Origin of the sequence: Rhodovarius crocodyli (genome assembly GCF_004005855.1) — a bacterium.
Classification (GTDB): Bacteria; Pseudomonadota; Alphaproteobacteria; order Acetobacterales; family Acetobacteraceae; genus Rhodovarius; species Rhodovarius crocodyli.
Genome location: NZ_SACL01000017.1, coordinates 1 through 54,590, shown reverse-complemented (window position 1 = coordinate 54,590; position 54,590 = coordinate 1). Strand labels below are relative to the sequence as shown.

The window sequence follows — 54,590 nt, the reverse complement described above, 5'->3', positions numbered from 1 at the left end:
CTGGTTGCCCTGGGCGAAGGCGGGTGCGGCCAGCAGGGCGGGTGCTGAGGCGAGATGGCGGCGTGTGAGCATGGCGGGCGGGCCTCTTTCGGTCGTTGTTGCGCGGACCGTTAGCAGCCTGCCCCGAAACAGGGCAAGTATCAGGAACGCATCGTCATCAGCGCCACCCCGCCCATCACGGCCGCCATGCCGATCAGCGCCGAGACCTGCAGCGAATCGCCCAGGAACACCACGCCGATCGCAGCGCCCACCGGCACCCGCAGATAGGCCTGGGACGTGGTGGCGACCACGCCCAGCGTGCGCAGCAGCCGGAACCAGATGATGGAGGCGAAGGCCGTGCAGAAGACGGAAAAGGCCAGCAGCGCCACCAGCGCCCTGGTCGGCACGGGCCACTGCGGCAGCCCCTCCAGCAGCAGCCCCGCCGGCAGCAGCACGCACATGCCCAGCACCTGCGCGCCGAAGGCCGGGATCAGCGGATTCATCCCCGCGAAGCCCAGCCCCGTGAAGCCCGACATGGCGAACAGCGCGCCCGACAGCACCAGCGCCAGCATGTGCGGCACCGACCCGCCCTCCAGCCCCTGCAGGCCCACGATCAGCGCCACGCCCAACAGGCCCAGCACCACACCCATTCCCTTCTTCCAGGTGGCGGGGTCGCCCTTGCGCAAGGCCATGCCGATGAAGAAGGCGAAGATGGGCGAGGTGCAGGAGAGAATGACGGCCAATGCCGCGTCCACCCGCTGGGTGCCCCAGGCGATCAGCACGAAGGGCGTCACGGTGGCGAGCGCGGCCTGGATGGCGAAGGCGCGCCAGCTGGCGCGGTCGCGCGGCACCCGCAGCCCCTGCCAGCGCATCAGCCCATACAGGACCAGCGCCGCCAGCACGCAGCGCAGCCCGACCAGCGTAAAGGGGGCGAAGCCGGTCGTCGCGACCTTGATCAGCGCGTAGGAGGAACCCCAGAACAGGGCCAGCAGCCCCAGCAGGGCGAGCTCGAACCCCCGGTCCTGTCCCTTGGCCTGCGCGTCCGGTGGCGCCCGCATGCTGCTTCCCCCTCAAGTTTCATCAGCATAGCGCGCCCCCCGGTTGCGGCCAGGGCCCTCACGGCCCATACCTACGTCCCGACTACCCTTCGACAAGCAGGAGCGCCGGACATGTCCCCCGTGCCCGAAATCTCGCCCGCCGAAACCTGGGCGGCCATCCAATCCGACAGCGACGCCGTGCTGGTGGATGTGCGCACCGATGCCGAGTGGAATTTCGTGGGCGTCCCCGACCTGTCGCCCGCCGGCAAGCGCGTGGTCCTCATCCCCTGGCAGGTCTATCCCTCCATGGGCGTGAACGGCCAGTTCGCCGAGATGCTGCACAAGGCGGGCGCCGAGGCGACCAGCAAGGTCTATTTCATCTGCCGTTCCGGCGCGCGCAGCCATGCGGCCGCCCAGGCGGCCCAGGCCGCGGGCTATGCCCATGTCTTCAACGTGACCGACGGCTTCGAGGGGCCGGTGGACGGCGAAGGCCATCGCGGCACCGTCGCCGGCTGGAAGGCCAGCGGCCTGCCCTGGATGCAGCGCTGAGCATGGACGGCGCGCAGGCAAACCGCGAGGACGCGCTTTCGGCCATCGTCGTGCTGCTGCGCGACGACATGGAGGCGGTGAACCGCCTGATCGTGCGCCACATGGACAGCCCCGTGGCGCTGATCCCGCAGCTGGCCGCCCATATCGTGGCCGCCGGCGGCAAGCGCCTGCGCCCGCTGCTGACGCTGGCCGCCGCGCGCCTGTGCGGTTACCCGGCCGGCGGGGAGCGCCATGTGGCGCTCGCCACCTGCGTGGAGTTCATCCACACCGCCACCCTGCTGCATGACGATGTGGTGGACGAAAGCGCCCTGCGCCGCGGCCGCGCCAGCGCCAACGCGCTGTTCGGCAACAAGCCCAGCGTGCTGGTGGGTGACTTCCTGTTCGCCCGCGCCTTCGAGCTGATGGTGGGCGACGGCTCGCTGGAGGTGCTGCGCATCCTCTCCGCCGCCTCCGCCACCATCGCCGAGGGCGAGGTGCTGCAGCTGATGACGCAGAACGACACCTCGACCACCGAGGCGCAGTATCTGGAGGTCATCCACGGCAAGACCGCGGCCCTGTTCGCCGCCGCCACCCGCGTGGGCGCGGTGCTGCAGGAACGCCCGGCCGCCGAGGAGGAGGCGCTCGACACCTATGGCCGCACCCTGGGCGTGGCCTTCCAGCTGGTGGACGACGCGCTTGACTACGCCGCCGACGAAGCGGTGCTGGGCAAGACGGTCGGCGACGACTTCCGCGAGGGCAAGATCACCCTGCCGGTGCTGCTGGCCTTCGAGCGCGGCGACGAGGCCGAGCGCGGCTTCTGGCGCCGCACCCTGGAGGAACGCGACCAGACCGACGAGGATCTGGCCGAGGCGCAGCGCCTGATCGCGCGCCACGGCACGCTGGCCGAGACCTTCGCCCGGGCGCGGGACTATGGGCGCCAGGCGAAGGAGGCGCTGGGCGGCTTCCCGGACAGCGCGGAGAAGCGGGCCATGATCGGGCTGGTGGATTACTGCATCGAACGGGCGCGCTGAGGGGCGTTGCCCCGGCGGCCCAGCAGGGGGCCCTGCCCCCTGGACCCTTTGGGCATCCCCGCCAGGACCGTAGCGCTCCCTGACCTCGGGCACCGGTGCTCACCGTGGCCCGAACAGCACCACCAGCGCACCGGCCACGCACAGCGCCGCCCCCATCACATCCCACCGGTCCGGCCTGAAGCCTTCGACCACCCACAGCCAGCCCAGGCTGGCCGCGACATACACCCCGCCATAGGCGGCATAGGCGCGCCCCGCCGCCTCGGTGGGTGCCAGCGCCAGCAGCGCCGCGAACCCCGCCAGCGCAGCCAGGCCCGGCAGCAGCCAGGCCGGGTTGGCGCCTTGCCGCCACACCGCCCAGACGGAGAAGCAGCCCGCGATTTCGAGCAGGGCCGCCAGCGGAAAGATCACGAAGGCCACATCAACCCTCCATCGGCTGGATCACGGCGCGGATGGTGAAGCTCGACTGGATGCGCGACACGCCGGGCAGCGCGGACAGCACGTCCCGGTGCACGCGCTCGTATTCCGTCATGTCGGCCACCACCAGGCGCAGCTGGTAATCGGCCACCCCGGTCATCAGGTAGCATTCCCGGATTTCCGGGCAGCGGCGCGCGGCCTTCTCGAAGCGGCCGAGGAAGTCGTCGGTCTGCCGCTCCAGCGAGATCTGCACGAAGACCACGATGCCCTGCCGGCCGCTGCGCGAATCGATGATGGCGGTATAGCCGCGGATGACGCCCCGGCTTTCCAGCGCCCGCACCCGCCGCAGGCAGGCCGAGGGCGAAAGCCCCACGGCGGCGGCCAGATCCGCATTGCTCATCCGGCCGTCGGCGCGCAGATGGCCGATGATTCGCTCGTCGATGCCGTCGACGTCCATGTTGGCAGAAACCACCTGTTTCGCGGCAGTAAATTGCATGCATGCCCGTCATTCGCAAGAATGTGCGAAACTTCGCCACCACATTGTGCGTCGCAGCCGGTAACCTTTCTGACATCCGAACACCCTGAGGCCGCCCATGCCCGACAGCACCGCGCCCTATCCGCACCCCAGCCTGCCCGACGCGGCGGCGATGCGCGCGGGGGCCGTGCTGTCCATCGACCTCGGTGCGATCCAGGCCAATTGGCGCAGCCTGCAGGCGCGGCTCGGCGCCGCGACATGCGCCGCGGTGATGAAGGCCGATGCCTACGGGCTCGGCGCCGCGCAGGTGGGCCCTGCCCTGGCGGCCGCCGGCTGCACCCATTTCTTCGTCGCGCATCTGGCCGAAGGCATCGCCCTGCGCCCGCATCTGCCCGAAGGCGCGCTGATCCATGTGCTGCACGGCTGCTTCGCGGGGACCGAGGCCGAATGCGCGGCCCATGGGCTGATCCCGGTGCTGAACAGCCCGTCGCAGCTGGCTGCCTGGGCGGCGCTCGGGATCGCGCGCGGCAAGCGCCTGCCGGCGCTGATCCAGCTCGATACCGGCATGGCCCGCTTCGGCTTTTCCGAGGCCGAGCTGAGGCAGGTGGTGGCCGACGGCCGGGCCCTGGCGGCCATCGAGCTGCGCGCGGTCATGTCACACCTGGCCTGCGCCGATGAGGCAGCCCACCCGGCCAACGCGGCCCAGCGCGCGCGCTTCGACGCGCTGCGCGCCCTGCTGCCGGCGGCACCCGCCAGCCTGGCGGCTTCTTCCGGCATCTTCCTCGGCCCTGATTTTCACTATCAGCTCGCCCGGCCCGGCGTGGCGCTCTATGGCGTGAACCCGACGCCCGGCCAGCTGAACCCGATGCAGCCGGTGGTGCGGCTGGATGCGCGGGTGATCCAGCTGCGGGACGTGCCGGCGGGCACGCCCGTGGGCTATGGCCACACCGCCCGCACGGCCGGCCCGGCGCGGCTCGCGACCATCGCCGTGGGCTATGCCGACGGCTATCTGCGTGCCGGCAGTAACAAGGGCGCCGCCTGGTTCGCGGGCATTCCCCTGCCCCTGCTCGGCCGCGTGTCGATGGACAGCATCATCCTCGATGCCTCCGCCCTGCCGGAGGGCGCGCTGCATGAAGGCGCGCTCGTCAGCCTGATCGGGCCCGAGCGCGACGTGGATGCGGTCGGCGCCGATGCCGGCACCATCGGCTACGAAATCCTGACCAGCCTCGGCGCGCGGTACCACCGCCGCTACCTCCCCCCGGAAGCCTGATACCCATGAAGATCCTGATCCTCGGCAGCGGCGTGGTGGGCACCACCACCGCCTGGTACCTCTCCCGCGCCGGCCATGAGGTGGAGGTGGTCGACCGCCAGCCCGCCGCCGGCATGGAGACGAGCTTCGCCAATGCGGGCCAGGTCTCGCCCGGCTATTCCGCGCCCTGGGCCGGGCCGGGCGTGCCGTTCAAGGCGCTGAAGTGGCTGATGATGCGCCACCGCCCCTTCGTGATCTGGCCGAACCCCGAGGGGCGCCTGGCCTGGTGGCTGGCGCGGATGCTGGCCAACTGCACTGAGTCCGCCTATCGCACCAACAAGTCCCGCATGGTGCGCATCGCCGAGTATTCGCGCGACATGCTGAAGGAGCTGCGGGCCGAGACCGGCATCTCCTATGAACACCGCGAAGGCGGCACGCTGCAGCTGTTCCGTACCCAGCAGCAGCTGGACCATGTGGGCGACGACACCACCGTGCTGGATGCCTATGGCGTGCCCTATGAGGTGCTGGACAATGCCGGCTGCATCGCGCGCGAGCCCGCCCTGTCCCGCGTGAAGGAGAAGTTCGTGGGCGGGCTGCGCCTGCCGGGCGACGAGACCGGCGACGCGCATTACTTCACCCAGCGCCTGGCCGCGCTCTGCGCCGAGCGCGGCGTGACGTTCCGCTATGGCGTGAACATCCAGGCACTGGAAACCGAGGGCGGCGTCATGACCGGCGTGCGCACCGACCAGGGCGTGCTGAAGGCCGACCGCTATGTGGTGGCTCTGGGCAGCTTCTCGCCCGCGCTGGTGCGGCCGCTGGGCATCGAGCTGCCGGTCTATCCGGTGAAGGGCTACTCCATCACCGTGCCGATCACGAACCCCGATGCGGCGCCCGTCTCCACCGTGATGGACGAGACCTACAAGGTCGCCATCACCCGCTTCGACGACCGTATCCGGGTGGGCGGCACGGCCGAACTGGCCGGCTTCAGCAACAAGCTGCGCCGCCCGCGCCGCGAGACGCTGGAACACTCCGTGCGCGACCTGTTCCCCGAGGGCGGCGACATCGCCGCCGCCAGTTTCTGGACCGGGCTGCGGCCGATGACGCCGGACGGCACGCCCATCGTGGGCGCGACCAAGGTGGGGAACCTGTTCACCAACACCGGCCACGGCACGCTGGGCTGGACCATGGCCTGCGGGTCGGGCCGCTTGCTGGCGGATATCATCGGCGGGCAGGCGCCGGGGATCGACAGCGCGGATCTGTCGGTGGAACGGTACGTGGCGGCGGCCTGAGGCTCAGGGGCTTCGCCCCCGAGACCCCCACCAAGGGCGCTGCCCTTGGAACCCGCCAGGACCGTAGCGGCCCTGGACCCCGGGGAGTTGGTGCCATACCCTGATAGCGTTGATTATTATAATCAAATTGGCGTCCAGCCTGTGAAGGCCGGGCGCCAAACTCTTATCAGGTCCAGGAGATATTATCTCCTGGAGGGGAGCTTGAGGGGCAGAGCCCCTCAATGGGGGCCAAAGCGGCCCTGACTCTACTCCGCCGTCAGGTTCAGCGCCCGCACCAGCGGCACCCAGCGTTCCCGATCCCGGTCCATGTACATATCCACCTCCGCCCCCGTGCGCGGCTGCAGGATGATCAGGCCCGTGGGCTCGAAGCGCGCCCGCAGTTCATTGGCGGCCATCACCCGGTTGGTGGCTTCCCGCAGGCGCTCCACGATGGGCGCCGGCGTCGCGCGCGGCACGGCCAGCCCGTACCAGCCCAGCGCCTGGAAGCCGGGATAGCCGCTCTCGGCCACGGTCGGCACATCGGGCAGGATGGACAGGCGCTGTTCCGACGTGACGGCGATGGGCACCACGCGGTTGCCCTGGATCGCGGGCACGGCGCCGGACACCACCTCGGACATCATCTGCACATCGCCGCCCGTTACCGCCAGCATAGCCGGCGCGCTGCCCTGATAGGGCACATGGGTCAGGCCGATATTCGCCGCGCGGGCGAACATCTCACCCGCCAGGTGCAGCGACGTCGCGGGGCCGGAGGAGGAGAAGTTCACCCGCCCCGGATTGGCCTGGGCATAGGCCACCAGCTCCCGCAGGTTGCGCGCGGGCACACGGGGGTTGGTGATGAAGATGATCGGCACCTCGGCCACGATCGAGACCATCTGGAAGTCGCGGATCGGGTCATAGGGCAGGTTGCGCGTCACGGCGGGGTTCAGCGTGAAGGTCGTGCCGGTGCCGAGCAGGATGGTGTAGCCGTCGGCACGCGCATTGGCCGTGGCCTGTGCGCCGATGGCGGTGCCGGCGCCGCCCCGGTTCTCCACCACCACGGGCTGGCCCAGCTCACGCGTCATCTGCTCGGCAAAGGCCCGGCCGAGGATGTCGTTGGTGGCGCCCGGCGGGTAGGGCACGATCAGCCGCACCGGACGGTCAGGAAATTGGGCCGCGGCCGGCAGCGCCGTGACGAGGGCTGCCAGCGCGACCAGCAGGTTGCGAATACGCATGTTCGTTTCTTCCCGGATATTTTTTCTTGTCGTTGGGGAGAGCGGGTTCAGGCGGCGACCGCGGTCTCCCGGTCGATGGCCAGCGCGCCTTCCTTCAGCGCGGGGATCAGCTCGCGGCCGAACTCCGTGGTGTCGCCCACCGGGTCGAAGCCGCGGATCAGGAAGGACTGCACGCCCATGCGGTAGTATTTCAGCATCGCGTCCGCCACCTGCTGCGGCGTGCCCACCAGGCAGCTGGTATTGCCCTTGGCCCCCACGGCCTTGGCGATGGGCAGGTACAGGCGCTCATCATGCACGTCGCCGCGGGCCGCGATGGCCAACATGCGCTCGGCCGACTTGTCCTGCGCGTGGCGCGGCAGATTGGCGTTTTCCATATCGGCCAGGATGCGGCGCGCCTTGTCCCAGGCCTCGCCCTCGGTGGGCGCGATGATGGGCCGGAAGGAGATGTTGAAGCCCGGCGTGCGGCCGAATTTCGCCGCGCGCGCGCGGAAATCGGCCATCCGGTCGGCCGTCTCCTTCAACGGCTCGCCATACAGGGCATAGCTGTCGCAATGCTCGGCGCCCATCTCGAGAGCGCCCTCGGAGGCGCCGCCGAAGAACAGCTTGGGATAAGGCTTCTGCAGCGGCTTCACCGCCGTCCAGGCCGCGTTGAAGCGGTAGAACTCGCCGTGATGGTCGAAGGGCGCATCGGCGGTCCAGAGCCGGCGCATGACACCCAGATACTCGGCGGCGCGGCGATAGCGGTCGTCCTTCTTCAGGAAATCGCCTTCGCTCTCCTGCTCCTTGTCGGTCACGCCGCTGATGATGTGCAGCAGCAGGCGGCCATTGGACAGATGGTCGAAGGTGGCCGCCGAACGCGCCGCGAGCGTGGGCGAGACCACGCCCGGCCGGTGCGCGATCAGGTAGGACAGCGTTTTCGTATGCGCCGCCGCATAGGACGCGACGTTGAAGCCCTCGGCCGAGGACGAGTAGTAGCCGACCAGCACATGGTCGAAGCCCGCATTCTCATGCGTCTGGGCGAACTCCTTCAGGAAGGATGCCGAGACACCGCCGGCGATCACATGCAGCGTGGTTCCCTTCGGCGGGTCGACGCCGATCATCCCGATGACCTTGACGGGCATGTCCGTATTCCTCCGGTCTGTTCTCGTTCCGCGGGAGGCTGGGGGCGGCCCCGCCCTCTTGTCGCTTCCCGCTGCTTTCTGGACGGGAAAAGCTTGTGCCGGGGCAATCATTCACACAAACGAATAATTCAGCGGGTATTTTCATCGATTTTTTCGATACAATGACCCCGTGAACATCAAGCAGCTCGAAGCCTTCCTCGCCATCGCCGACCACGGCAGCTTCGCCGAGGCCGCCGACCGGCTGAACCTGACCCAATCCACCATCTCCGCCCGCATCAAGGAGCTGGAGCAGGATCTGGCCGTCACCCTGTTCGACCGGTCCCGCCGGCAGGTGCAGCTGACGCCCAAGGGGCGGGAATTGCTGGATTACGCGGCCCAGGCCGTGCGCCTCCAGGATGAGATCAGGCAGCGCATCGGCTCACAGCAGGCGCTGTCGGGCGTGGTGCGCATCGGCGTGGCGGAGCTGATCGCGGTGACCTGGCTGCCCGCCTTCGCCGCCCGGGTGCGGGCCCGCTATCCGGGCGTGACCCTGCAGTTCGAGGTGGCGATGAACCCCAGCATGGTGGCGGGCGTGCGGGCGGGCGACCTGGACATCGCCTTCGTCATCCACACCGAGACGGGCGCCGAGCTGCAGGCCCGCGCCCTCGGCACCGTGCCCTTCGCCTGGATGGCGGGCGGCGGCACGGAGCTGCCGGAAGCCCCGATGTCGCCCGAGGATCTGCGGCACTGGCCCATCATCTACCAGACCGCCGATTCCTACATGAACCGGCTGATGAGCTCCCTGCTGTTTCCGGGCGGCGCGGGGCGTCGGGGCGGCACCTCCTGCAACAGCCTGGCCGCCCGCCGCTCGCTGACCATGGCCGGGCTCGGCATCAGCCTGATGCCGGTGATGACGGCGGAGCGCGACATCGAGGAAGGCCGGCTGCGGCTGCTGCCGATGGACCCGCCGCTGGTGCATGTCGCCTATGAGGCGGTCTGCGCCGTCACCTCGCCGGCGCTGGGTGAGCTGATGGCCCTGGCCGCTGAGGCCAGCACCTTCCTCAAGGCGTAGCGGTCGCGCGCCTCAGGAAGCGGATCAGGGCGGCCATGTCGTCCGGGTCGCTCAACCGCTGCACCGGCATGCGCGTGCCGGGGGTGAAGAGATCGGGGCCCTGGGTGAACAGCTCGGCCACCGTGTTCTCGTCCCAGATGATGTCGCCGCGCGCCAGGCGCTCGGAATAGTCATAGCCGGGCACGCTGCCCATGCGACGGCCGAACAGGTTCTGCAGATGCGGCCCGGCCATGGGTGGCGCATCGGCGCGCAGCGCGTGGCAGGCCTGGCAATAGCGCCAGACGCGGGCACCCTCGGGGTCCAACCCCTCGGGCAGCGGCGCGGCGGCCGGGGTTTCCGAGATCGGGCGGCCGGTCAGCGGGTTCCAGCGGCGCAGCACCGCATCCGCGCCCCCGGTCCAGAGCGTGCCGTCGGGGGCGAAGCCCAGCGACCAGACCGGAAGCCCCGGCCCCTCCAGCACGCGCAGCAGGCGCGCCGCGTTCCAGTCCCAGATCGCGACCTCGCCGCCCACGCCGCCGGCCGCCAGCAGCCCGGCGCGTATGGCCATCGCGATGATCGGGCGCGTGCCGATGGCCAGCTCACGCGTGCCGCCGGCTTCGAGCAGCCGCACGCTGCCGTCCGAGAGGCCCGCCGCGACGCCCTCAGGCAATGCGGCCAGTGCCGTCACCGGCAGGCCGAATTCCGCCAGCACCTCGCCACCCGGCCACAGCCGCAGCGTGCCGTCCTGCCCGCCGCTGACGAAGCCGCGCGGGGTCGCGGCCAGCGCCGTCACGGGCCCCTGGTGGCCGCGCAGCACATCCGCATCGCCCGGGCCCCGCCACAGCCGCACCGTGCCGTCGAAACCGCCCGAGGCCACCACCGTGCCGTCGCTCGCCAGGGCCGAGACCGGCCCTTCATGCCCCTCCAGCACCGCATCCGGCGCGGGGGCGCCGGTGGGCGGCCAGATGGCGATGCGCCCGTCCTCCCCGGCGCTGGCGAAACCGCCGCCGGGGATGGCGAGCAAGGCCTCCACCGCCCCCCGGTGCCAGCGCGCGGCCAGCCGGGCCTGCCCCTGGGGCGACCAGAAGATCACCGCCTGGTCCAGCCCGCCGCTCGCCGCCCCCAGCGGCCCCACCGCCAGGGCGCGCACCGGGCCGCCATGGCCCTGCGCAAAGGCGGGGCCGGCCAGCAACAGCGCCGCGAGGACGGCGCGCCGGATCACAGCGTGCGCAGCAGGTCCGCCAGCACCTTGCCGCGCTGGGACAGTTCCTTCCACCGGATGTGCTCCTCCGGCGCATGCGCCCCGTGGCCGGAACAGCCGAGCCCGTCCAGGGTCGGGATGCCCATGGCGGCGGTGAAATTGCCGTCCGAGCCGCCGCCGCGATACTGCTTCGGCAGGTCGTAGCCGTGCCTGGCGGCCAGCGCCTTCGCGGCCTCGTACAGGCGTAGCCCCTCGGGGCTCTCGGTCATGGGCGGGCGGTTGATCTGGCCGGTGACGGTCACCTTGATGCCGTCCTCCTCATAGGCCAGGTCCTTGATCTTCTGGGCGAAGATCGCGCCGTCCTCGGGCACCGCCACGCGCAGGTCGACATGGCAGCCGGCCTCGGGCGCCACGACATTGGCACGCGCCCCGCCCCAGATGGGCGCCACATTGGTGGTCACGCCGCGCTCCAGGTCTGTCATGGCATGCACGGCCAGGATCAGCTTCGCCAGCGCCACGGTGGCGCTGCGGCCCTCGGTCCAGTTGCCGCCGGCATGGGCGCTGCGGCCCTCCACCTTGATGGTGAAGCGGCCGGTGCCCTTGCGGGCCGTGACCGCGCAGCCGTTGGGCCCACCAGCGGGTTCCGGGATCAGCACGGCGGCGGCATGCGCGGCCTCGGCCTCGATGGGCGCGCGGCTGGTGGGGCTGCCCACTTCCTCGTCCGGCGTCAGCAGCAGGGTGATGGGGCGGTTGGTCGGGATCTTCTGCGTCAGGATGGCGCGCACGGCGTTGAAGGCCAGGAAGCTGCCGGCCTTCATGTCATAGATGCCGGGGCCGTAGGCACGGTCGCCCTCGATGCGGAAGGGCATGTCGCTGCCCAGATGCCCAATGTCCCACACCGTATCCACATGGCCCGAGACCACCACCGGGGCATTGCCGCTGCCGGTGTTGGTGCGCGCGATCAGCGTGTCGCCGAAGCCGTTGCGGCCGGGAATGCGCTCGATCGTGGCCCCCGCGGCGCGCAGCCCGGCCTCGGCCTTGTCCAGCAGGGTGTTGACGGCCTCGGGCTTGTTGCTGGGGGTCTCGATCTCCACCCAGCTGCGCAGTTCCTCCAGCAATTCCTCGCTGGTGCCGATGGCGATGTCCGTCATGATCGAATGCCCCTGAATTGGTCGGGGGGCATTGTAAGCCTGAGGCGGTGAGGGGGCGAGGGGCTCAGGCGGCACGCGGAGCCATGTTCCTTTCTGAAAAAAAGAACCAAAAAACCTCTGATCGTTTTGTGCGCCCCTGGAGAGAAAGTTTCACCCTTCCCCTCCAGACCGCCACCCACTCGAAGAGTCTTTTTGCTTCTTTTTCTTCAGAAAAAGAAGAACACCCTTCAGAACCGCATCGACAGGTTGATAGACCCGAAGATCTGCGGGCCGCCGCGCTGTCCGTAGAACTCCTCGGAGCGGATCACCTGGGTATAGGCCACGCGCCACTGGCGCCAGTAGACGGCAATACCGGCCTGCGCGTCGGCCACGAAGGGCCGGGCGTCCACATGGCGGCTGTCGCGCCAGCTATTGCCCTGCAGCGCGATGTCGCGCGCCACGCCGCGCCCCTCCAGGCCCGCGAACATGTACCAGCCCCATTCGCGGCCGGTGCGGTCCGCATTGGGCTGGAAGTAGTTGCTGCCGGCCAGGGCCGGGCGGATGCGCGCCGGGCCGTAATCGGCCTGCAGCCCCTGGCCGAAGCGCACGATGCCGCCCACCGCGCCATAGGTGTTGGCATTGCCGAGAGAGACGCTGACGCTCGGCAGCGCCTCGAACTCCAGCCCGGCGAACTGGCCGAGCGGCACGCGCCACTTGCGCTCCGCCAGCAGGTTCACCACCGGCTCGTCATGGATCTGACGGTCCCAGCCATAGGAACGGTCGACGCCGATGGCGCGGTGAAAGCCGTTCTGGACCTGCTCGCCCAGCGCGCTCGGGCCCACCATGCCGGCCTGCAGCTCGACCAGGGTCAGGCTGCGCTCACTGGCGCGGCTGAGGGAGATGGAGGCCATCAGCATGCCGACATAGGGCCGGTCGGTGGGGTCTGGGTTGGTGCGGCGGGTATCGCGGGGGGTGAAGATGCTGTGGCTGAGCGCCATGCCCCAGCGCAGCTCACCCGGGCCCATCAGGGCCTCCAGCTGGCGGTTGGTCCACTCCAGCGGGCGCGGCAGGTCGGCGCTGGCGCTGCGCCAGGACAGCTGGAAGCCGTTGGAATAGAAGCGGTCCGTTCCCACGCCGAACTTGTCGTTCTCGATGGAGACGGAAAGCGTGCCGCGCCAGTCCGGCGGCGGCGCCGCATCGGGCCGGGGCTCCGGCACGGGCTGGGCGAAGGCCAGGCAGGGCAGCAGGCTGAGCGCGGTGGCGAGCGGCAGTCGGAAGTTCATCTCATCATCCCCAGGACGCTGGCCAAACGCGCGAAGCGCCCCCCGGTTTCCCAGCACGTGCGCGGCCTGCTAAATCTGGGCCGCGCAACTGGATCGGGCACGCATGTATTTCGAAGACCTTTCCGTGGGGCAGAGCGCGAGCTTCGGCAAGACCATCACCGAGGCCGACATCCTGCTGTTCAGCGCCGTCAGCGGCGACACCAACCCGATGCACCTGAACGAGGAAGTGGCCGCCCAGGGCGCCTTCCAGGGCCGGGTGGCGCACGGCATGCTCTCGGCCGCCCTGATTTCCACCGTGCTCGGCACCCGGCTTCCGGGGGAGCGCACGGTCTATCTCGGTCAGTCCCTGAAGTTCCGCGCGCCCGTCCGCATCGGAGAGACGGTGACGGCCACCGTCACCATCACCGCGCTGGACCCGGCGAAGCACCGGGCCACGCTCAGCACCGTGTGCAGCGTGGCGGGCAAGACCGTGATCGAGGGCGAGGCGCTGGTCATGGTGGCATCCCGTGGTTGAACATCCCTGGCGCATCTGCGTGTTCTGCGGTGCCTCGCGCGGGGCGGACCCCGCGCATGCGGCCCTGGCCGCGAAGCTGGGCGCCGCGCTGGGCGTCGCGGGCGTGGACCTGGTCTATGGCGGCGGCCATGCCGGGCTGATGGGCGTGGTCGCGGATGCCGCGCTGGATGCGGGGGCCGAGGTGTTCGGCGTGATCCCCGAGGCGCTGCAGGCGCGCGAACTCTCCCACCCCCGAATCCAGCACCTGGAGGTCGTGCCCGACATGCACAGCCGCAAGGCGCGGATGAACGCCCTCTCGGACGGCTTCATCGTGCTGCCCGGCGGCATCGGCACGCTGGAGGAGGCGGTGGAGATCCAGTCCTGGTCCCAGCTCGGCTTCCACCGCAAGGGCATCGTCTATCTGGATGAGGACGGCTTCTGGGACCCGTTCTTCACCCTGACCCAGACCATGGTGGATGGCGGCTTCCTGCGCCCCGCCCACCGGGACATCGCCCTGCGGGCCGACACGCCCGAGCAGGCGATCGAGATGCTGCGGAACTGGCAGCCCTCGGGCGAGAGCCGCTGGTCCGAGGGGCCCCAAGGGGAAGCCAAGGCATGAGCATCCTGACCGACTGGCGCAACCTGCCCGCCGAGGCGCGGGGCGCCACCGTGGCGCTCGGCAACATGGACGGCGTGCATCTGGGCCACCGCGCCGTGCTGGCCGCGGCCCATCGCGCGCGCCCCGACCTGCCACTCGCGGCCCTGACCTTCGAACCGCACCCGCGCGAGCATTTCCGCCCCGATGACCCGCCCTTCCGGCTGACGCTGCTGCCGGCCAAGGCCGAGGCGCTGGCCGGGCTGGGCGCGCGGCTGGTCTATGCCCTGCCCTTCGACGACGCGCTGGCGCATATGTCGGCAGAGGAGTTCTTCCGAGAGGTGATCGTGGAGGGGATCGGCGCGCGGCACCTGGCCTGCGGGCCGGATTTCGCCTTCGGCCACCGGCGCGGCGGCAGCCAGGATTTCCTGCGCCAGGCCGCCGAGGCAGCCGGCATCGGCCTGTCGGTCGTGCCCCCCCTGACCGATTCCGAGGGCAGCATCAGCTCCACCCGCATCAGGCGCGAGCTGCAGGGCGGCTACGTCGAGCGCGCGGCAGCGCTGCTGGGCAGGCCGTGGTCGGTCACCGGGCCCGTGACCCATGGCGATGCGCGGGGCCGCACCATCGGCTTTCCCACCGCCAATGTGCCGCTGGGCCGGCATCTGGAACCCGCGCGCGGCGTCTATGCCGTGCGGGTGCGGCTGGCCGACGGGCGGGTGGTGCCGGGTGTCGCCAATATCGGCCGGCGCCCGACGCTGGGCGGCGACCCCGTCTCCCGCATCGAGGCGCATCTGTTCGATTTCGCGGGCGACCTCTACGGCCAGGAGGTCGAGGTCGCGCTGCACGGCTTCATCCGCGAGGAACGGCGCTTCCCGGATTTCGCGGCGCTGACGGCGCAGATCGCCAGCGATGCGCAGACCGCGCGGGGAATGCTGGGCGCCTGAGCCCATCATAACCGCCGCGTATGATGCCGATGCCGAGGCTCGATTGGAGAAAAATCATGCTGCGGCGCATCTCTGTCTCACCGAAGGGCGGCACGGGCCGCCCCCTCAGAGACAAGAGACCGAGACCATGAACCGCTTCGCTTTCGCCGCCGCCGCCATCAGCCTGATGGCTTCCGCCCCCGCCTTCGCCCAGTCTCCCCGCCTGGAAGGCGATTTCGCCAGCCAGCATGTCGTCTATGACGACAGCTACCGGGGCAACATCGTGGGTGGCGGCGCCGTCGCCGTGATCCGTGTGGATGAGGGCCGCCCTGTGCTGGGCTATGCCTCCAACGGCCCGGTGCAGCAGGGTGTGGCCGGCATGACGCCGGTGGTGCAGAACATCGCCGGCACCGACCGCACCGTGTGGGTCAACAGCCGCGGCTGAACCACCCGATCGGCACCACGCAAAGGCCGCCCCCGAAACGGGGCGGCTTTTTCATGTCCGCTATTCCGCCGCGCGCTGCAGTTCGGTGCGCTTCAGGGTGCCGCCCCATTCGGCCAGCAGGTTCTCGTCATCCATGCCGAGCGGGACGGCCTTCGGCCCCTGCACCAGCACATCGGGGCGGAACAGCCGCAGCAATTCCTCATTGGACTGGCCGTTGCAGCTGGTCACGAGGTCCACCGCCGGCCAATCGGCCAGGGAAAGCCCTTCCTCGTCGCTGACGGCCACCAGCAGGCGGTCGCACCAGCCCCGCGCCTGTTCCATCAGCGCGAGCGACCAGGCGGCGGCCGCGCCCCCGGTCAGATGCAGCAGGCCCACGCGCCAGCCGCGATGCCGCCAGCGCTCCACCATCTCGGAGGCCAGGGGAATGGAGGCCAGCTTCCGCTGCGCCTGGGCGCCGGGGGTCAGCGCCTCCAGCAGCTCATCCTCACGCACGACGGAGATGCCGGCCTTGCGGGCCACCACCCCGATGGCGATCGCCGCCAGCTGCGCGGCCACCACCAGCGGCAACCCGGCGGCCAGCGCGGCCCCCAGCAGCGCCACGACCGCGTCGCCGGCACCGGCATTGTCGTTCTGCTCGGATGCCTCCGCGCGCAGCGACAGCACCTGGCCGTCCTCATGCACCAGCGTCAGCCCCTCGGGGCAGCGGGGCACCAGCACCGCGCCCAGCCCATTGGCCTGGCGGGCATGGTTGGCGGCCGCCACGATGTCGTCGCGCGTCACGATCGGCGCGCCCCAGGCGGCGGCCAGGGTGTCGCGCTCGACCACCAGCAGGTCCGCACCGCGATAGCGGGAGAAATCGGTCCCCCGGGGCTCCACCACCACCTTACGGCCGGCGGAGCGGGCGGCATCGATCAGGCGCTGGGGCACGTCGCCGCTCAGCACGCCCTTATGATAGTCGGAGAGCACCAGCGCGCTGGTGGCGGCCACGGCGTCGGTGGCGATGCGCACCAGCCTTTCGGCCAGGCGCTGATGAATGGGGCCCGCATGCTCGTGGTCCGCGCGCATCAGGTGCTGGCCGGATGCCACGAAGCGCGTCTTGGTGGTGGTCGCGCGCCCGCCCTGGACCAGCAGCCAGGGCTCGACCCTCGGCTGGCCGCCGATCAGCGCCGTCAGGTCGCTGCCGGGCTGGTCGTCGCCCACCACCGACACGAAGGCGACCGCGGCACCCAGGGCCGTCAGGTTGCGCACGACATTGGCGGCGCCGCCCGGCAGGGCCAGCTCGCGCTCCACCGCCAGCACCGGCACCGGCGCCTCGGGCGAGACGCGCGTGACCCGGCCATAGACGTATCGGTCCAGCATCGCGTCGCCGACAACGAGCACGGTTCCGCGCTTCAGCTGCCGCACGGCGGCGGCCAGAAGCTCGGGCGAGCGGTTCGCAGGTGGGGTGCGCGGAGGAACCATTAACGTCTTATGGCAAGTTATTCGCTACGGGGACAATAACGCGCTTCTATGGTGACGGTAGCTTCATGCCTATCGCAAGCCATTGTGAGAGTTCCGCAACGAGCCGGAGGCCCGGAAGGCGCCGGGCGGGAAGCATCGCTTAACCATTCCCGGCGATGCTGCGCAGCGAATCACCCAGGCCACCATGCAGATCACCGCTCCTTCCCCGGAAAGCCCCGCCCCCCCGAGATCCGCCGCGCTGGCGGAAGCCCTGCGCCGTTGCGAGGCCGGTGGCTGCGCGGGCGTTCTGGCCGGCGACGGCCTGCCGCGCCTGGTCTCCGCCCTGCTGGAGGAAGCGGCCAATGCCGGGGATGGCCTGGTATGGCGCCCCCGCGCGGGTGAGGCCTGGCTGCTGGGCACCGCCCCCGGGGCAGCGGCGCGTGCCGCCCGCCACCTGGAACGCATGGAGATCCCGGCGCGTCTGCTGGACTTTCCGCGCGACCTGCCTCTGCTGGACGCGGCCCTGGCCGAGGATGCGGCGGCGGCACCCGCCCGCCCGCCCTCCCCGCCCGCGCTGGGCGGGCTGGAGGAGAGGGCGCGAAGCCGTCCCGCCCAGGAACTGCTGCGGCTGGGCACCATGTGGCGCATGGAAGGCGGCCAACCGCGCCTGCTGGCCCAGTATTGGGGCGGCATTCCCGATGCCTTGCTGCCCGACACATTCCGCACGGGCGCCGAGGCAGACTGGTCGGGCCATGCGGCCAACCTTCTGGCCCAGCGGCTTCTGGCCATGGCCCAGGCGGGCCAGTGGCCGGCCGGGCGCAAGGCGGGCCTGCCGCTGCTGATCGACATGCCCTGGCTGGAGGAACCGCCCCCCCTCCCCGCCCCTCCGCCGGGGGAGGGCCATGCGCTGGTGCTGCCGTTGGCGCTGCTGCCGCGCCTGCTGCCCTGGGCAGAGGCCGCGCGGGCGGCCGGCTGGGGGCTGGCCTGGCGGGGAATGGCCCCGGCCTTGCTGGGGCTGGCCGAAGGCGACCGCCTGCCCGGCGGCTTCATCCTGGCCGAGGCCACCGCGAAGCTGGCCGCCGAACCCGGCCCGAATCCGGCACGGCTGGCGCTGTGCGGCGCCCCGACGCCGGATCTTCTGGCCCGATCGGCCCGTCACGGCTTCGCCCTGTGCCACGGGGTGGGCGCATGAACGCGATGCTTCCTCCCCCGGCCAATGCCCAGAAGGACACGCTGGCCCTGACGGCGCTGGCGCGTGAAAGCGTGGCCTCGGGCGTCGAGAGGCGCGTGCTGCATCTCCGCCTCTCGGCCCTGCCGGCGCAGCTGAACCACACCCACCACCAGCGGCAGCTGCGCGAAGCCCTGCTGCCGCTGCTGCGCCCCACCCGGGCCCGGCTGTACGACCTGCCGAACGGGGATCTCGTGGCTGTCTCGCCGCCGCCGGCCGAGCATCTGGAAACCGTGCGCGCCACCATGCTGAAACTGCTGGGCGACGACCCGGCGGCGGCGAATTGCTGCCAGGAGCTGCGGCTGCCGGCCCAGGCCGCCGCCCTTCTGGCGGCCGTGGAAGGCGGGCTGGGCCTGGCCCCGCCCGCCCCGGCCGAGCGCACCTGGATGCAGCGCCCCGCCCACCCGCCGGGCCGCCCTGCCCCCGGCCAGCCGCCCCGCGCCGAGGATGTGCTGGCCGCCGAGGCCGCCCTCGCGCCCGCCGATCTCAGCGTGCATCAGCGCTGGCAGGCGGTGTGCCTGCTGAAGGACGGCCACCCCGAACCGCGCGAGGAATGGCGCGAGCAGCGATTGAGCGAGGAGGCGCTGCTGGAGGCGCTGCTGCCTGGCACCCCGCTGGCGGGCGTGCCCTGGCTGCGGCGGCGCCTGCGCTCCCGCATGGCGCGGCGCACCCTGGCGCAATGGGCCCGCCCCGATGAGGTAGTGGGCTTCACCCCGCGCGGGCTGGCCCTGCTGCCCGCCAATCTCCTGCAGGATGAGTTCCTGCGGCTGGACGCGATGCTGGGCTCCAACCGCGCCATGCTGACCATCGGCTTCACCCTGACGGACATCCTGGCCGACCCGGAGGCCTTCGGCATGGCGCTGCGCTTCGCCGGGCTGCGGGGCTATCGCACCGCCCTGACGGAACTCGCACCCGAGGAACTGCCGCTGGTGCCGCCGGACCTGTTCGGGCTTACTCTGCTGAAGCTGCGCTTCGCGCCGGGTCTGCTGGAGCTGGATGCCACGGGCCGCGCCGCGCTGGAGGCCGCCCTGCCCTCGGACCGCAGCCGCATCGTGCTGAGCGGGGTGGACAGTGCGGTGGCCATCAGCTGGGGCTGGCAGCGCGGGATCGAGCGCTTCCAGGGACGGCTGATCGAGCAGCGCCTCAGCCTGGGATAACGGGTTCCGCCGGCTCCGGGCCCGGCACCTCCGGCAGGCCGGCCGGGGCCTCGTCCGGCTCGTCCGCCGCCGGGGTGCTGCGCCGCGTGGCCTGGTGGCGCAGGCGCAACGGTGCCAGGCCGGGGCCGATCCATTGTTCGCTGAACAGCATTTCGCCCGTCTGCGGGTCCGCCCAGAAACGGCTGGTGAACTGCCGCAGACCCTGGGCGCGGCAGCGTTCCGTGACCAGCAGCCAGCCCGTCTCGGCCGGGCTTTCCGCCTCGGGCGCGGCCTCGCTTTCGGCCAGCTGGGTGCTGGCGACCAGACGGCATTGCAGCGTGATGCCGAAGCGCATGCCGGCCGGATCGCGCGAGGCGGTGGCCAGGTCGATCACCCGCCGCGTTTCGGCAGCGCGACGGCGTAGGCGCAGCGGCTCCGCCAGGGGGTCCGGCCCGTCGAATCGGGTCGCGGCCAGCATGGTCGGCAGGCCTGAGGTCGCGACCACCCGCGCCCCGTCCAGCGCCACCACCACGCCGCTGCGGGTGCGCCACATCTGCCGCGCGCCCTGCTGGTGCACCAGCCGCGCCCCCGCGCTGCGCCGGCCCAGCGTCATGCGCAGGGCGGGCCCGTCCGACTCGTCCTCAGCCGCGCCGGACCAGGGGTCCGCCAGGGGGTTGGGCGCGAAGATGTCACGGAAGGGATTGGCGGGCAGCCAGGCCGAAAGCCCGCTTCCCTCGCTCAACGGGTCCGCCGAGCTGCCCCCGCAGCCCGGAAGCGACAGGGGAAGAAGCAGCAGGACAGGCAGCCATGGGCGCATGCGCCCTGCATACCATGCACACGTCGTGGTTGTGAAAGCCTCTGGCGGGACAGCCGCCGCAAAAACAAACGCCGGAGAACCGCGGGGGGCTCTCCGGCGTCCATCCGGTCGGGCTCGAGGAGTGGGGGACCCGACCTGTTAGCTTGGGTGTCCGGGCATTATGCGCGATTACGCGAGTCCGCCCAAGCGATATTGTATTACCCCTTCACGTCCATTGCCTGCCGCAGCCCGTCACTGACCAGATTGAAGCAGATCGAGGTCACGAAGATGCAAACACCGGGCAGAACAGCGACCCAAGGTTGAACGTAGATGGCCGTGCGCAGCGTGTTCAGCATCAGGCCCCATTCGGCCTCCGGCGGGCGGGTGCCGAGGCCGAGGAAGGAGAGGCCCGAGGCCAGGATCATGCAGACCGACACCTGGCTGGTCGCATAGATGAAGATGGGCCCCAGCACATTGCCCAGCACATGCACGCGCACGATGGTCAAGCCGCTGGCGCCGGAGGCACGGGCGGCGTCCACGAAATCCAGGTTGCGCACGCCCTGGGTCACGCTTTCGGCAACCCGGATGATGGGCGGCACGAACACCAGGCTCAGCGCGAGGATCGCGTTCATGATGCCCGCCCCCAGCGCGCCGGAGATCGCGACCGCGAGCAGGACGGAGGGAAAGGCGTAGAAGATGTCGGTGACGCGCATGATCAGCATGTTCACGCGCCCGCCCATGAAGCCGGCCGTCACCCCCAGCATGGTGCCGACGCTGAAGGCGATCAGCACCGGCACGATGCCCATGAACCAGGAAAGCCGCCCGCCGTAGAGCAGCCGCGTCAGGATGTCGCGGCCCAGCTCATCGGTGCCCAGCGGGTAGTTGGGGGTGCCGATGGCGCGCAGGCGGCGGATCATGCTGCCCTGATACGGGTCATGCGGGGCGATCAGGGGCGCGAACAGGATGGCCAGGAACATGATGACCAGCACGGCGGTGCAGAAGATGGTCATCGGGTCGCGGCTGACGCGGCGCAGCACGCCCTTCCAGTAGCCGTCGGAGGCGGCGGCCGCCTGGCGGGCCTGGACGGCGAGTTCGGCGGCGGCCGCGGTCGTTGCGGTGCTCATGGCCTCAGCCCCTCTTGATGCGCGGGTCGAGCCCGGTCTGGATCAGATCGACGCACAGGTTCAGCGTGACGAAGAACATGGCGAGCACCAGGATGGTGCCCTGCAGCACCGGCAGGTCGCGCTGGAAGATGGCGCTGTTCAGCAGCAGCCCGGTGCCGGGCCAGGAGAACACGGTCTCGACCAGGATGGAGCCGCCCATCAGGTAGCCCAGCTGCAGGCCCATCACGGCCAGCACATTGGGGGCCGCGTTCTTGACCACATGCAGGAACACCCCCCAGCCGCCCAGGCCCTTGCCGCGCAGGGCGGTGACGAATTCCTGGTTCATGATCTCGGCCACGATGCCACGCACCGTGCGGGTCACGATGCCCATCGGGATGACGGCGAGCGTGATGGAGGGCAGCACCAGATGCTGCATGTGCTCCCAGTTCCAGGCCCAGTCCTCGCTGCCGCCGGGGCCGGCGCCCATGGCGGGCAGCATGTTCCACTGCACCGAGAACACCACGACCAGCACCATGCCCAGCCAGTAATGCGGCACGGACACGCCCGCCACCGCCGTGGTCACCGCCGCGCGGTCGATGATGGAGCCGCGGAAGGTGCCCGCCAGCCCGCCGAGGATCGTGCCCATGATGAAGCCGAGGCCGGAGGCGAAGGCGGCCAGCATCAACGTGTTGCCGATGGCCGAGCGCAGGTCGTCCCACACCGGGCGGCCCGTCGCGAGCGAGCGGCCGAGATCGCCCTGCACCACCTTGGACAGCCAGATCGCGAACTGCACCGCCAGCGGCTTGTCGAGGCCGTAGTCACGCCGCACCTGCTCCACCACATCGGCGGGGGCATCGGCGGGGACGATGGCGTTGATCGGGTCACCAGGGGCGATCTGCACCAGCATGAAGCAGACGAAGCCCACCGCCAGCGCGATGGGGATGGCATAGAGCACCCGGCGGAGCAGGTAGAAGAACATGGCGCACTCCAGAAACCGCCCCCCGCAGGGGGCCAGCCAATCTCGCGCGCGGGCCGTGGCCGGGGCAACGCCGTTGGCGGGGCGCATCGGCTGGCGCAGACTGCGCCTGCCCAGCACCGATGCAGGACTGCCCGCCCATGAAGCTACTGGTCATCAACGGGAACACGGATGAGGCGATCACGGCGCTGATCCTGCGCCATGCCGAATCAGCCCTGGAACGCTTTGCCCGGCCGGCCACGCTGGTGGGGGCCACGGCGCGTTTCGGGGCGCGCTACATCGCCTCCCGCGCGGCTTCGGCCATCGCGGGCCATGCCGTGCTGGACGCGATGGCGGAAAAGCTGACGGCCGATACCGATGCCGTGGTGATCGCCTGTTTCGGGGACCCCGCGCTGGAAGCCGCGCGGGAGGTCAGCCCGGTGCCGGTCACGGGCATGGCCGATGCGTCGCTGCTGCTGGCCTTCCGCCAGGCGGAGCGCGTGGCGCTGATCACGGGGGGCGCGGCCTGGGTGCCGATGCTGGAGGAATTCGCCCTGGTGCGGGGCTATGGGCCCGACCGGGTCTCGGTAAGGGCCGTCGCCCCGACGGGGGGCATGATCGCGGCCGACCCGGACGGCGCCATCGCCCTGCTGGCCGAGGCCGCGCGCCAGGCCGCGGCCGATGGCGCGGGGGCGGTGGTGCTGGGCGGCGCGGGTCTCGCGGGGCTCGCGCCGCGCGTCTCCGCCGCCAGCGGGGTGAATGTGCTGGACAGCCTGGACTGCGCCCTGCTCGCGGCCTTCGAGGCGACGGCCGCGCCCGACCCGAAGCCCGTGCCCACCATGGGGCTTTCCGCGCCGCTGGCCGCCCTGCTGGGTTGACCCGCGCCGCCCGGCAGCGCATCGCGGAGGCAAGACCGACCGAGGAAGCCTCCATGGAACAGCCCATCCTGATCACCCGCGACGGCCCGGTGATGCACATCACCCTGAACCGCCCGCACCGGCGCAATGCGCTGTCCCTGGCGCTGGTGGCCGAGCTGGACCGCGCCATGGAGGAGCTGGAATCGAGCGACACCTTCCGCGTCGTGGTGCTGCGCGGCGCGGGCGGGCATTTCTGCGCGGGGCTTGATCTGGTGGAGGTCGCGGAGGACCAGCTCTCGGCCGAGCAGCGGCTGGAGGCGCAGCTGCGCCGCAACGCCGATATGGGCGCGCGCCTGCTGCGCCTCGCCTCCTTGCCGCAGGTGGTGGTCGCCCGCATCCAGGGCAGCGCCTTCGCGGGCGGGCTCGGCTTCAATTGCGCGGCCGACATCGCCATCGCCGATGCCTCCGCGAAGTTCTGCGCGCCCGAGGTGCTGCGCGGGCTGGTGGCGGCCCAGATCCTGCCCTGGATCACCCGGCGCGTCGGCCGCAGCCAGGCCCAGCGGCTGGTGCTGCAGGCCCAGGTGCTGGACGCCCAGGCGGCCGCGAAGATCGGCCTGGTGCATGAGGTGTTCGCGGATGAGGCCGCGCTGGATGCCGGGCTCGACGCCATCCTGAAGGACCTGCGGCGCGGCTCCCCGCAGGCGATGGCCGAGACCAAGAAACTGCTGGCGGCACTCGGCGAGATCTCGCCCGCGGGCTATGCCGCCGCCGGCGCCCAGGCCTTCGCCCGCTGCGCCGTGGGCGATGCGGTGGAAGGCATCGCGGCCTTCCGGGAGAGGCGGAAGCCCGGCTGGGAAAGCTAAGGCGGCAGCACCGTCTGCATTTCCGCCAGCAGCAGCCTCAATGACCGGCTCATCCGGCCGATGGCTGCCTCCAGCCCGTCCAGCATGGCGCCGCGCGCGTTGAGGTCGGCGGTGGAATAGACCCCGCCCTCGCCCACCAGCAGCGCCGTGCGGCGGTCCGGGTTCTCGAACCCGCCCTCGCCCAGCAGGCCCGCGCCGCGCCACTGCTCCACCACCTGGTCCAGCACCGAGGCCCCTTCGGTGTCGTGGCGCAGCAGATAGCGCCAGACCACGGCCGGCAGCATGGTCGACTGTTCCGGACGTTCCCGGATCTCACGCAGGATGTTGCGGCTGGTCATCAGCCGGCCGCGTGATTCGCCCAGCAGCTGCGCGACGCCCGAGGACGCCTCGCCCAGGCCGCCCGCGATGCCGACGGCCGAGGCCGCGGTGGGCGCGGCCGCCAGGGAAAGCCCGCCGGTCGCGACCGCGGTGAAGGCGCCGATGCCGATGCTGGCGATGGTCAGGCGGCGGCTGGCCCGGCTTTCCCGTGCCTCCAGCAGGGAACGCAGCTGGTCGCCGCGCTCATCCTCGCAATCCAGCAGGGCCATCGCCTCCTGCACGTCCAGGGAGGCCGCGACGATGCGCTCCACCACCATCTGGCGCATGCGCAGCCGCTGCAGGGGCGGCCCATCGCCCACGATCAGGCCCGACAGCTGCGGGGCGATGCCGATCAGCACCGCCATGCGCTGCGCCCGCGCGGAAAAGCCCGGCAGCGGCGCGGGCACGGGCTCACCCAGCGCGGCCCCCACCGTCTCGGCCGATGGCATGCAGAAGCCCTCGGAGATGATGCGCGCGCCCGAGACCTCGGGGGTGGCGCAGCCGGCCATCAGGGCCAGCGCCAACAGGGGCAGGACGGGCCTGGGGAAGCGTGTCATTCCGGCGATGAAGCACAGGCCGGGCGTGGCGGCTATGGGCGGCGGCCACCTTCCGTCAGCGCCGCGATCCGGGACGCGCAGCGCCACAACACGTCCAGCGGGCCCGGTGCCTCCGGGTCTCCGAAGCCGCCGGTCAGGCTCGCGATGCTCAGCGCGCCCAGGAGCGCGCCCCTGGCAGAGAGGATGGGCACGCCGAGCCCCGCCAGGCCGATCACGAAATCATCCCGCGCGAAATCCCAGCCGCGCGTCCTGATCCGCTCCGCCTGGCGGCGCAGCAGCCCGGGGTCGGTCTCGGCGGCCGGGGTGCGGCTGGCCAGCGGGGCCGCCAGCACCCGCTCGCGCTCCCGCGCCGGCAGATGGGCCAGCAGCACGCGCGGGCCCGCCCCCGAGTTCAGCGCGGCCCGGCCGCCCACCGCGAACCAGGCGACCTCGATGTCGGGCAGCTTCACGCGCACGCTGTCCAGGCACAGCGCCATGCCGTCGTCGAAGGTCCAGAGAAAGCTGGTGGCACCCGTCTCGGCGGCCAGTTCCCGCAGCACGCCGGCACCCGCGGCCCGCAGGTCGCTGCCGAGCGGCACGGCGGCGGCCAGGCTCAGCACCCGGCCGGCCAGGGCGTAGGTGCCGGCCGCGCCGTCATGCGTGACCAGCCGGTTCAGCAGCAGCGTCTGCAGCAGGCGGCGCGTGGTGCCCTTGTCCAGCGCGGCGGCGCGCGACAGCTCCGTCAGCGTCAGGGCCGGCCGCTCGGGCGTGAAGGCGGCCAGGATGGCGATGCCCCGATCCAGCGCCCGGACCAGCGGCACGCCGGCGCTGAGTTCGTTTTGTGTCATCAGATGATACTATCATATCATTTGTTGACTCCACCAGCGCCTGTCGTACCGTCCCTCCACCCTGGAAGGACACCCCCCGATGCCCGTGAACCCCGCGATCGCTGCCCTGGCCCCCGAGATGACGGCCTGGCGCCGAGACTTCCACGCCCATCCCGAGATCGGCTTCCAGGAACACCGCACCAGCGGCATCGTGGCCGAGAAGCTGCGCGAATGGGGGCTGGAGGTGCATACCGGCATCGGCCGCACCGGCGTGGTGGGCGTGCTGCGCGGCAAGCATGACGGGCCGCGCGGCAACCGCAGCATCGGCTTTCGTGCGGACATGGATGCCCTGCCCATGCCCGAGACCAGCGACATCCCCCATCGCAGCGTGAATGAAGGCGTGATGCACGCCTGCGGCCATGACGGCCACACCGCCACCCTGCTGGGCGCGGCCCGGCACCTGGCCGAGACGCGGGACTTCGCCGGCACGATCAACTTCATCTTCCAGCCCGCCGAGGAAGGGCTGACCGGCGCGCTGGCGATGGTGGAGGACGGGCTGTTCCGCCGCTTTCCCTGCGATGCCGTCTATGGGCTGCACAACCTGCCGGAGCTGCCGCTGGGCACGGTCGCGATCCGGCCGGGCACGGTGCTGGCGGCGGTGGATTATTTCTCCATCACCCTGCGCGGGCGCAGCAGCCACGGCGCGCAGCCCCATCGCGGCATCGACCCGCTGCCGGGCGCCACGCAGCTGTACATGGCGCTGCAATCCCTGGTCAGCCGCCGGGTGGACCCGCACGGCACGGCGGTGATCAGCGTGGGCCAGTTCCACGCCGGCACCTCGGACATCGTGATCCCGGAGACGGTGGAGCTGCGCGGCACCATCCGCACCCTGCTGCCCGAGATGCGAGAGCACATGGACAAGCTGTTCCACCAGGTGGTGGAAGGCACGGCCGCCGCCCATGGGCTGGGGCTGGAGCTTTCCTATCACCGCTCCTACCCCCCCACCATCAACACGCCTGAGCAGGCGGCGCTGGCCGCGGAAGCCGCCGCCGCCGTGGTGGGCCCGGCCGGCATCAAGGATGATTTTCCCTCGCTGACCGCCGGCGAGGACTTTGCCTATATGCTGCACAACGCCCCGGGCGCCTTCCTGCTGCTGGGCCAGGCGGGTGAGCAGAAGGGCAGCAACGTGCCGCTGCACAACGGCCATTACGACTTCAACGACGCGCTGCTGCCGATCGGCGCCGGCTGCTTCGCGGAGATCGCGCGGCGGGAGCTGTCGCCCGACTGACCGGCGGGCGGTGCTATAGTGCCGCCCATGCGCATTCTCACGATTCCCTCGGGCGTGCCCTTCCTGCCGGCGCTGGCCGCCGGCCTCAGGGAAAGGCTGCCCGCGCCCGAGGATCTGGCCCGCGCCACCATCCTGCTGCCCACGCGCCGCAGCGCCCGCGCCCTGCGCGCCGAATTCGCACCCGCCGAGGGCGGCGCCCTGCTGCTGCCGCGCCTGCGCGCGCTCGCTGGCCTGTCGACCGAGGACGCGGATGAGCTGGCCCTGCCTGCACTTCTGGAGCTGCCCCCTGCCGTGGAGCCCCTGCGCCGCCAGGGTGAGCTGGCCGCGCTGGTGCAGCGCCTGCCCCCCGCGCGCGGCGGCCCGGCCAGCCCGGAGCAGGCCTGGGGCCTGGCCGGCGAACTCGCCGCCTTGCTGGACGAGATCGCGCTGGAGGAAGCCGACCCCGAGCTGCTGCGCGACCCGCACGCCCTGCAACAGGCCTGGCTGGAACGGCTGGAAGGGCTGGTGGAGGGCGAACTCGCCGTCCATTGGCGCATCACCACCACATTCCTGCGCGGCGTGGTCGAGGCCTGGCAGGAATGGCTGGAGGACCAGCAGTTGCTGGACATCGGCGTGCGCCGCGTGCTGGCGCTGGCGACCCAGGCCGATGCCTGGCGCCTGCGCCCGCCCGAGGGGCTGGTGGTGGCCGCCGGCATCGGCGCGGGCGGCACCATCCCCGCCGCCGCCCGACTGCTGAAGGTGATCGCGGAGGAGTTGCCCCAGGGCTTCGTGGTGCTGCATGCGGAAGACCCCGCCACCGCCGAACTGCCCGCCGACGCGCTGGACACCGCGCCCACCCACCCCTTCCACGGCCAGCGCCGGCTGCTGCGCATGATGGGCGCGGGGCTGGGGCCCTTCCCGGACTGGCATGCGGGCGCGGCGCCCCTGCCGCGCATGGGCCTGCTGGGCCAGGCGCTGTGCCCGCCCGCCGCCCTGCCCGCCTGGCAGTCCCGCCGCCCGGATGAGCGCGCGCCCGCGCTGGAGGGCCTGTCCCGCCAGACCGCCCCCGATGCCGAGCACGAAGCCCGCGCCATCGCCCTGCTGCTGCGCGGCGCGCTGGAACAGCCGGGCGCCTCGGCCGCGCTGGTCACGCCCGACCGCGACCTGGCGCGCCGCACCGCCGCCGCCCTGGCGCGCCACGGCATCGAGGCCGAGGACAGCGCCGGCCAGCCGCTGCACCTCTCCGAAGCCGGGGTGTTCTTGCGCCTCGTCGCGGAGATGGTGCGCACGGGCTTCGCGCCGGTCGCGACGCTCTCGGCCCTGAAACACCCGCTGGCCGCCGGCAATATGGGCCGCGACGAATGGCTGCCCGCCGCCCGCGCCCTTGAGCTGGCGGCGATGCGCGGCCCGCGCCCCGGCCCCGGGCTGGAGGGGCTGCGCGCCGCGCTGGACCCGCGCGCGCCCGCCAATGCGCTGCAGATCATCGACGCACTCGCCTGCGCCATGGCGGGCTTCACCTCCCTGCCCTCCGCCCCCTCCCTGCCGCCCGCGCAGCTGCTGTCGGACCTGCTGGCGGCGGCGGAACGGCTGGCGAGCTCGGTGGAGCTGCCGGGCGGGCTCGCGCTCTATGCGGGTGAGGAAGGCGAGGCGCTGGCCAACCATCTGGCCGACATGCAGGTGGGCTTCGCGGCCCTGCCGCCCATCGCGCCCAACCGCTTTCCGCCGCTGTTCGAGGCGGCGCTGTCGCAGGGCGTGGCCCGCCGCCCGCGCAGCCGATCCGCGCATCCGCGCGTGGCGATCCTGGGCCTGCTGGAAGCCCGGCTGCTGCATTTCGACCGCGTGGTGCTGGGCGGCCTCGACGAGGCGATCTGGCCGCTGGCCACCGACCCCGGCCCCTGGATGGGCAGGCCCATGCGCGCGCAGTTCGGCCTGCCCTCGCCCGAGGCGCGGATCGGCCGCGTCGCCGCCGACTTCCTGCTGACGGCTGGCTCCGCGAAGGAGGTGGTGCTGTCGCGCGCCACGCGGCGCGGCGGCTCGCCCACCGTGCCGGCGCGCTGGCTGACCCGGCTGGAGACCTTCCTGGCCGGGCAGCGCAACGAGCATTGGCCGCAAGGCCTGTCGGTGCCCGAGAACCAGGCCGTCGCCTGGGCCGCGGCACTCGACCAGCCCACCGCCCCCATCACCCCAGCCCAACGCCCGCGCCCCGCGCCGCCCGCCGGGGAACGCCCGCGAAAACTCTCCGTCACCGATGCCGGGCTGCTGCTGGCCGATCCCTATTCCTTCTATGCCAAGCAGGTGCTGCGCCTGCGCCCGCTCGACCCGCTGGAGGCTGAGATCGGCCCCGCCGAGTATGGCGAGTTGGTGCACGACACCATGTCCCGCTTCCTGAACGGGCTGACCGCGAAATGGCCCGGCGAGGATTCGGCCCGCGCCATGTGGACCATCGCCGCGCGCGACGCGCTGGAAAAGGCGCAGCTGCGCCCCGCCGTCGCCGCCTTCTGGCGCCCGCGCCTGGCGCGCATCGGCGATTTCGTGCTGGAGCACGAGCCCGCCCACCGCGCCGAGCTCGGCGTGATCGGCACCCGCACCGAGGTGCCGGCCGAGGCCGTGCTGCATGGCGTGACCCTGCATGGCCGCGCCGACCGCGTGGACGAACTCTCGGACGGCCGCATGGCCATCCTCGACTACAAGACCGGCACCCTGCCGAGCGCGAAGGAAGTGGCCGACGGCACCGCGCCGCAGCTGCCGCTGGAGGCCGTACTGGCCGCCGAAGGCGGTTTTCGCGGCATGCCGGCGGCCGAGGCCGGGCATCTTCTCTATTGGCGGCTGACCGGCGGGCGGGAGGCCGGCGAGCAGCTGGCCCTGAAGAACGTGCCGGAACTGACCGAGAGCGCCCGCGCCGCGCTTCTGCACCTGGCCACCGATTACCTGGCCGGGGAGCGGCCCTTCACCGCGCGGCCGCATCCCGGGCGAACATCGCGAAACCAGGATTACGCGCATTTGGCGCGGGTCGCCGAATGGGATGCCGGGGCATGAACACCGCATTGACCCCCGCGCAGCGCGCCGAGGCCGAACAGTCCCGCGCCTCCGACCCGCTGGCCTCGGCCTGGGTCTCGGCCTCAGCCGGGTCGGGCAAGACCAAGCTGCTGACCGACCGGGTGCTTCGGCTGATGCTGGCGGGCACGCCCCCGGGGCGCATCCTGTGCCTGACCTTCACGAAGGCGGCTGCGGCGGAGATGGCGCAGCGGCTGAACAAGGCGCTGGGCGAATGGGCGGTGGCCGAGGACGCGACGCTGCGCCGCCTGCTGACGCGCCTGCTGGGCCAGCCGCCGAAAATCAGTGAGGAAGCACTGGCCCGCCGCCTGTTCGCCGAGGTGCTGGAACTGCCGGGCGGCATGCGGATTTCCACCATCCACGCCTTCTGCCAGTCGCTGCTGCGCGCCTTTCCGCTGGAGGCCGGGCTGCCGCCGCAATTCTCCGTGCTGGAGGACGCCGACGCCCAGGCCACCCTGACCGAGGCGCGGGAGGGCGTGCTCGCGCGCGGCTCCGCCCTGCTGGAGGGGCTGGCGGAGAAGATCTCGGCCGACCGTTTCGCCGGGCTGGTCAAGGACATGGCCGGCAGCGCCGCGCGGATCGACGAGGCGATCCAGGGCAGCGGGGGGCTGGCGCTGCTGCGGGCGGCGCTGGCCAATGCGCTGGGTGCCCCGGCGGACGGGGCGGCGGCGCTGGAGGCCGGCTGCATGGCCGGCGACAATGACGCGCTGGCCCGCGCAGCCGCCATGTTGCGCCTGTCGGGCAACGTCAATGACCGGGAACGCGGGGCGAAGCTGTCGCTGTGGCTGGCCGAGGAAGCCGCCGGGCGCGCCGCCGGTTTCGCGGGCTGGTGCGGCATCTTCCTGACCAATGAGGGCACCGTCCGCAAGACGCTGGCGACCAAGGGCGGCATGCCCGCCAGCTTCGCCGAGGTGCAGGACATCCTGGCGCGCGAGGGCGAGCGCATCCTGCGTCTGCGCCAGTCCCAGGTCGCGGCCGGCATGGTGGACAGCACGCTGGCGTTGCTGGGCCTGGCGGAACCCGTGCTCGCCGCCTACGCGGAGGCGAAATCCGCCCGCGCGCAGCTCGACTTCAATGATCTGATCGAGGCGACCGGCGCCCTGCTGCGCGACCCCGGCAGCGCCTGGGTGCTGTTCAAGCTGGACAGCGGCCTGGACCACATCCTGGTGGACGAGGCGCAGGACAGCAACCCCGCGCAATGGCGCATCGTGAAGGCGCTCTCGGCCGATTTCTTCTCCGGCGAGGGCGCCACCGAAACCCCGCGCAGCGTGTTCGCCGTGGGCGACGTGAAGCAGTCCATCTACGGCTTCCAGGGCGCCGACCCGACGGGCTTCTCGGACAGCAAGGGGCATTTTTCCGCCCGCGTGCTGGGCGCGGCCGGCCGGTTCGAGGACGTGCCGCTCGATGTCTCCTTCCGCTCCACCCCCGCCGTGCTGGGGCTGGTGGACGCCACCTTCGCCGGCCCCGCGCGGGATGGCGTGGTGGAGGCAGGCAACACCATGCGCCACATCCCGCACCGGGCGGGCGCGGCCGGGCTGGTGGAGCTGTGGCCGCTCCAGCTCGCGGCCAAATCCGGCCCGCCCGCCCCCTGGGCGGTGCCCGAGGAAACCGAGGCCGAGGCGCATGCCCAGGCGCGGCTGGCGGCGGCCATCGCGCGGCGCATCGCGCATATGCTGGCCCATGAGACCCTGCCGGCCCGTGCCGATGGCCCCGGCCAGCCCGAGGGCCGGCGCATCCGCCCCGACGACATCCTGATCCTGGTGCGCAGCCGCAATGCGCTGGCGCGCCTCATCATCCGAGAGCTGAAGCAGGCGCTGGTGCCGGTGGGCGGGCTCGACCGCATCGCGCTGACCGCGCAGATCGGCGTGATGGACGTGCTGGCGCTGCTGGACGTGCTGCTGATGCCGCGCGACGACCTGCAACTGGCGGCGCTGCTGAAATCCCCCCTGCCCCCGGTCAGCCTGACCGAGGAGGAGCTGTTCGCCCTGGCGCGCGGGCGCGACGCATCCCTGCATGCCCAGCTGATGGAACATCGTGGCCAGGGCACACGATACGCCCTGGCCGCCGACTGGATCGCCGGCTGGGCCGCCCGCGCGGACCGCGCCACGCCCCACGCCCTGCTGGCCGAACTGCTGGGTGCCGATGGCGGAAGGGCGCGTCTGCTGGCGCGCCTCGGCCCCGAGGCCGCGGAGGGGCTGGACGAGCTGCTCAATGCGGCCCTGACCCATGAGGGGCGGCACGCGCCCTCGTTGCAGGGCTTCCTGCACTGGCTGCGCCAGGGCGGCGCGGAGGTGAAGCGCGACGCCGAGCAGGCCCAGGGCCTGGTGCGGCTGATGACCGTGCATGGGGCCAAGGGGCTGCAGGCGCCCATCGTCATCCTGCCCGACACCGTCCGCCGCCCGCCCGCCGAAAGCGGGCTGCGCTGGCTGCCCGATGGCGAGCGCGAATTGCCGCTCTGGATCCCGGTGAAGGAGATGCCTCGCCCGGATGTGGTCGATGCGCTGTCCGACGCCGAGGCCCGGCAGAAGCAGCAGGAGGAGAACCGCCTGCTGTATGTCGCGCTGACCCGGGCCGAGGACCGGCTGCTGGTCTGCGGCTGGGCCGGCGAGAAGGGCGCGCGCGATGTGGACTGGTACAGCCAGATCGCCCAGGGCTTCTCAACGCTGGGCGCGGAGCCGATGGCCCTCGACCCCGATATGGTCGGCGCCGACGGCTTCGCGGGTGAGGGCGCGCGCTTCGCCACGCCCCAGACCGACCCGCCGCGCGAGGAACCCGCGCGCGAGGCCGCCCGCAGCGCCACCCTGCCCGGCTGGGCCGCGATCCCGGCGGAGCTGGAACGCCTGCCCGGCGCGCTCTCGCCCTCTGCCCTGCTGGATGAGGAAGCGGGCCCGCCCGCCGCCGCCCCGCATGCCCCTGGCGACCCGGCGGCGCGGCGCTTCCTGCGCGGGCGGCTGATCCATGCCCTGCTGCAGCATTTGCCCCTGCTGCCCCTGGCGGAGCGCGACCGGGCGGCCGAGCGCTTCCTGGCGCGCCCGGGCCACGCCATCTCGGCCGAGGAACAGGCGGCGATCGCGGCCGAAACACGCACCCTGCTGCATGATGCGCGCTTCGCCGCCGCCTTCGGCCCGGAGTCGCTGGCCGAGGCGCCCATCGCCGGGCGGATCGGCGGGCAGCTCTATGCCGGCCAGGTGGACCGGCTGCTGGTGGAGCCCGGCCGCGTGCTGCTGATCGACTACAAGACCAACCGCCCGCCGCCGGAGCTGGTGGAGGCGGTCTCGCCCGCCTATCTCAAGCAGATGGCGGCCTACAGGGCGCTGTTGCGGCTGGCCTTTCCGGGGCGTGTCGTCGAAACCGCCCTGCTCTGGACCTATGCCGCGCGGCTGATGCCGCTGCCGGACGGCCTGCTGGACATCCATGCGCCCGCAGCGTGACGGATACGCGGACCTTGACCTATTGAGGTTGCAGACCGACTTTCCACCCAAGCCGTTTCGAGGACCCCCGCCATGAGCGAACTGACCAAGCCTGTCACCGATGAAAGCTTCAAGCAGGATGTGCTGGGCGCGCCCGGCCCCGTGCTGGTGGATTTCTGGGCCGAATGGTGCGGCCCGTGCCGCATGGTCGCCCCGGTGCTGGACGAGATCGCCAAGGAATACGAAGGCAAGCTGACCATCGCCAAGGTGGACATCGACGAGAACCCGATGACGCCCAACGAATACGCGGTGCGCGGCATCCCGACCATGATCCTGTTCAAGGACGGCAAGCCGGTGGACACCAAGGTCGGCGCCATGCCCAAGGGGCAGATGAAGGCGTGGCTGGCCGGGCATCTGGGGTAAGTGCCGCCGGGGCTTTGCCCCGGAACCCACCAGGGGGCCCTGCCCCCTGCCAGGGCCGTAACGGCCCTGGACCCCGAGTAGTGGCAACCACAGCTTGGGAAGGTGTTTCTTGGCGCCCCGCCTGCGAAGGCCAGGCGCCAAATTTTTATGATCGACTGGCGGGGTCGCCAGGGGCAGCGCCCCTGGCTGCGGGCTGCGGGGGCAACGCCCCCTGTTACAGCCTTACCTTCAGGAACCGCCCGATCTCACCCACCACGCCGCGCCGGAACACCAGCACGCACAGCACGAAGATGATGCCCTGGATCACCGTCACCCAGGCGCCGTATTCGGCCAGGTAGTTCTGCATGGTGATGATGATGGCGGCCCCCGCCACCGGGCCGAACAGCGTGCCCAGCCCGCCGACGAGGGACATCAGCACCACCTCGCCCGACATGGTCCAGAACACGTCGGTCAGCGTCGCGATGCCGAAGACGAGGGCCTTGGTCGCGCCCGCCACACCCGACAGCGCGGCGGAGATCACGAAGGCCATCAGCTTGTAGTGCTCCGCGCGATAGCCGAGCGAGGTCGCGCGCGGCTCATTCTCGCGGATCGCGGTCATCACCTGCCCGAAGGGCGAGTGGATGACGCGGTGGATGAACAGGAAGCCCGCGACGAACACGCCCGCCACCAGCCAGTACATGGTGGTGTCCGCGGACAGGTCGATCATGCCGAACAGCCGCCCGCGCGGAATGGCCTGGATGCCGTCCTCGCCGCCCGTGAAGGGCGCCTGCACGCAGAAGAAGTAGACCATCTGCGCCATGGCCAGCGTGATCATCGCGAAGTAGATGCCCTGGCGCCGGATCGCGAGCCAGCCGATCACCCAGCCCAGCAGCATGCCGGCCAGGCCACCCATCAGGATGGAGGCCTCGGGCGTCAGCCCCCAGGCCTTGGCGGCGTGGCCCGCCAGATAGCCGCCCATGCCGAAATAGGCCGCATGGCCGAAGCTGAGCAGGCCGACATAGCCGATCAGCAGGTTGAAGGCGCAGGCGAACAGCGCGAAGCACAGCACCTTCATCAGGAAGATGGGATACAGGATGGCGGGCGCCACCAGGATGCCCACCAGCATGAGGCCGAGCGCGATGAGCTGCGGCTTGGTGAAACCCCAGAGCGCCTCGTTCTCGGCGGCCAGCGCCTCGAAGGAACCGGAAGCAGGTGCGGCCATCGCTCAGGCCCTCCCGAACAGGCCGGCGGGGCGGGCCAGCAGCACGATGGCCATGACCACGAAGATCACGGTGGAGGAGGCCTCGGGGTAGAACACCTTGGTCAGCCCTTCGATGACGCCGAGCCCGAAGCCGGTGACGACCGAGCCCAAGATGGAGCCCATGCCGCCGATCACGACCACGGCGAAGACGATGATGATCAAGTTGGAACCCATCTGCGGGTTCACGGAATAGATCGGCGCCGCCAGCACGCCGGCGAAGGCCGCGAGTGCCACGCCCGCGCCGTAGGTCAGCGTCATCATCCGCGGCACGTTGATGCCGAAGGCCTGGACCAGCGCCGGATTTTCCGTGGCTGCCCGCAGATAGCTGCCGATCTTGGTCTTCTCGATGACCAGCCAGGTGGCCAGGCACATCACGATCGCCACGATCACCACCCAGCCGCGATAGATGGGCATGAACATGAAGCCCAGATCCCAGGCGCCCGTCAGCTCGGCCGGAATGCGATAGGGCAGGCCCGAGCTGCCGAATTCGTTACGCGCCAGCCCCTCGATGATAAGGCCGAGCCCGAAGGTCAGCAGCAGGCCATAGAGGTGATCGAGCTTGTACAATCGCGCGATCATCAGGCGTTCGAGGATGATCCCGAACGCCCCCACGATCAGCGGCGCCAGGATCAGCGCCCCCCAGTACCCGATGCCCAGCCAGTTCAGCAGCATCCAGGCCACGAAGGCGCCCAGCATGAACTGGGCGCCATGGGTGAAGTTGATGACGTTGAGCATGCCGAAGATGACGGCCAGCCCCAGCGAGAGCAGCGCGTAGAAGGCCCCGTTGATGAGGCCCAGAAGCAACTGCCCGAACAGCAGCGGCGCGGGTATTCCGAATATCTCGTCCATGCCCTTCCCTCGATATTTCTTATGAGCGAACCAGCGGGCAGCCGCCCTGCGCCATCGGCCGGAAGGCCTCCTCGGCGGGGGTGGTGGCGGCCAGCTTGTAATAGTCCCAGGGTCCGCTGGATTCCCGGGGTGACTTCACCTCCCACAGATAGGTGGGATGGATCTTGCGGCCGTCGGGGCGGATCATGCCCGCGCCGAAGGCGTCATCGTCGGTCGGCATCGCCTTCATGCGCGCGACCGCATCGGTGCCGCTCGCCTTGGCGGCCGCGACACCCATATCGGCCACCGCCTTGAGGTAATGTAGCGTCACGGCATAGCAGCCGGCCTGGATCTGCGTGGGCGGCCAGCCATTGGACAGGCGCGGCCGCACGCGGGTGGTGAAGGCGCGGGTGCGGTCGTTGGCGTTCCAGTAGAAGGGTTCGGTCAGCACCAGCCCCTGCGCCGTGTCGAGGCCGAGCGTGTGGACCTCGGCCATCGACAGCAGCAGCCCCGCGATCTTCATCCGGCTGGTCAGCCCGAACTCGCGCGCCTGCTTGATGGTGTTCAGCGTGTCGGTGCCGGCATTGCACAGGCCCAGCACCTTCGCGCGGCTGGCCTGGGCCTGCACCATGAAGGAGGAGAAATCGGTCGTCGCCGGAAACGGATAGCGCACGGAACCCGCGACGCGGCCGCCGGCGGCCTCGATGAAGCTGGTGGCGTCGCGCTGCAGCGCGTGGCCGAAGGCATAGTCCGCCGTGATGAAGAACCAGCTGTCCCCGCCCGAGCGCGTCAGCGCGCCGCCGGTCGATTTCGCCAGCATGTAGGTGTCATAGGTCCAATGGACCGTGTTGGGCGAACAGGCGGGCCCGGTCAGGTCGCTGGTCGCGGCGCCCGAGTTCAGGAAGACCTTGTTCTTCTCGCGCGCGATCTGGTTGATCGCGAGCGCCACCGAGGAGGTGGGCACATCCACGATCGCGTCCACGCCCTGGTCGAACCATTGCCGCGCGATGTTGGCGCCCACATCCGGGCGGTTCTGGTGGTCCGCGCGCAGGACCTCGACATTCAGGCCCCTGCCCTGGAACTCGGCCACCGCCTGCTCCGTGCAGGACACGCTGCCGGGCCCGGTCGGGTCGCGGTAGGTGCCTGAAATGTCGGTGAGCACGCCAATGCGCAGCGTGTTGGCCTGCGCGCGCGCCATGGGGATGGCCGGCAGCGCCGCGAGTGCGGCACCGCCCGTCAGCAATGTTCTACGCTCCGTCAGCATGGTGGTTTCCTCCGTTCCCAGATGCGGGGGTTGATCCCCCTTATGTTCCGGAGGGCGCCGCCTTCTGTGGGCGGTCATTCCTCCTCAACCTGGTGGCGCATCGCGGCGCGGGCCCTGTTCCCGCGCCGCGGTCGGCGTCAGCTCCTGATCAGCGGGCAGCTGCCCTCGGCGAGGGGGCGGAAGCTCTCCTCGGCCGGGGTCGTCGCCAGCAGCTTGTAGTAGTCCCACGGCGCGCGGCTCTCGGCCGGGGACTTCACCTCGAACAGATAGGTCGGGTGCAGCTTGCGGCCGTCCGCGCGGATGGAGCCCGCGCCGAAGGCGTCGTCCTCGGTGGGCATCGCCTTCATCTTGTTCACGGCCTCGACGCCGCTGGCCTTGGCGGCGGCGACGCCCATCTCGGCCACCGCCTTCAGGTAGTGCAGCGCGCCGGCATAGCAGCCTGCATGCACCATGCTGGGCTTCACGTTGCCGGGCATGTTGCCCAGGCGCTGCGTCAGCGCGCGGGTGCGGTCGTTCAGGTCCCAGTAGAAGCTCTCGGTCAGCACCAGGCCCTGGGCCGTCTGCAGGCCGAGGCTATGGACGTCGGTGATGAACACCAGCAGACCGGCGAGCTTCACGCCGCGGCGGGTGATGCCGAATTCCGCCGCCTGCTTGATGCTGTTGATGGTGTCGGCGCCCGCATTGGCCAGGCCGATCACCTGCGCGCGGGACGCCTGCGCCTGCACCAGGAAGGAGGAGAAGTCGGTCGTGCCCGGGAAGGGCGTGCGCACGCTGCCCAGGATCTGCCCGCCGGCATTGCGGATGAAGGTGCTGGTGTCACGCTCCAGCGCATGGCCGAAGGCATAGTCGGCGGTGATGAAGAACCAGCGCTGCCCGCCCGCGCGCACCATGGCGCCGCCGGTGGACTTGGCCAGCATCCAGGTGTCGTAGGTCCAGTGGACGGTGTTGGGCGAGCAGGCGGTGCCGGTCAGGTCGGAGGCCGCGGCGCCCGAGTTGATGAAGACCTTGTTCTTCTCACGCACGATGGTGTTCACGGCCAGCGCGACCGAGGAGGTCGGCACGTCCATGATGACGTCCACGCCGTCGCGGTCGATCCACTGGCGCACCACGGTGCTGCCGACGTCCGGGCGGTTCTGGTGGTCGGCCTGCACGACCTCCACCGTGATGCCGCGGGCCTCGATGCCGCTGTCCTTGATGGCCTGGCGCACCGCCTGGGTGGAACCGCCGCCCGACAGGTCGCGGTAGGTGCCGGACTGGTCGTTCAGCACGCCGATCTTGATGGTGTTGGCGGCCTGGGCCCGGGCCGACCGGAAGGGTGCCGCGCCCCAGACAGGAGCGGTGGCGGCGGCACCGAGAAGAGTGCGGCGATCGAAGTTCATTTCCTGTGTTCCTCCTGCATGACCTGGTGGGGCGCTACACGCCGAGATACTGGTGCAGCCTGTCCATCGCCCCTGATAGTTCACTGTTCGCGACGGTATCCACGACCATGCCGTGGTCCATCACGTAGTGCCGGTCCGCCACCGTCTGCGCGAAGCGGAAATTCTGCTCGACCAGCAGCACGGTGAAGCCGCGCTCCTTCAATGCGCGGATCGTGTGGCCGATCTGCTGCACGATCACGGGGGCCAGCCCCTCGCTCGGCTCATCCAGCAGCAGCAGCTTGGCACCCGTGCGCAGGATGCGCCCGATCGCCAGCATCTGCTGCTCGCCGCCCGAGAGCTTGGTGCCCTGGCTCTTCACGCGCTCCAGCAGGTTGGGGAACAGGTGGTGGATCTCCTCCACCTTCAGCCCGCCGAACATCACCTCGGGCGGCAGCACCAGGTTCTCGCCCACGTTCAGGGAGGCGAAGATGCCCCGCTCCTCCGGGCAATAGGCGATGCCGGCACGGGCGATGATGTCGGGCCTGGCGGAGATCAGCTCCTTGCCCTGGAACTTCACGCTGCCGGCGCGCTTGCCGGTCAGGCCCATGATGGCGCGCAGCGTGCTGGTCTTGCCCGCGCCGTTGCGGCCCAGCAGCGTCACCACCTCGCCTGCCTTGATGTCCAGGTTCACGCCGTGCAGCACATGGCTCTCGCCGTACCAGGCTTCGAGATTGCGGACTTCGAGAAGTGTTTCAGACATGCGCGGTCTCCGGCGCACCCACGCTCTGCGGGTCCTCGCCCAGATAGGCCGCGATCACCTCCGGATTGCGGGAGACGGAGGCATAGTCGCCCTCGGCCAGCACCTGCCCGCGCGCGAGCACGGTGATGCGGTCGCACAGCCCCTCGACCACCTTCAGGTTGTGTTCGACCAGCAGCACGGTGCGCCCCTGCGAGACGCGCTTCACCAGTGCGACGATGCGGTCCACATCCTCCGACGTCATGCCGGCGGTGGGCTCGTCCAGCAGCATCATCTGCGGCTCCATCGCGAGCGTCGTCGCGATCTCGAGCGCGCGCTTGCGGCCATAGGGAAGCTGGCCCGCCGCGAGCTCCGCGTATTGGGTCAGCCCCACATCGGCCAGCAGTTCCATCGCGCGGTCGTTGTACTGCTTCAGCATGGAGGAGGAGCGCCAGAAATCGAAGCTGTTGCCGCGCTGCCGCTGCAACGCCACGCGCACATTCTCCATCACGGTGAAATGCGGAAACACGGCGGAGATCTGGAAGCTGCGCACCAGGCCCAGGCGCGCGACCTCGGCGGGCTTCATCGCGGTGATGTCGCGCCCGTCATAGGTGATGCGCCCGCGCGTGACCGGCAGGAACTTCGTGAGCAGATTGAAGCAGGTCGTCTTGCCCGCGCCATTGGGTCCGATCAGCGCGTGGATGGAACCGCGCCTGACCTTGAGGTTCACGTTGGAGACCGCCGCGAAGCCGCGGAACTCCTTGGTCATGCCCTCGGTTTCCAGGATGAAATCGCTCACCCGGGCTCCTCTCCTGTCGTTTCCGTATTCCGTTCGGGTGAGTCTCCACCCGTTGAATGGAAGTTATGGCGATGCACCATCCGCATGGCAAGCATCGAAAACACGCTGGGGTTCAACCGGTCGGTCGAGGCCTCGAGCACCCCTCGCCACCGCAACAGCGTTCCACAGCACGGCCCGGCGGAAGCGGTGCCGGACCGTCTGCGCAGACAGGCAAAGGGCGCCTAGCGCAGCCCGTCATGCCCCTCGATTTCCTCGGCGCTGAGCCCGCCGATACGCGGCCAGGGGCGGCCGCCCTTCGCGAGCGCCAGCGCCAGCACGATCTCGCCCGCCATGGGCGCGTCGGTCACGCGCAGCTCGATCGCGTCGAAATGGCTGCGCACGAAGGCCGCGTCCTTGTGGCCGAGCGGGATGTCGATGGTGGCCCCCATGCCGGCGCGCTTCTTGGCCGAGGGGATGAGCGCCGCACCGCCGTTCAGCGCGGCCCGCACCGGCGCGCCCATCTTGGGGTGCAGCAGGGCGGCGGCATGTTCCAGCTCGCCTCCCTCCCCCACGATCGCGGCCTTGCCATAGGCATCGGCCTCGGTGCCCAGCGCCGCCAGGGCGCGCGCGGCAAGCTCCGCGCCGAGCGCCTCGCCGGCCTCGATCAGCGGCGCCAGGTCATGCTCGAAATGCCCGGCGAAGGGGTTCTTCAGCACGCAGGCCGCGATGGCGCGCCGTCGCGGCTCCGGCAGGGGGCATCCGCCCTCCTCCAGCACTTCCTCGGTCAGCAGGATGAACTTGCGGATCTGCACGGGCATGGGTCACACCCCTTCATGGGCGCGGCAGGGTTTGGGCAATGGCCGCCTGCGCGCCCGGTTTCCTTCCCGGCTTCCAACTGGTGCCGGGCACGCCAGAATGCCAGAGTCGCACTCGGGCAAGGAGTGGCAGATGAGCGACAGGACCGCGATTTTCGGTGCGCGCGAGGGCAATGAGGGCATCGTGCGCTGCGACGCCTGCCCGGTGCTGTGCCGCATCCGCCCAGGCCGCGCCGGCGCCTGCCAACGCTATGCCAATGAGGACGGAAGGCTGGTCCGCACCGAGCCGCTTGTGCTGCTGGAACGCACGGTGGCCGAGGATGGCCGCGTGGTGCCGTTCCTCGAAGCCTCCCGCGACTGGGCGGGCGGCATCGCGCCGGCTGAGGAATACTTCGTTTCCGCCATCGGCTCGGGCACCACCTACCCCGACTACAAGCCCGCCCCCTTCATCGTGCAGACCGAGTTCCGCGGCGTGGATACCGTGACCGTCGTGACGGAGGGCATCTTCAGCTACGCCGGCGTGAAGGTGAAGATCGACACCGACCGGCACCTGGGGCCCGAGACCGCCGCCGTGCGCTACCAGGGGGAGGTGATCGGCCATGTCACCACCGCCGAATACGGCAGCCAGATGCTGTCGCTCGGCGGCGTGCACCACCTGACGGGCGGCTCCAAGAAGGAAGGCCAGGTGACGTGCCAGGCCGTCCTCGCGCTGTCCAACAAGGAAGCCATCGATGTCGAGATCGAGGGCGGCGCGAAGCTCACCATCCAGGCCGGCCGCGCCCCCATCGTGAACGGCGTGCCCGAGGCGCGGATGCGCGTGGGTTGCGGGGCCGCCACCATCGGCATCTTCGCCCAGCAATGGCAGGGCCATGTCGATGAGGTCGTGGTGATCGACGACCACATCACCGGCGTGCTGACGGAACACCAGGCCGGCAAATGCCTGGACATGCGCCCGGGCGGCGTGCGGGTGCGCGGCCGCCGCTCCACCCCCGGCCGCTATTTCCAGGTGGCGGAGCCCGGCGCGGGCTGGGGCGGCACCACCATCGAGAACCCGCTGGACGCGATCGAGAGCATCGACCCCAAGCTGGCCTGGCCCGGCATGCGGATGCTGATGGTCAGCACCACCGGCGAGGATTCGGCCTGGTTCGAGCTGGACGACGCATTGAAGCCCATCCCCGCCCGCATGCCCGACGCGGTGCGCGCCACGGTCGAGCGCATCGGCGAGAACTGCGAGCCGGCGATGACCTCCGTGCTGTTCATCGCGGGGGCTGGCGGGTCCCTGCGCGCCGGCGTGACCGAAAACCCCATCCACCTGACGCGCAAGGTGCAGTCGGGTGAGATCCGCCTGACCATGGGCGGCGCGCCCTGCATCTTGTGGCCCGGCGGCGGCATCACCATCATGGCGGACGTCCTGGACATGCCCGACGGTTCCTTCGGCTATGTCCCCACCCCCGCCCTGGTGGCGCCGCTGGAGTTCACGATGCCCGCCGATCTCTATGCCGCGATCGGCGGCCACACCGCCCAGGCGGTGCCGCTCGCTGAGATCCTGAAGGAGTACGGCGACACCGCCCGGCGCGAGTCGCTTCGTGGGGACCTGCCATGGCCTGGCGCCCCGGCGTAACTCCCCCCCTGCTGGGCGCCAAGGACCTGCCCGATGGCAGGTTCTGCATCGAGGAAGGCCCGATCAGCCTGGTGATCGGCATCGAGGGCAAGCCCGTGGCCGTGCGCGCGGCCCAGCAGGCCGCCATCACGCGCATGAACGGGCTGCTGGCGGCGATGTGCGAGGAATTGCCGCTGCTGCGCGCGCGCCTCGACGGGCCCCTGCCCGTGCTGCGCCACCCCGTCGCGCGGCGCATGGCCGAAGCATGCTGGCCCCACCGCGCCGATTTCATCACCCCGATGGCCGCCGTGGCGGGCGCGGTGGCCGAGCATGTGCTGGCCGCCATCACCGAGGTGCCGGGCATCCAGGCCGCCCATGTGAACAATGGCGGGGATATCGCGGTGTTCCTGGCGCGCGGGTCCAGCCTGCGCGTGGGGCTGTGCGCGGACCTGGGCGACGGGCGGCCCGACGGGCTGGCGGTGCTGGCGGCGGGCGACGGCATCGGCGGCATCGCCACCAGCGGCTGGCCGGGGCGCAGCTTCTCCCGCGGGGTGGCCGATGCGGTGACGGTGCTGGCCACGCGCGCGGCGGATGCCGATGCGGCCGCCACCATCATCGCCAACGCCACCGACGCCGACCACCCGGCCGTGCAGCGCGCGCCCGCCGCCTCGCTGGATGCGGACAGCGACCTGGGTGACATCCTCGTGACCACCGGCGTGCGCGCGCTGCCGCCGCCGCTGGTGCTGCTGGCGCTGGAGCGGGGGGCGCGCGTGGCGGAACGCCTTCTGTCGCGCGGACTCATCCGCGCGGCCCTGCTGCGCGTTCAGGGTCAGTCGCTGCAGGTGGGCGAGTGCCGGGTGCAGGCCCTGCCCAGGGTGTGATCCCCCGGGGTTCTTGCCCGCCGCCCCATCGGGCTGCGATGATGGCAAGACCTTGAGGGAAAACGCATGTCCGACAGCCAAGACAATAGCCGGTTCGGTCGTCGCCTGGTGGTTCTGCGCCTGGCGGCGGTGGGCGGCGCCGCGGGCGTGGTGCCCGCCTATGCGCAGGGGCCGAAATCGGGCTGGAACGCGCCCCCGGGCGCGGCACCCGGCGGGCAGAGCGGGCTGACGGACAACGACCCGAATGATCCGGCCGGCAACGGGCGCGGCCAGGGCGGGCGCCCGGGCGGCGTGACCGACAGTGACCCCAATGACCCGCCGGGCCAGGGCCGCGGGCGCGGCGGCGGTGCCCCCCAGGGCCCGACCGACAGCGACCCCAACGACCCGCCCGGCCAGGGCCGTGGGCGGGGCGGCGGTGCGCCCCAGGGGCCCACCGACAGTGATCCCAACGACCCGCCCGGCCGCCGGCGCGGCGGCGGCGGCCGCACGTAGCCGCGCGGCGCCCGCCGCTTATCGGCTTCCCGAAATCACGGATTCGTGATGCGTTCGGGAAGTCGATAGGAGGATTCGGGATTTGCCGCGGACACGTCTACTCAGCCTTGCCGGGGCATCGATGCTGGCAGCCATCCTGTCCGGCCCGAACCCGGCGGCGGCGCAGTCACCGCTGCTGCAGCGGCCACCGGCCCCCCTCCAGGTGCGGCAACCCTGCGACGAGCTGCGTGGGCAGTCGCGCGCCTATTTCGAATGCCTGTCGCAACGGCGCCCGGCGCCTGCCACCGCGCCCTTCTCACCCGGCCCCTGCGCCGCCATTGCAGATCTGCGCGCGCGCATGGAATGCCAGGGCCGGCTGGCGGTGTCTCCGGTACCGAGGACATCGGGGCCGCCGCAACGCTGCACCTTCGTCGCCCCCTGCACCGACGGTCGCGGCCGGTACTACCTGACCGACCGCAACGAGAAGGTCTATTTCCCCAGGCGGTGATCGGACCTTCGCCGATCAGGCCTTCCGCGCCTGGTTATAGGGCGCATAGGGCGGGTGCTCGCCGATCGTCGCCATGTCGATCTCCAGCAGCACCGGCCCCTTGGTGGCGAAGGCCTTTTCCAGCATCGGCCCGAAATCCGCGACGCTGGAGACGCGCAGCCCCGGCAGCCCGGCCAGCTGCGCCAGCTGCATCAGGTCCGGCCCCTGCAGGTCGTGGTAGAAGCGCCGGCCGGCGGCATAATCCTGGATGTGCCGGATCACGCCATAGCCCTTGTCGTTCATGACCATGACGATCAGCTCGGCCTGTTCCTGCACCGCCGTCCACAGCTCCGGCATGTTCATGGCGAAGCCGCCGTCACCCACCATGGCGATGGCCTTGCGCCCCTTCCCCGCCATGGCGGCCCCGATGCCCAGCGGCAGGCCGGGCCCGATCGCCGCCCCCACCGGATGCACCGCGTCATTCGGCCCCAGCACCGGGAAGATGCGGTTGCCCCATGCGGAGTTGCTGATGGTGATGTCGCGCACCCACAGCGCATCCTTGGGCATCACTTTCCGCAGCGTCGCCGGGAAGCTCTCATAGGGGCCGAGGGTGGAGGCGAACTCCGCCACGGCGCGGGACTTCAGCGCCGCGAGGTCCCGTTGGAAGGCGTCGCCTTTCGGTTCCAGCGCGTCGGCGATGGCGTTCATCGTCAGGCTCGCATCACCCTGGACGAAGATGTCGGGCTGATAGGTGCGCCCATTCGCCGCCGGGTCGATGTCCACGATGATCAGCGGCTTGGGCAGCTTCAGCGAGAAATCCAGCGTCTCATGCCCGCGCAGCCGGCTGCCGACCACCAGCATGGCATCGCAGCTGCCGTAGAATTCGGCCACCGGCGGTGCGCCCGCGCCATGCAGCCCGCCCAGCGTGCGCGGGTCGTCCTCCGCGATCACGCCGCGGCCGTTCCAGGAATTGACCGCGCCGAAGCCGAGGTCGAGCAGGCGCAGCGCCGCCTCGCGCGCGCCCTTCGCACCGTTGCCCAGCCACAGCATCGGGCGCTTCGCGGCGCGCAGCGCGGCGATGGCGGCGGCCAGGCCCTGGGCCTCCGGCGGCGGCGGGGGCGGCAGGGAGATGGCGATGTTCGCCCAATCCGGCCGCGCGACCTCCATGCGCTGGATATCGATCGGCACCTCCACGCTGACCGGGCCCATGGGCGGCGTCAGGGCGGCGGTCGCGGCCGCCATCAGGGTGGGCAGCGCCTCCTGCGGGGCGCGCACGCGGAAGGCGCGCTTGCAGACGGCCTCCAGCATGTCGGTCTGGCCCGGCACGTCATGCACGGTGCCCATGTCCCGATCGATGAATTTCGTGGCCGTCTGGCCGGTGATGTGCAGGACGGGGCTGCCGGCGAAGCGTGCCTCGACCAGGCCCGGCACCGCATTGGCCGCCCCCGGGCCGGTGGAGCTGAACAGCACGCCCAGATGCCGGGCCACGCGCGCATAGGCATCGGCCATATGCGCCCCGCCCATCTCGCCGCGCGCCATGACATAGCGCACGGCGTTGCGCTGGCTCAGGGCATCCAGCATCGGGATGTTGTGGACGGAGACGATGCCGAAGGCGGTGTCGACCCCCACCGCCGGCAGGAACTCGGCCACGAGTTCCCCAACCGTATAGGCCATGGCGTTTCTTCCCTATTTGTTATGGGAAGAAGTGTGCACCCGCTTGCGCAGCCGGGGAAGCGCCCCTCAATCCGTCAGCCGGATATTGGCGCGCCTGATCACCTCGCCCCACATCGTGCTCTCATGCTCGACCAGGTTGCCGAATTCCTGCGGCGTGCTGCCCACGGGCTCGGCGCCGTCACGGGCCATGCGTTCGCGGATATCGGGCCGCCGAGCGGCCTCCTGCACCGCGGCCGACAGCCGCTCGACGGACCCCGCCGGCATCCCGCGCAGCCCGAACAGGCCGAACCACAGATAGGCCGTGAGCTGCGGCCAGCCCTGCTCGGCGAAGGTCGGGATATCGGGTGCTGCATCCAGCCGCCGCTCGGAACTCACGGCCAGGATGCGCAGCTGCCCGGCACGGTGATTGTTGATGGCCGGAAGCACGCCGTCGAAGCACATCTTCACATTGCCCGCGACCGCATCCGACAGCATGGGCCCGGAGCCGCGATAGGGCACATCCTGCAGGTCGAGCCCCATGATGGATTCGGCCTGCTCGGCGAAGACATGGGTCATGCCGCCGCGCCCGACGGTGCCATAGGCATGCTGGCCCGGCTCCGCCTTCACCTTGGCCACCCATTCGGCCAGGTTGCGGGCCGGGAAGCTCGGATGGACGTGCAGCACCAGCGGCAGACGCGTGCCGTTGGAGATCGGCACGAAGGCCGCCGGGTCATAGCTCAGCCGCGAATACAGATGCGGGTTGGTCGTGATGACCGCCTGCCCGGCCCAGAGCAGGGTGTGCCCGTCCGGCGCGGCCTCCGCCACCGCATTGGCCGCGATGGCCCCCGCGCCGCCGCCCCGGTTCTCGACCAGCACCGGCTGGCCGAGGGTTTCCGACATACGCGCGCCGATGGCGCGTGCGCCGTTATCGGCCGCCCCGCCCGCCGCGAAGGGCACGATCAGGCGGATGGGCCGCGTCGGCGACCAGGCCTGCGCGAAGGCAGGGGTCGCCAGGAAAGGTGCAGCCAACAGGGAACGGCGCAGCATCACTGGCGCTCCAGCCCCACGGCGGCGGCGAGTTCCGCATAGCGCGCGATCTCGCTCGCCAGGAAGGTCTTGGCATGTTCGGTGGTGCCGGGCGTGGGGGTGTAGCCGAGGCGGCCCAGGCGTGCGCCCACCTCGGGGTCCGCCAGCACGCGGTTGAGGGCGGCATTGGCCTTGGCCTGCACGCCGGCGGGTGCGGGCGACACGGTGGCCAGGCCGAACCACACCGTCAGGGAGAAGCCGGGCACCGCCGCGCCCACGGGCGGGATCTCGGGCGCCAGCGGGAAGGGCTGGGCGGTGGTCACGCCCAGCGCGCGCACCCGGCCCTCACGCACCTGGGCCATGCCGTTGGCGAAATCGGTGAAGGTGCTGTCGATACGCCCGGCCATCACATCGGTCAGCGCCTCGGGCCCGCCGCGATAGGGCACGGCGGTCATGGTCACGCCTGCCGTGCGGTTCATCTGGGCGCTGGCGATCAGCGCGGAGGAATTGCCGTGGCTGAAGGTCAGCTGGCCGGGCCGCGCCCGGGCGCGGGCGATCAGGTCCGCGGTGGAGGTCGCGCCGTTCATCGGCGCCACCAGCAGATAGGGCGCCTCTGCCACCTGGCCGATATGGGTGAAGTCGTTCACCGGATCATAGCCGAGGTTGCGCACCGTATAAGGGTTCAGCGCCCCGTTGGTGACCGAGAGCACCACCCAGGTATTGCCGTCCGCCGCCGCCGTCCTGGCGGAGATGGTGCCCACCACGCCATTGCCGCCCGGCCGGTTCTCGATGACCACCGTCTGGCCCAGCGCATGGCTGAGAGGTTCCGCCAGGTTGCGGAACAGCGTGTCCGTCACCGAACCCGCCGGAAAGGCGATGACCATGCGAATGGGGCGATCGGGCCAGCTCTGCCCGAGAGCCGGGGCAGCCAGCAGCGTGCACGGCAGGGCAAGAGCCCCACGGCGGGTCATTCTCATCAATTTCCTCCACGGCGCATTCGTTTGCACCTTTGTGGGCGCATGGTTGTGCGGCGCGAGGCGCGGCGCAAGGGTGAAGTTGGGAACCACGCCACAGGGTGCTAATCCGCCCGCATGATCCTGATCGGCATAGGCGCCAACCTGCCCGGCGCCGACGGCAGCGCGCCGCTGGCCACCTGCCGCGCGGCGGCCGGGGCACTGGCCGCGCTGCCGGGCATGCGCCTGGCCGCCCTCTCCCGCTGGTGGGAAAGCGCGCCCATCCCGCCCCTGCCCGGCTCCCCCTGGTATGTGAACGGGGTGGCGCGGCTGGAGGGCGCGATGGCCCCCGACGCGCTGCTGGCCGCCCTACACGGCATCGAGGACCGCTTCCACCGCGAGCGCCCCTATGTGAATGCGCCGCGCACGCTCGACCTCGACCTGCTGGCGCATGGGCAGACGGTGCGCAGCGGGCCGGGCCTCATTCTGCCGCATCCGCGCCTGCAGGACCGCCGCTTCGTGCTGGAACCGCTGCTGGAGGTGGCGCCGGGCTGGGTGCACCCGCTGCTGGGGCCCGCCCATGCGCTGCTGGAAGCCCTGCCGCCACAGGATCTTCACCCGCTTCCGGCCTGATGCGCTTGCCTTTCGGGCCGCCCGTGGCTATCTGGAAGTTTCCGCACTGGTGCCCGTCAGGCTCCAGCATTACCGGCGTACAGGAGTACCCATGGCACGCGTTACCGTCGAGGACTGCATCCTTCAGGTTCCGAACCGCTTCGAGCTGGTTCTGTACGCCGCGCAGCGCGCCCGCAACATCAGCCGCGGCGAGAGCCTGACGGTCGATCGCGACAATGACAAGAACCCCGTCGTCGCGCTGCGCGAAATCGCGGACCAGACCGTCGAGCTGCCGAACCTGGAAGCCGACCTGATCAAGTCCCTGTCCCGCGCGCCGGAGCCGGAGCCCGTCGAGGACGAGGTGATGGACCTGATCGCGACCGACGAGAACATCTTCGGCGTGATGGACGTGAACGAGGAACTGCCGGGCGGTGGCGAAGCCGCCGAGGACGGCGTGGACATCGAGGCCGCGATCGGCGCCGAACTCTTCGGCGACGACCAGTAACAGAGGCCGGGTTGCCGGACCCGCACCCGAAACCCCTCCGGGAACCCGAGGGAAGCAGCATGGCAGGGGGCGCCACGCCCCCCGCCTCCATTCCCGGCCTGACCGAAGCGATCGCCTTCGCCAACCGCGCCGCCGACGCGGACCCGCGCCTTGATCGCGCCGTCATCGTCGAGGCCGCGCGCTTCGCCGCCGAGGCCCATGCCCAGCAGGCGCGCAAGAACGGCGAGCCCTACATCATCCACCCGGTCGCCGTCGCCGGGATCCTCGCCAACTACAAGCTCGACACCGCCACCATCGCGACAGCCCTGCTGCACGACGTGGTCGAGGACACCGAGCATACGCTGGCCGACATCCAGCGCCGCTTCGGCGCCGAAGTCGCGAAGCTGGTGGACGGCGTCACCAAGCTTTCCCGCATCGAGGTCCAGTCCGAGCGCACCAAGCAGGCCGAGAACCTGCGCAAGCTGCTGGTGGCGGTCAGCGAGGACATCCGCGTCCTGCTGGTCAAGCTCGCGGACCGTCTGCACAACATGCAGACCCTGCATCACGTGCCCAAGCCCGAGAAACGGGCCCAGACGGCGCGAGAGACGCTCGACATCTATGCCCCGCTGGCCGAACGCATCGGCCTGGAACGCTTCAAGTCCGAGCTTGAGAACCTTTCCTTCCGGGAGCTGAACCAGGAAGCCTGGCAGGGCATCCAGTCGCGCCTGACATTCCTGCGCGGCCAGTCGGCCGACCTGATCGGCGAGATCGAGAAGGACATCGCCGAGGTGCTGGCGCGCCACGGCATCAAGGCCATCGAGGTGCTGGGGCGGCAGAAATCCCCCTACTCCATCTGGCGCAAGATGAAGGCCAAGGACGTGACCTTCGAGGCGCTGTCCGATGTCATGGCCTTCCGCGTGATCGTCGAGGAAAAATCCCAGTGCTATGTGGCGCTCGGCGCGCTGCACGATGCCTATCGGGTGATCCCGGGCCGCTTCAAGGACTATATCAGCACCCCCAAGGCCAACGGCTATCAGTCGCTGCACACGGGTGTGACGGTGCCCGCCAAGCGCCACGCCAAGATCGAGGTGCAGATCCGCACCAAGGCGATGCACGAGGTCGCGGAATACGGCATCGCCGCGCATTGGGTCTACAAGCAGGGCAATGACGACGGCACCCAGCCGCGCCGCTATCCCTGGATGAAGGCCCTCGTCGAGATCATCGAGAACGCGGCCGACCCGCAGGACGTGCTGGAGAATACCAAGCTCGAACTGCACACCGATGTGGTGTTCGTGTTCACGCCGAAGGGTGAGCTGTTCGAGCTGCCGCGGGGTGCCACGCCCATCGACTTCGCCTATCGCGTGCACAGCCAGGTGGGTGACACCTGCGTCGGCGCCAAGGTGAACGGCAAGGTGATGCCGCTGCGCCAGCCGCTGTCGAACGGCGACCAGATCGAGGTCATCACCGCGCGTGGCGGCAAGCCCAACCCCGATTGGCTGAACTTCGTCGTCACCGGCCGCGCCCGCGCCCGCATCCGCCGCTTCGCCCAGGCGGCCGAGCGCGAGAAGTTCGGTGAGGAAGGCCGCTCCGCCATCGCCAAGGCCTTCCGCCAGGACGGGCTGGATTTCAACGAGAAGCTGCTGGAGCCGGCGCTGAAGCCGCTGAAGCAGGCCACGCTCGACGATCTGTATGTCGCGGTGGGCTCGGGCTCGCTCGGCCCGCGTGAGGTGCTGTTCGCCGCCGTGCCGGAGCTGCGCGGCCCGACCCGCTCTCCCGACAGCCTCATGCTGGCGCGCCCGCGCGGGCGGCTGGGCGCGGGCCCGCTGCTGACGGGGCGCGAGCGCGGCGAGATCGAGGGCGTGGACAGCACCGGCATCGCCGGCCTGCCGCCCGGCACGCCCATCAACTTCGCCGGCTGCTGCTGCCCGGTGCCCGGTGAGCCCATCGTGGGCGTTATCAACACCGGCCGCGCCATCACCATCCACAGGCGCGAATGCCACAGCCTGGACGCCTTCGCCGCGACGCCCGAGCGTTTCTTCGAGGTGAAATGGGCCACGGGCAGCGCCGAGCCCCGCACGGCCAAGCTGCATGTCTCGGCCGTGAACGAGCCGCAGGTGCTGGCCGGCATCACCACCACGCTGGCTAGCCAGAAGGGCGCGATGAATGCCCTGCGCATCGCCCGCCGGCCCGATGAGATCGACATCACGCTGGAGGCCGAGGTGCGCGACATCCGCCACCTACAGGACATCATGGCGTCGCTGCGCGCCTGCCAGGGGGTGTTCAGGGTGGATCGGGTGAAGGGGTGAGGAAGCTAGGCTAGAATAGATATTCTTCTTTTTCTGTAGAAAAAGAAGCAAAAAGACTTTTGTTAGTTATTATGATGGCATCCCTCCCCGTTAAAACGCCCAGAAAATAACTAAAAATTTTTTGGTTCTTTTTTATAAAAAAGAACACTAACCCCTCCAGCCAACCACCCCGCCTTTCAATCACCGCGCTTTGGTCTTATCCTCCCGGCAATTCCGGAGGAAACCAATGCCAAGCCGCCGCGCCCTGCTGGCCACGCCGTTCATCATGCCCGCCGCTGCCCTCGCCCAGGCCCGCACCACGGAAGTCATCATCCCCTATCCGCCCGGCGGCGGCGTGGACATCGTGGCGCGCTTCGGCTTCGCCCATGCGGGCACCCGGCTTCCCGGCATGCGCTTCGCCTTCGTGAACCGGCCCGGCGCCTCGGGGCAGATCGGCAATGAGGCGATCTTCAACAGCATCCCGGACGGCACGACGGTCGGCGCGCTCGGCAACCTCTCCATCTGGACGCAGCCGCTGGAACGCCCCTGCCGCTGGCGGGCCGAGGATTTCACCGCCATCGCCAATGTCGTCGAGGACCCGTCGGGCCTGTTCGTGCGCGCCGATTCCCGCCTGCGCACGCTGGAGGATCTGGTCGCGGCCCTGCGCGACAAGCCTGAGGCCGTCTCCATCGGCACGGCCGCCGGCGTGGGTTCGGATGACCATCTGGTGGTGCTGTCGCTGATGGACGTGACGAACATCCGCCCGCTGATCGCGCCCTATAACGGCACGGCGCTGGCCCAGCGCGACCTGCTGACGGGCTCGATCGACGTGGCCAGCTTCAACATGGGCGAGAGCACGGCCCTGCTGCGCGAAGGGCGCATCCGGGCGCTGGGCCAGGCGGCGAACACGCGCTGGTCCGGCACGGCCGAGGTGCCGACCTTCAAGGAGCAGGGCTACGACGTGGTGATCGGCTCCTCCCGCGGGATCGTCGGGCCGCCCAACATGCCGCCCGAGCTGGTGGAACGCATGCGCGACGCCTTCCGCCAGGCCTTCGCCGACCCGCGCTTCGCGGTGGAGGCCGAGCGGGCCTCCCTGCCGCTGCGCCCGCTGGTGGGCGATGAGTTCAAGGAACTGATGACCCGTGAGGGCGAGTGGGTGAAGGCGCTTTTCGCGCGCCGCCCCTGGTCACGGGACAGCTGATTGCCACCTAGGGCAGTGATCCGTAGAGTCGTTGTATCGAACGGGAGATAACCCATGGCCGACTACCCCAACGTTCTGCTCCACATCGCCGGCGAATGGCGCGGGGCCGCCGATGGCCGCACCATCGACGTGCTGAACCCCGCCAATGAGGAAGTGGTGGGCACGGTCGCCCATGCCTCCAAGGCGGACCTCGACGCCGCCCTGGCGGCCGCCGAGCGCGGCTTCGCCACCTGGCGCAAGGTGCCCGCCTTCGAGCGCGGCAAGCTGATGCGCAAGGCGGCCGACCTGCTGCGCAGCCGCGCGGACACCATCGCCCGCTACATGACGCTGGAACAGGGCAAGCCCCTGCCGGAAGCCAAGATGGAAGTGCTGGCCGGTGCCGACACCATCGACTGGTTCGCCGAGGAAACTCGCCGCGCCTACGGCCAGATCATCCCGGCCCGCGCGCCCAACGTCTATCAGCTGGCGATCAAGGAGCCGGTGGGCCCCGTCGCCGCCTTCACCCCCTGGAACTTCCCGATCAACCAGGTCGTGCGCAAGCTGTCCGCCGCGCTGTCCACCGGTTGCTCCATCATCGTGAAGGCGCCCGAGGAAACCCCGGCCTCCCCGGCCGAGATGATCCGCTGCTTCCTCGATGCCGGCGTGCCGGGCGACGTGATCAGCTTGGTCTATGGCGTGCCGTCCGAGATCTCGGGCTACTTGATCCCGCACCCGACCATCCGCAAGGTGACCTTCACGGGCTCCACCCCGGTGGGCAAGCTGCTGGCGGGCCTCGCGGGCCAGCACATGAAGCGCGTGACCATGGAGCTCGGCGGCCACTCCCCGGTGATGGTGTTCGACGACGCCGACGTGGAGGCCGCGGCCAAGATCATGGCCACGTCCAAGTTCCGCAATGCCGGCCAGGTCTGCGTCAGCCCCACCCGCTTCCTAGTGCAGGAGAAGGTGTATGACCGCTTCGTCGCCACCTTCGTCGAGCAGACGAAGAAGGTGAAGGTGGGCAACGGCCTTGAGGAAGGCGTGACCATGGGCCCGATGGCCAATGACCGCCGCGTGCCCGTGATGGAGACCCTGGTGGCCGACGCCCGCCAGAAGGGTGCCGAGATCGTGACCGGCGGCAACCGCATCGGCAACAAGGGCTACTTCTTCGAGCCGACCGTGATCGCGGGTGCGACCACCGACATGCGCGCCATGAACGAGGAGCCGTTCGGCCCCGTCGCGCTGATGACGCCGTTCAAGGAGTTCGACGACGTGGTGGCGGAAGCCAACCGCCTGCCCTACGGGCTGGCCAGCTACGCCTTCACCTCCTCCAACCGCACGGCGCAGGCGCTGGCCTCCAGCGTCGAGGTGGGCATGATGACCATCAACCACCTGGGCCTCGCCCTGCCGGAAGTGCCCTTCGGCGGCGTGCGCGACAGCGGCTACGGCACCGAGGGCGGGTCTGAGGCGACGGAAGCCTATCTGATCACGAAGTTCGTGACGCAGGCGGGCGTCTGAGGGGCTTCGCCCCTCGGCCCCACCAAGGGGCGCTGCCCCTTGGTCTTTCTTTGGGAACCTAATGATTTACTGAGGGATAGCAGCTACCCACGGTGGAAGCGCTACCCTCCGAGGGTAAAGGCTACCAGTTTGAATCGTGTCGGATGCGCCATTCCTCCGCCCCGAGAGGATGGGCGCAAATGAACTCACGTCAACGGATAGACTGTGCTGAGGGCGACCCCGCTACAGCCGTTGCCGTCAAGCTCAAGGACGCGTAGTGGATTCGAAGCGCCTGCTGGCGTTTCGATAGGGCCCACATGGGCGAACTTCTCAATAAGGTGACGGGCAAGAGCTCGGCTCGATGTTTTGATGACGAGATTGAGCGACACGCTGTTCTCCAACACGGTTGGTTGCAAAATGTCGAGCAAGCCCACACGGTTGAGATCGTCGAGGTGGATCCCGGGTTCGTCGAGGAAGAATGTGCCGCCAAGACTGCGCGCACGGGAGAGAAAAAGCGCGAGCGCGAGATCCTGTGACGTGCCTCTGACGTGCCTCCCATTTCTCATCCAGCGATAACGAGAGTCCTGGGTTGATTTGAGCCTTGGTGTTGGTGGGTGGCAAGAGGCCGGTGTGCGGAGCTATCAGCCTGCGCAGCGTGCCGGCCGGTCTCTCCGCAGAAGGCGCTGGCGTAGTCCCTTGGCGTCATCCAGCCGAGGCCCGAGTGCGGGCGACGCTCGTTGTAGTCGCGCCTCCAGGCCT

The 54,590-nt window shown here is 70.5% G+C and carries 53 protein-coding genes (1 of these 53 running past the window's edge); 27 read left to right on the top strand and 26 right to left on the bottom strand.

The window, feature by feature from the left end:
• Together EOD42_RS25010 and EOD42_RS25005 are read right to left on the bottom strand one after the other, a co-directional pair.
• A protein-coding gene (locus tag EOD42_RS25010; protein ID WP_127790336.1) for an ABC transporter substrate-binding protein crosses the window boundary here: on the bottom strand, positions 1 to 72 show its 5' portion. It extends 933 nt beyond the left edge of the window; the window shows 72 of its 1,005 coding nt (coding positions 1–72); it begins with the start codon at positions 70 to 72; its stop codon lies off the left edge, out of view.
• Between the two features lie 68 nt (positions 73 to 140).
• Complete coding sequence (locus EOD42_RS25005; protein WP_127790335.1) at positions 141 to 1,037, bottom strand: DMT family transporter; 897 nt, start codon at positions 1,035 to 1,037, stop codon at positions 141 to 143.
• Positions 1,038 to 1,148: 111 nt separating this feature from the next.
• Between EOD42_RS25005 and EOD42_RS25000 the strand changes: the two genes are divergently transcribed.
• Positions 1,149 to 1,565 carry a rhodanese-like domain-containing protein gene (locus tag EOD42_RS25000; protein ID WP_127790334.1) on the top strand — a complete coding sequence of 139 codons (417 nt, stop codon included), beginning with the start codon at positions 1,149 to 1,151 and terminating at the stop codon, positions 1,563 to 1,565.
• Between the two features lie 2 nt (positions 1,566 to 1,567).
• Entirely contained in the window at positions 1,568 to 2,575 is a 1,008-nt protein-coding gene (locus EOD42_RS24995) for a polyprenyl synthetase family protein (RefSeq protein WP_127790333.1), read from the top strand.
• A 99-nt stretch (positions 2,576 to 2,674) separates the two neighbouring features.
• On the opposite strand, the gene EOD42_RS24990 is transcribed toward EOD42_RS24995, so the two are convergent.
• Positions 2,675 to 2,992 carry a YnfA family protein gene (locus EOD42_RS24990; protein WP_127790332.1) on the bottom strand — a complete coding sequence of 106 codons (318 nt, stop codon included), beginning with the start codon at positions 2,990 to 2,992 and terminating at the stop codon, positions 2,675 to 2,677.
• A 1-nt stretch (position 2,993) separates the two neighbouring features.
• Positions 2,994 to 3,446, bottom strand: coding sequence for an Lrp/AsnC family transcriptional regulator (locus tag EOD42_RS24985; protein ID WP_127790331.1), 453 nt, complete (start codon positions 3,444 to 3,446; stop codon positions 2,994 to 2,996).
• Positions 3,447 to 3,582: 136 nt separating this feature from the next.
• On the opposite strand from EOD42_RS24985, the gene alr reads away from it, so the two are divergent.
• Both alr and EOD42_RS24975 read left to right on the top strand, forming a co-directional pair.
• Positions 3,583 to 4,734: an alanine racemase gene (alr, locus tag EOD42_RS24980; RefSeq protein ID WP_127790330.1), complete on the top strand. Its 1,152-nt coding sequence runs from the start codon at positions 3,583 to 3,585 to the stop codon at positions 4,732 to 4,734.
• A 5-nt stretch (positions 4,735 to 4,739) separates the two neighbouring features.
• Positions 4,740 to 6,002: a D-amino acid dehydrogenase gene (locus tag EOD42_RS24975; protein ID WP_127790329.1), complete on the top strand. Its 1,263-nt coding sequence runs from the start codon at positions 4,740 to 4,742 to the stop codon at positions 6,000 to 6,002.
• Positions 6,003 to 6,247: 245 nt separating this feature from the next.
• Here the strand turns inward: EOD42_RS24975 and EOD42_RS24970 are convergent, their stop codons facing one another.
• Positions 6,248 to 7,213 carry a Bug family tripartite tricarboxylate transporter substrate binding protein gene (locus tag EOD42_RS24970; protein ID WP_127790328.1) on the bottom strand — a complete coding sequence of 322 codons (966 nt, stop codon included), beginning with the start codon at positions 7,211 to 7,213 and terminating at the stop codon, positions 6,248 to 6,250.
• 47 nt (positions 7,214 to 7,260) lie between these two features.
• Entirely contained in the window at positions 7,261 to 8,334 is a 1,074-nt protein-coding gene (locus EOD42_RS24965; protein ID WP_127790327.1) for an LLM class flavin-dependent oxidoreductase, read from the bottom strand.
• A gap of 169 nt (positions 8,335 to 8,503) precedes the next feature.
• On the opposite strand from EOD42_RS24965, the gene EOD42_RS24960 reads away from it, so the two are divergent.
• Positions 8,504 to 9,385 (top strand): LysR family transcriptional regulator, encoded by an 882-nt coding sequence (locus EOD42_RS24960; RefSeq protein ID WP_127790326.1) that lies wholly within the window; start codon positions 8,504 to 8,506, stop codon positions 9,383 to 9,385.
• Here EOD42_RS24960 and EOD42_RS24955 read toward each other — a convergent pair.
• The 3 genes from EOD42_RS24955 to EOD42_RS24945 all read right to left on the bottom strand — a co-directional run bounded on the left by EOD42_RS24955 (position 9,375) and on the right by EOD42_RS24945 (position 12,978).
• The gene (locus tag EOD42_RS24955) at positions 9,375 to 10,586 is read right to left on the bottom strand and encodes a c-type cytochrome (RefSeq protein WP_127790325.1); all 1,212 of its coding nucleotides are present in this window, start codon (positions 10,584 to 10,586) and stop codon (positions 9,375 to 9,377) included. The two genes, EOD42_RS24960 and EOD42_RS24955, sit on opposite strands and share 11 nt — an antisense overlap.
• Entirely contained in the window at positions 10,583 to 11,716 is a 1,134-nt protein-coding gene (locus tag EOD42_RS24950) for a M20 family metallopeptidase (protein ID WP_127790324.1), read from the bottom strand. The genes EOD42_RS24955 and EOD42_RS24950 overlap by 4 nt, the downstream gene beginning before the upstream one ends.
• A gap of 227 nt (positions 11,717 to 11,943) precedes the next feature.
• Positions 11,944 to 12,978: a lipid A deacylase LpxR family protein gene (locus tag EOD42_RS24945; RefSeq protein WP_127790323.1), complete on the bottom strand. Its 1,035-nt coding sequence runs from the start codon at positions 12,976 to 12,978 to the stop codon at positions 11,944 to 11,946.
• Between the two features lie 103 nt (positions 12,979 to 13,081).
• Between EOD42_RS24945 and EOD42_RS24940 the strand changes: the two genes are divergently transcribed.
• From EOD42_RS24940 to EOD42_RS24925, 4 genes are all read left to right on the top strand, one after another.
• The gene (locus EOD42_RS24940; RefSeq protein WP_127790322.1) at positions 13,082 to 13,492 is read left to right on the top strand and encodes a MaoC family dehydratase; all 411 of its coding nucleotides are present in this window, start codon (positions 13,082 to 13,084) and stop codon (positions 13,490 to 13,492) included.
• Positions 13,485 to 14,090, top strand: coding sequence for an LOG family protein (locus EOD42_RS24935; RefSeq protein WP_240655287.1), 606 nt, complete (start codon positions 13,485 to 13,487; stop codon positions 14,088 to 14,090). Before EOD42_RS24940 ends, EOD42_RS24935 begins: the two co-directional genes overlap by 8 nt.
• Positions 14,087 to 15,010, top strand: coding sequence for a bifunctional riboflavin kinase/FAD synthetase (locus EOD42_RS24930; protein ID WP_127790321.1), 924 nt, complete (start codon positions 14,087 to 14,089; stop codon positions 15,008 to 15,010). Before EOD42_RS24935 ends, EOD42_RS24930 begins: the two co-directional genes overlap by 4 nt.
• 127 nt (positions 15,011 to 15,137) lie before the next feature.
• A complete protein-coding gene (locus EOD42_RS24925; RefSeq protein ID WP_127789035.1) occupies positions 15,138 to 15,434 on the top strand; it encodes a hypothetical protein in 297 nt (98 codons plus the stop codon).
• Positions 15,435 to 15,494: 60 nt separating this feature from the next.
• Here EOD42_RS24925 and EOD42_RS24920 read toward each other — a convergent pair whose 3' ends face one another.
• The gene (locus EOD42_RS24920) at positions 15,495 to 16,895 is read right to left on the bottom strand and encodes a bifunctional heptose 7-phosphate kinase/heptose 1-phosphate adenyltransferase (RefSeq protein WP_127790320.1); all 1,401 of its coding nucleotides are present in this window, start codon (positions 16,893 to 16,895) and stop codon (positions 15,495 to 15,497) included.
• 184 nt (positions 16,896 to 17,079) lie between these two features.
• On the opposite strand from EOD42_RS24920, the gene EOD42_RS24915 reads away from it, so the two are divergent.
• Together EOD42_RS24915 and EOD42_RS24910 are read left to right on the top strand one after the other, a co-directional pair.
• Complete coding sequence (locus EOD42_RS24915; RefSeq protein WP_127790319.1) at positions 17,080 to 18,066, top strand: hypothetical protein; 987 nt, start codon at positions 17,080 to 17,082, stop codon at positions 18,064 to 18,066.
• Complete coding sequence (locus tag EOD42_RS24910; RefSeq protein WP_127790318.1) at positions 18,063 to 19,259, top strand: hypothetical protein; 1,197 nt, start codon at positions 18,063 to 18,065, stop codon at positions 19,257 to 19,259. Before EOD42_RS24915 ends, EOD42_RS24910 begins: the two co-directional genes overlap by 4 nt.
• Here EOD42_RS24910 and EOD42_RS24905 read toward each other — a convergent pair.
• From EOD42_RS24905 to EOD42_RS24895, 3 genes are all read right to left on the bottom strand, one after another.
• On the bottom strand, positions 19,246 to 20,055 hold the full coding sequence (locus EOD42_RS24905; RefSeq protein WP_127790317.1) for a YjbF family lipoprotein: 810 nt from the start codon (positions 20,053 to 20,055) through the stop codon (positions 19,246 to 19,248). The two genes, EOD42_RS24910 and EOD42_RS24905, sit on opposite strands and share 14 nt — an antisense overlap.
• A gap of 197 nt (positions 20,056 to 20,252) precedes the next feature.
• Positions 20,253 to 21,158 carry an ABC transporter permease gene (locus tag EOD42_RS24900; protein WP_127790316.1) on the bottom strand — a complete coding sequence of 302 codons (906 nt, stop codon included), beginning with the start codon at positions 21,156 to 21,158 and terminating at the stop codon, positions 20,253 to 20,255.
• Positions 21,159 to 21,162: 4 nt separating this feature from the next.
• A complete protein-coding gene (locus EOD42_RS24895) occupies positions 21,163 to 22,116 on the bottom strand; it encodes an ABC transporter permease (protein WP_127790315.1) in 954 nt (317 codons plus the stop codon).
• 137 nt (positions 22,117 to 22,253) lie between these two features.
• Here EOD42_RS24895 and EOD42_RS24890 point away from each other — a divergent pair, with 137 nt between their 5' ends.
• Positions 22,254 to 22,970: an aspartate/glutamate racemase family protein gene (locus EOD42_RS24890; protein ID WP_127790314.1), complete on the top strand. Its 717-nt coding sequence runs from the start codon at positions 22,254 to 22,256 to the stop codon at positions 22,968 to 22,970.
• 53 nt (positions 22,971 to 23,023) lie between these two features.
• On the top strand, positions 23,024 to 23,812 hold the full coding sequence (locus tag EOD42_RS24885) for an enoyl-CoA hydratase/isomerase family protein (protein WP_127790313.1): 789 nt from the start codon (positions 23,024 to 23,026) through the stop codon (positions 23,810 to 23,812).
• Here EOD42_RS24885 and EOD42_RS24880 read toward each other — a convergent pair.
• Positions 23,809 to 24,726 carry a hypothetical protein gene (locus EOD42_RS24880; protein WP_127790312.1) on the bottom strand — a complete coding sequence of 306 codons (918 nt, stop codon included), beginning with the start codon at positions 24,724 to 24,726 and terminating at the stop codon, positions 23,809 to 23,811. The two genes, EOD42_RS24885 and EOD42_RS24880, sit on opposite strands and share 4 nt — an antisense overlap.
• 32 nt (positions 24,727 to 24,758) lie before the next feature.
• Positions 24,759 to 25,553: an IclR family transcriptional regulator gene (locus tag EOD42_RS24875; RefSeq protein ID WP_127790311.1), complete on the bottom strand. Its 795-nt coding sequence runs from the start codon at positions 25,551 to 25,553 to the stop codon at positions 24,759 to 24,761.
• Between the two features lie 79 nt (positions 25,554 to 25,632).
• Between EOD42_RS24875 and EOD42_RS24870 the strand changes: the two genes are divergently transcribed.
• The 4 genes from EOD42_RS24870 (at position 25,633) to trxA (ending at position 33,686) form a co-directional block, all read left to right on the top strand.
• Positions 25,633 to 26,820, top strand: coding sequence for a M20 aminoacylase family protein (locus EOD42_RS24870; protein ID WP_127790310.1), 1,188 nt, complete (start codon positions 25,633 to 25,635; stop codon positions 26,818 to 26,820).
• A gap of 27 nt (positions 26,821 to 26,847) precedes the next feature.
• Positions 26,848 to 29,835, top strand: coding sequence for a double-strand break repair protein AddB (gene addB / locus EOD42_RS24865; protein ID WP_127790309.1), 2,988 nt, complete (start codon positions 26,848 to 26,850; stop codon positions 29,833 to 29,835).
• Positions 29,832 to 33,284: a double-strand break repair helicase AddA gene (gene addA / locus EOD42_RS24860; protein ID WP_127790308.1), complete on the top strand. Its 3,453-nt coding sequence runs from the start codon at positions 29,832 to 29,834 to the stop codon at positions 33,282 to 33,284. The genes addB and addA overlap by 4 nt, the downstream gene beginning before the upstream one ends.
• A gap of 72 nt (positions 33,285 to 33,356) precedes the next feature.
• On the top strand, positions 33,357 to 33,686 hold the full coding sequence (trxA, locus tag EOD42_RS24855; protein WP_127790307.1) for a thioredoxin TrxA: 330 nt from the start codon (positions 33,357 to 33,359) through the stop codon (positions 33,684 to 33,686).
• Positions 33,687 to 33,900: 214 nt separating this feature from the next.
• On the opposite strand, the gene EOD42_RS24850 is transcribed toward trxA, so the two are convergent.
• The 7 genes from EOD42_RS24850 to EOD42_RS24820 form a co-directional block, all read right to left on the bottom strand.
• Complete coding sequence (locus tag EOD42_RS24850; RefSeq protein WP_127790306.1) at positions 33,901 to 34,887, bottom strand: branched-chain amino acid ABC transporter permease; 987 nt, start codon at positions 34,885 to 34,887, stop codon at positions 33,901 to 33,903.
• Between the two features lie 3 nt (positions 34,888 to 34,890).
• A complete protein-coding gene (locus tag EOD42_RS24845) occupies positions 34,891 to 35,775 on the bottom strand; it encodes a branched-chain amino acid ABC transporter permease (protein WP_127790305.1) in 885 nt (294 codons plus the stop codon).
• Positions 35,776 to 35,794: 19 nt separating this feature from the next.
• Positions 35,795 to 37,018 carry an ABC transporter substrate-binding protein gene (locus tag EOD42_RS24840; protein ID WP_127790304.1) on the bottom strand — a complete coding sequence of 408 codons (1,224 nt, stop codon included), beginning with the start codon at positions 37,016 to 37,018 and terminating at the stop codon, positions 35,795 to 35,797.
• Between the two features lie 137 nt (positions 37,019 to 37,155).
• On the bottom strand, positions 37,156 to 38,397 hold the full coding sequence (locus EOD42_RS24835; protein ID WP_127790303.1) for an ABC transporter substrate-binding protein: 1,242 nt from the start codon (positions 38,395 to 38,397) through the stop codon (positions 37,156 to 37,158).
• Positions 38,398 to 38,431: 34 nt separating this feature from the next.
• A complete protein-coding gene (locus tag EOD42_RS24830; protein ID WP_127790302.1) occupies positions 38,432 to 39,136 on the bottom strand; it encodes an ABC transporter ATP-binding protein in 705 nt (234 codons plus the stop codon).
• The gene (locus EOD42_RS24825; protein ID WP_240655286.1) at positions 39,129 to 39,911 is read right to left on the bottom strand and encodes an ABC transporter ATP-binding protein; all 783 of its coding nucleotides are present in this window, start codon (positions 39,909 to 39,911) and stop codon (positions 39,129 to 39,131) included. Before EOD42_RS24825 ends, EOD42_RS24830 begins: the two co-directional genes overlap by 8 nt.
• 221 nt (positions 39,912 to 40,132) lie before the next feature.
• A complete protein-coding gene (locus EOD42_RS24820; RefSeq protein ID WP_127790301.1) occupies positions 40,133 to 40,708 on the bottom strand; it encodes an amino acid synthesis family protein in 576 nt (191 codons plus the stop codon).
• A gap of 130 nt (positions 40,709 to 40,838) precedes the next feature.
• Here EOD42_RS24820 and EOD42_RS24815 point away from each other — a divergent pair, with 130 nt between their 5' ends.
• The 4 genes from EOD42_RS24815 to EOD42_RS24800 all read left to right on the top strand — a co-directional run bounded on the left by EOD42_RS24815 (position 40,839) and on the right by EOD42_RS24800 (position 44,165).
• Positions 40,839 to 42,326, top strand: coding sequence for a 6-hydroxynicotinate reductase (locus tag EOD42_RS24815; protein ID WP_127790300.1), 1,488 nt, complete (start codon positions 40,839 to 40,841; stop codon positions 42,324 to 42,326).
• Positions 42,305 to 43,186, top strand: a complete 882-nt coding sequence (locus EOD42_RS24810) for a UPF0280 family protein (RefSeq protein WP_127790299.1) — start codon at positions 42,305 to 42,307, stop codon at positions 43,184 to 43,186. Before EOD42_RS24815 ends, EOD42_RS24810 begins: the two co-directional genes overlap by 22 nt.
• Before the next feature lie 66 nt (positions 43,187 to 43,252).
• Positions 43,253 to 43,678, top strand: coding sequence for a hypothetical protein (locus EOD42_RS24805; RefSeq protein WP_127790298.1), 426 nt, complete (start codon positions 43,253 to 43,255; stop codon positions 43,676 to 43,678).
• Positions 43,679 to 43,799: 121 nt separating this feature from the next.
• Positions 43,800 to 44,165, top strand: coding sequence for a hypothetical protein (locus tag EOD42_RS24800; RefSeq protein WP_127790297.1), 366 nt, complete (start codon positions 43,800 to 43,802; stop codon positions 44,163 to 44,165).
• Positions 44,166 to 44,180: 15 nt separating this feature from the next.
• Here EOD42_RS24800 and EOD42_RS24795 read toward each other — a convergent pair whose 3' ends face one another.
• From EOD42_RS24795 to EOD42_RS24785, 3 genes are all read right to left on the bottom strand, one after another.
• On the bottom strand, positions 44,181 to 45,818 hold the full coding sequence (locus tag EOD42_RS24795; RefSeq protein WP_127790296.1) for a thiamine pyrophosphate-binding protein: 1,638 nt from the start codon (positions 45,816 to 45,818) through the stop codon (positions 44,181 to 44,183).
• 66 nt (positions 45,819 to 45,884) lie between these two features.
• A complete protein-coding gene (locus EOD42_RS24790) occupies positions 45,885 to 46,844 on the bottom strand; it encodes a Bug family tripartite tricarboxylate transporter substrate binding protein (protein ID WP_127790295.1) in 960 nt (319 codons plus the stop codon).
• The gene (locus tag EOD42_RS24785; RefSeq protein WP_164868116.1) at positions 46,844 to 47,794 is read right to left on the bottom strand and encodes a Bug family tripartite tricarboxylate transporter substrate binding protein; all 951 of its coding nucleotides are present in this window, start codon (positions 47,792 to 47,794) and stop codon (positions 46,844 to 46,846) included. Before EOD42_RS24785 ends, EOD42_RS24790 begins: the two co-directional genes overlap by 1 nt.
• Before the next feature lie 120 nt (positions 47,795 to 47,914).
• Here EOD42_RS24785 and folK point away from each other — a divergent pair, with 120 nt between their 5' ends.
• The 6 genes from folK to EOD42_RS24755 all read left to right on the top strand — a co-directional run bounded on the left by folK (position 47,915) and on the right by EOD42_RS24755 (position 54,367).
• On the top strand, positions 47,915 to 48,409 hold the full coding sequence (folK, locus tag EOD42_RS24780) for a 2-amino-4-hydroxy-6-hydroxymethyldihydropteridine diphosphokinase (RefSeq protein WP_127790293.1): 495 nt from the start codon (positions 47,915 to 47,917) through the stop codon (positions 48,407 to 48,409).
• 91 nt (positions 48,410 to 48,500) lie between these two features.
• Positions 48,501 to 48,893: a DNA-directed RNA polymerase subunit omega gene (gene rpoZ, locus EOD42_RS24775; RefSeq protein WP_127790292.1), complete on the top strand. Its 393-nt coding sequence runs from the start codon at positions 48,501 to 48,503 to the stop codon at positions 48,891 to 48,893.
• Positions 48,894 to 48,952: 59 nt separating this feature from the next.
• The gene (locus EOD42_RS24770) at positions 48,953 to 51,178 is read left to right on the top strand and encodes a RelA/SpoT family protein (RefSeq protein WP_127790291.1); all 2,226 of its coding nucleotides are present in this window, start codon (positions 48,953 to 48,955) and stop codon (positions 51,176 to 51,178) included.
• Between the two features lie 226 nt (positions 51,179 to 51,404).
• Positions 51,405 to 52,358 (top strand): tripartite tricarboxylate transporter substrate binding protein, encoded by a 954-nt coding sequence (locus tag EOD42_RS24765; RefSeq protein WP_127790290.1) that lies wholly within the window; start codon positions 51,405 to 51,407, stop codon positions 52,356 to 52,358.
• 54 nt (positions 52,359 to 52,412) lie between these two features.
• On the top strand, positions 52,413 to 53,852 hold the full coding sequence (locus EOD42_RS24760; RefSeq protein ID WP_127790289.1) for an NAD-dependent succinate-semialdehyde dehydrogenase: 1,440 nt from the start codon (positions 52,413 to 52,415) through the stop codon (positions 53,850 to 53,852).
• A gap of 296 nt (positions 53,853 to 54,148) precedes the next feature.
• Positions 54,149 to 54,367, top strand: a complete 219-nt coding sequence (locus EOD42_RS24755) for a hypothetical protein (protein ID WP_127790288.1) — start codon at positions 54,149 to 54,151, stop codon at positions 54,365 to 54,367.
• Positions 54,368 to 54,393: 26 nt separating this feature from the next.
• Here EOD42_RS24755 and EOD42_RS26705 read toward each other — a convergent pair.
• Positions 54,394 to 54,590: integrase core domain-containing protein (locus tag EOD42_RS26705; protein ID WP_164868103.1), on the bottom strand; the 197-nt coding region annotated here is incomplete at its 5' end.

What these genes read in the sequence shown, in the direction of transcription:
- EOD42_RS24915 (WP_127790319.1), top strand. Translation starts at nt 17,080, where the DNA reads ATGCAGATCACCGCTCCTTCCCCGGAAAGCCCCGCCCCCCCGAGATCC.
- EOD42_RS24870 (WP_127790310.1), top strand. Translation starts at nt 25,633, where the DNA reads ATGCCCGTGAACCCCGCGATCGCTGCCCTGGCCCCCGAGATGACGGCC.
- EOD42_RS24965 (WP_127790327.1), bottom strand. Translation starts at nt 8,334, where the DNA reads ATGCCCGTCAAGGTCATCGGGATGATCGGCGTCGACCCGCCGAAGGGA.
- addA (WP_127790308.1), top strand. Translation starts at nt 29,832, where the DNA reads ATGAACACCGCATTGACCCCCGCGCAGCGCGCCGAGGCCGAACAGTCC.
- EOD42_RS24975 (WP_127790329.1), top strand. Translation starts at nt 4,740, where the DNA reads ATGAAGATCCTGATCCTCGGCAGCGGCGTGGTGGGCACCACCACCGCC.
- EOD42_RS24810 (WP_127790299.1), top strand. Translation starts at nt 42,305, where the DNA reads ATGGCCTGGCGCCCCGGCGTAACTCCCCCCCTGCTGGGCGCCAAGGAC.
- EOD42_RS24835 (WP_127790303.1), bottom strand. Translation starts at nt 38,397, where the DNA reads ATGAACTTCGATCGCCGCACTCTTCTCGGTGCCGCCGCCACCGCTCCT.
- EOD42_RS24815 (WP_127790300.1), top strand. Translation starts at nt 40,839, where the DNA reads ATGAGCGACAGGACCGCGATTTTCGGTGCGCGCGAGGGCAATGAGGGC.
- alr (WP_127790330.1), top strand. Translation starts at nt 3,583, where the DNA reads ATGCCCGACAGCACCGCGCCCTATCCGCACCCCAGCCTGCCCGACGCG.
- EOD42_RS24755 (WP_127790288.1), top strand. Translation starts at nt 54,149, where the DNA reads ATGGGCGAACTTCTCAATAAGGTGACGGGCAAGAGCTCGGCTCGATGT.
- rpoZ (WP_127790292.1), top strand. Translation starts at nt 48,501, where the DNA reads ATGGCACGCGTTACCGTCGAGGACTGCATCCTTCAGGTTCCGAACCGC.
- trxA (WP_127790307.1), top strand. Translation starts at nt 33,357, where the DNA reads ATGAGCGAACTGACCAAGCCTGTCACCGATGAAAGCTTCAAGCAGGAT.
- EOD42_RS24910 (WP_127790318.1), top strand. Translation starts at nt 18,063, where the DNA reads ATGAACGCGATGCTTCCTCCCCCGGCCAATGCCCAGAAGGACACGCTG.
- EOD42_RS24895 (WP_127790315.1), bottom strand. Translation starts at nt 22,116, where the DNA reads ATGTTCTTCTACCTGCTCCGCCGGGTGCTCTATGCCATCCCCATCGCG.
- EOD42_RS24905 (WP_127790317.1), bottom strand. Translation starts at nt 20,055, where the DNA reads ATGCGCCCATGGCTGCCTGTCCTGCTGCTTCTTCCCCTGTCGCTTCCG.
- EOD42_RS24760 (WP_127790289.1), top strand. Translation starts at nt 52,413, where the DNA reads ATGGCCGACTACCCCAACGTTCTGCTCCACATCGCCGGCGAATGGCGC.
- EOD42_RS24890 (WP_127790314.1), top strand. Translation starts at nt 22,254, where the DNA reads ATGAAGCTACTGGTCATCAACGGGAACACGGATGAGGCGATCACGGCG.
- EOD42_RS24805 (WP_127790298.1), top strand. Translation starts at nt 43,253, where the DNA reads ATGTCCGACAGCCAAGACAATAGCCGGTTCGGTCGTCGCCTGGTGGTT.
- EOD42_RS25000 (WP_127790334.1), top strand. Translation starts at nt 1,149, where the DNA reads ATGTCCCCCGTGCCCGAAATCTCGCCCGCCGAAACCTGGGCGGCCATC.
- EOD42_RS24970 (WP_127790328.1), bottom strand. Translation starts at nt 7,213, where the DNA reads ATGCGTATTCGCAACCTGCTGGTCGCGCTGGCAGCCCTCGTCACGGCG.
- EOD42_RS24785 (WP_164868116.1), bottom strand. Translation starts at nt 47,794, where the DNA reads ATGACCCGCCGTGGGGCTCTTGCCCTGCCGTGCACGCTGCTGGCTGCC.
- EOD42_RS24800 (WP_127790297.1), top strand. Translation starts at nt 43,800, where the DNA reads ATGCTGGCAGCCATCCTGTCCGGCCCGAACCCGGCGGCGGCGCAGTCA.
- EOD42_RS24900 (WP_127790316.1), bottom strand. Translation starts at nt 21,158, where the DNA reads ATGAGCACCGCAACGACCGCGGCCGCCGCCGAACTCGCCGTCCAGGCC.
- EOD42_RS24950 (WP_127790324.1), bottom strand. Translation starts at nt 11,716, where the DNA reads ATGACGGACATCGCCATCGGCACCAGCGAGGAATTGCTGGAGGAACTG.
- EOD42_RS24985 (WP_127790331.1), bottom strand. Translation starts at nt 3,446, where the DNA reads ATGGACGTCGACGGCATCGACGAGCGAATCATCGGCCATCTGCGCGCC.
- EOD42_RS24885 (WP_127790313.1), top strand. Translation starts at nt 23,024, where the DNA reads ATGGAACAGCCCATCCTGATCACCCGCGACGGCCCGGTGATGCACATC.
- EOD42_RS24880 (WP_127790312.1), bottom strand. Translation starts at nt 24,726, where the DNA reads ATGACACGCTTCCCCAGGCCCGTCCTGCCCCTGTTGGCGCTGGCCCTG.
- EOD42_RS24845 (WP_127790305.1), bottom strand. Translation starts at nt 35,775, where the DNA reads ATGGACGAGATATTCGGAATACCCGCGCCGCTGCTGTTCGGGCAGTTG.
- EOD42_RS24930 (WP_127790321.1), top strand. Translation starts at nt 14,087, where the DNA reads ATGAGCATCCTGACCGACTGGCGCAACCTGCCCGCCGAGGCGCGGGGC.
- folK (WP_127790293.1), top strand. Translation starts at nt 47,915, where the DNA reads ATGATCCTGATCGGCATAGGCGCCAACCTGCCCGGCGCCGACGGCAGC.
- EOD42_RS24875 (WP_127790311.1), bottom strand. Translation starts at nt 25,553, where the DNA reads ATGACACAAAACGAACTCAGCGCCGGCGTGCCGCTGGTCCGGGCGCTG.
- EOD42_RS24945 (WP_127790323.1), bottom strand. Translation starts at nt 12,978, where the DNA reads ATGAACTTCCGACTGCCGCTCGCCACCGCGCTCAGCCTGCTGCCCTGC.
- EOD42_RS24790 (WP_127790295.1), bottom strand. Translation starts at nt 46,844, where the DNA reads ATGCTGCGCCGTTCCCTGTTGGCTGCACCTTTCCTGGCGACCCCTGCC.
- EOD42_RS24795 (WP_127790296.1), bottom strand. Translation starts at nt 45,818, where the DNA reads ATGGCCTATACGGTTGGGGAACTCGTGGCCGAGTTCCTGCCGGCGGTG.
- EOD42_RS25005 (WP_127790335.1), bottom strand. Translation starts at nt 1,037, where the DNA reads ATGCGGGCGCCACCGGACGCGCAGGCCAAGGGACAGGACCGGGGGTTC.
- EOD42_RS24830 (WP_127790302.1), bottom strand. Translation starts at nt 39,136, where the DNA reads ATGTCTGAAACACTTCTCGAAGTCCGCAATCTCGAAGCCTGGTACGGC.
- EOD42_RS24765 (WP_127790290.1), top strand. Translation starts at nt 51,405, where the DNA reads ATGCCAAGCCGCCGCGCCCTGCTGGCCACGCCGTTCATCATGCCCGCC.
- EOD42_RS24840 (WP_127790304.1), bottom strand. Translation starts at nt 37,018, where the DNA reads ATGCTGACGGAGCGTAGAACATTGCTGACGGGCGGTGCCGCACTCGCG.
- EOD42_RS24850 (WP_127790306.1), bottom strand. Translation starts at nt 34,887, where the DNA reads ATGGCCGCACCTGCTTCCGGTTCCTTCGAGGCGCTGGCCGCCGAGAAC.
- EOD42_RS24770 (WP_127790291.1), top strand. Translation starts at nt 48,953, where the DNA reads ATGGCAGGGGGCGCCACGCCCCCCGCCTCCATTCCCGGCCTGACCGAA.
- EOD42_RS24995 (WP_127790333.1), top strand. Translation starts at nt 1,568, where the DNA reads ATGGACGGCGCGCAGGCAAACCGCGAGGACGCGCTTTCGGCCATCGTC.
- EOD42_RS24920 (WP_127790320.1), bottom strand. Translation starts at nt 16,895, where the DNA reads ATGGTTCCTCCGCGCACCCCACCTGCGAACCGCTCGCCCGAGCTTCTG.
- EOD42_RS24925 (WP_127789035.1), top strand. Translation starts at nt 15,138, where the DNA reads ATGAACCGCTTCGCTTTCGCCGCCGCCGCCATCAGCCTGATGGCTTCC.
- EOD42_RS24940 (WP_127790322.1), top strand. Translation starts at nt 13,082, where the DNA reads ATGTATTTCGAAGACCTTTCCGTGGGGCAGAGCGCGAGCTTCGGCAAG.
- EOD42_RS24820 (WP_127790301.1), bottom strand. Translation starts at nt 40,708, where the DNA reads ATGCCCGTGCAGATCCGCAAGTTCATCCTGCTGACCGAGGAAGTGCTG.
- addB (WP_127790309.1), top strand. Translation starts at nt 26,848, where the DNA reads ATGCGCATTCTCACGATTCCCTCGGGCGTGCCCTTCCTGCCGGCGCTG.